The organism is Paenibacillus sp. KS1, assembly GCF_001680695.1.
Taxonomy (GTDB): domain Bacteria; phylum Bacillota; class Bacilli; order Paenibacillales; family Paenibacillaceae; genus Paenibacillus_B; species Paenibacillus_B suaedae.
The window spans coordinates 1-57,671 of sequence record NZ_MAIS01000036.1 but is presented as its reverse complement, the minus strand read 5'-3'; the positions used below and the strand labels follow the sequence as shown (position 1 = coordinate 57,671).

The following is a 57,671-nucleotide window of genomic DNA, read 5'->3' as shown; positions in this document are numbered from 1 at the left end:
AGCCCTGCTTCCATTGCGGCAGCCGCAATGAACAGCTTATAGACAGAACCCGGAGGGAGGGCCTTGGTCGCCCGATTGTTCCACGCCGCCTTCTCCGGCTCAATATGATAAGGATCTGCGGCAGGGCGGGACACCATCGCCACCACATCCCTTGTTGCTGCATCAAGAACGACTACCGATCCCTTCTCAATATGATACCGATCAAGTACTTGCTCAATAGCAGCTTCGATTGTCTGATCCGTTGTCGTAATAAGCCTTAATGGATAATATGGATTATCAGGACGCCGTAAGCGCACATCGAGTCCATGCAGCGGAAGTTGACTTGCATCTGTATAATGGACGACTGTCGTGGCACCCAATCCCTTGAGCAATGGTTCAAACGTTCGTTCCAAACCCGATACACCAACAATACTTGAATCAGCATTGTTGCCACTCTTCATAAAATGCTCATTGTTCGATGTATCCGTCATATCCGCAATAGCCCCTACCCATTGCGGAGTATGCTGACGAAGCGGATATCGAACTGTATATGGAAGTACTCGAATCCCTTCCCAATCCGATAATCCAATTTGTCCGGCCTGCTCTGTACTCAGCTCGAAGGGCAATTTTTTATCCTTCTCATTTGGCCAAATGTAAGGTTCGGTAAGCTCCTCCCATCGATGCCGAACCTCTTGTTCTGACTCGTGCAGCCAAAGCGCCATGCTCCGAACCGCATCCGTACGAATAGCATTTTTTTTCACTGGGAAGAGGACAAGGGCCTTCACGACTTGCACCGTATACGGGCGCCCAGCCCGATCTACGATCAAGCCACGTCCATCATCCAGCACTACACCACGTGCCCGTTGAATAACGGTGCGCTGCAGAACGGTATGGACACCATCATCCACCTTGCTGTGCACGAACAATAGCTGGAGCCAGCCCAATCTGACAATATAGATTCCGATCATTACGGTAATGGCACATGCGAGCAGAACAAGCCGATTGTACATGAGCTTCTGCCGCTTCGAACGTTGGCGCGACAACACTTCATCCACCTCCTTCTCACAAACGAAGTCCGTTTCTTCTTATCAGTACCATTACTGCCCACTTCTCCTTATGCATAACCACAAGCGTTGGATCGTGCGCCAACCTATCCTTTTGTTCACACCTACTCAGCATTATTTCTTCACAAAAAAAGCCCCTACCATTCGGTAAGGGCTCAACTCTATTCTGTTATTCTAAATCACTTACGCTTTGGCATTCTTCTTACGCATCATATCGAAATACGTAACCGGCTGATCGACCTTCATACGCACAAGTTGCAGCGGATGGCGAGCTGCATCCAGCTCATTGCCTTCTGTATCCCACAGCTTCTCTACCTTCTGCTTGAAGAACGTATTGTTCGGGCCGAAGAACTCAACCTCAGCTCCAACCTTGAAGTGATTGCGCTGTTGAACCGTCGCGATGCCTGTCTCAGCATCATAGTCCATAACCAATCCAGCGAAATCATAAGGTGCCGGCTTGTCTTCCGGCTCGTAAATATGATCCTCATGATCCGGCTCTTCGTAGAAGAAACCTGTATTGACAGGACGGTTAGCCGCCTTATAAATCTCATCCAGCCATTCCTGCTTCAGCTCATAATTGTCCGGATCGGCCATATACGCATCAATGACTTTCCGATACACATTAACAACCGTAGCCACATAGTGAATCGACTTCATCCGGCCTTCAATCTTGAAGCTATCCACCCCAACATCGATTAGATCCGGCAGATGCTCAATCATGCACAAGTCCTTCGCACTCATGGCGAACGCATTGTCATTCTCATCGAACAACGCCTTTTGATTGACGCCCAGACGGAACTGCTCCAATACAGACGAACCGGAAGCTTCCTCTTCGCTGATCATATCCATTGCATCTGCACGGTCATCCTCAAACAGATCGTATTTCCAGCGGCATGATTGGCAGCAGCCGCCGCGGTTGGAATCGCGGTCTGTAAAGTGGTTGGACAACACACAGCGTCCAGAATAAGAAGAACACATCGCACCATGAATAAAGGCCTCAATTTCGATGTCGACGTGATTTTTCATCTCCTGAATTTCATCTATGCTCGTCTCCCGAGCTAAGACGACGCGAGGCATGCCTTCATCTTTCCAGTATTGAATCGTCTGCCAGTTCGCGATGGACTGCTGTGTACTAACATGAACCTCCAGCTTCGGAGCTACGCGCATCGCAGTATCAATAATGAATGGATCTGCAGCAATAATGGCACTAATGCCCGCATCCTCCAAGTTGCGAAGATACTCTTCTAAGCCTTCGATATCTTCATTATGCGCATAAATATTCGTCGCCACGAACACCTTCGCACCATATTTTTTAGCGAACTCCACACCTTCGCGCATTTCTTCAAAGCTGAAATTGTCCGCATTGGAACGCAGACCGTATTTTTGTCCGCCAATGTACACGGCATCCGCACCGTAATGAATAGCGAACTTCAACTTCTCCAAATTACCGGCGGGAGCAAGTAATTCCGGCTTATCCAAGCGATATCGCTTGCCGTTATATTTACGTTTCGTTTGTGTACTCATCGTTGTACGCCCCCTCCTTAATACATTTGTTCTTTATAGAAAAATCCGAATGAGAGCTCTCGCTCTGGATCTTGAACCGCACGAATGCGTTCCAGCCATTCTTCCTTCATGGAATACCCTTCAGGATCGGCAATATAGGTATCAATCGCTTCGCGATATACGCGAACAACGGTTTCATTATATGAAATAGACTTCAATATTCCTTCGATCTTGAAGCTGTCAATGTGTGCATCGAGCAGCAACTTCAAATCTTCGATGATGCACATATCGTCTGAGCTCATGATATGTGTTCCGTTCGCATCTTCATACATCGGGAACTTCTCATCCTGACGTTCTCGCTCTACGAGGAACAGCTTCTGCTCCATCCCTACCTCATATGTGCCTTCTTCTTTGCCAAGATGACGCATGTAATGGTGAACTAAATGGCGCTTGGAATGATAAATATTCGTCATCCCATGGATTTGAACTTGAACCTCCATATCCGGAAGCTGCTGCTTCATCTCTACCACTTGCTCCATGTTCAACTCGCGGGCAGCAACGATACGGCTTGCGCCACGCTTCTGCCAGTACTGAGCTGTCCGGTAGTTCGTCGATGTCATCTCCGCATTCCACTGCAGTCGAAGAGTTGGCGCTGCTGTTCGTGCAACCATAATTACAGCTGGATCGCCATAGGCAATCGCATCAACGCCCAGTTCCTCTAGTCGCTTCAAGTAAGTTGATAAATCCGTCAGATGTTCATTATGCATAATATTATTTACTGCAACATACAGCTTGGCGTTATGGCTGCGGACGATTGGCAGGCTTGCCTCGATATCTGCAATGGTCATTTCGCCTGGCATGCGCATGCTATATTTTTCTTCCCCGACGAGGACTGCATTCGCGCCTGCTTGAAGCAAGCGTTCCAATTCCTCAACACTGCCTGCGGTAACAAGCAATTCAGGTTGATAAGTCATGTTCATTTCACCGCTTTCTATTGTGCTGCCGTTTTCTTGCTCTGTTCGATATTACGCTGATGCTCTGGGAATGTCTTGGCGAACAGATGCGTGTGGGTGCCGTCTTTTTTCGTCACATAATACAAATATTCTGAAGCCTCCGGCTTCAATACTGCTTGAATGGAGGCAGTACTTGGACTGGAAATAGGCCCTGGCGGCAATTTATCTATTTTATACGTATTGTAAGGACTGTCGATTTCCAAGTCCTTATAATACAAACGTTCCTTTGGCTTGTCCAGTGCATATTGAACGGTAGCATCTATTTGCAGACGCATCCCCTTCGCAATTCGATTATCGATGACGCCCGCAATCAATGGACGCTCAGCATCCACAACCGCTTCTCGCTCAACAAGCGAAGCCAAGGTCAGCATATCGTGCAGCGTAAGCCCGCGCGTCTTCAAATCGGATTCCCAAGTTGGGGAAGCCTGCGACAATCGCTTCTCTGTCTCTTGCACCATCCGTGCAATAATTTCTTCCTCAGAGCTCCCCTTCTTCAACTCATAGGTCTCAGGGAACAAATATCCTTCAAGTCGATGCTTCAACTTGGCGTCAGTCGGAATATGAGCAGCGATCGGGGCCTGTCCCTTAAGCCAAGCCGTATCATTCACCAGCTTCAAGAAGCGATCCTTATCCACAATTCCATCATTGCTTAGTTTGTCCGCAATTTGTTCTACGGTATAACCTTCTGGAATCGTGAAGCGAACCATTTCTTCCGGCACGACTTCCCCGCTGTTGAGCTTCGCGATAATGTCGTCATAGGTAACACCGGGACGGAACGCGTATTTCCCCGCTTGGAAGCGGCTTCCCTCCCCGTTCCATTTCAAATACACTTTAAAAATGAGTGCATTGCGAATAATTCCCTGCTCCTCCAACTGTGATGCGATTGCTGCTGTTCCAGAGCCCTGTTGGATCGAAACGGGAATCTCCCGTTCTTCTTGCGCGAGCGGACGCATCCCGCTCCATATATAACCAACACCAGCGCCAGCTACGAGTAGAAGCACAAGGAGGATCGTGAACAGCACCTTCGAGCCTTTCTTCATCCACACACTCTCCTACATGGAAAAAGAGCGGAAATCCGCCCTTTTTCCGTAAAATATCAGTTAGCCGATGCCATCCACCGACTCTACAAACGACAAATTAAAATTCGTCTCGGTACGTTAATTCATCATACAGCTCAGCTACTTCTTCCCACTCGTCATCATCTTCGATCGTTTCGAGCTCCCAGCCTTCTGCTTCGCTCCCGATAATGCGATACAGTTCCTGCTCCGGTTCTTGAGCACCTTCTGGAAGAAGTACTGCATACGCTCGATCATCAAGCCGGAATTCAGCGATTAACGATAGGACACGACTGTGACCGGCCTCATCCGTCATCTCAACGAATTGACCGAAGGCATTCTTTAGCTGTTCTGTCAATTGAAGTTCAAGTCGTTCGGTCACCCTTCATTCTCCTCATCCGCTGTAAATAACGTATTGAACGTTTCCTCGACAATATTCCATTCTTCTTCGTCCGTAATGGTAAACAGCTTCAAATCGTCGTCCTCTTCTTCATAACGGAACGCATACACTTCATCCGCATCTTCATCATCAGAATCGACAGGTACGACCATCATATATTTTTTGTCCGTGCCATCTACATCGAACTTCATAATGACTTCGAATTCTTCCTCGTTGCCCTCGTCGTCCGGAATATAAATGATCTCCGGTTCTTCTTGCAAATGTTCATCTCGTGTCATAGTAACCCCTCACCTTCTTGATTGATAGTCAAGATATGTTTGTAATATAATGGTTGCCGCCATCTTATCGATGACTTGTCGACGCTTCTTGCGACTGACGTCAGCTTCCAGCAATGCGCGTTCTGCCGACACCGTACTCAAGCGTTCATCCCACAGGTGAACGGGCAATCCGAACGACTGCTTCAACTGTTCTGCAAATGACATGCTTAGCTCGCCCCGAGGTCCGACTGTGCCATTCATGTTCTTCGGCAGTCCAAGGACGAAGGCTTCAACGCCGTGCTCCTTCACAATGTCACCAAGTCGCTTCAGATCATTCTCTGGTTTGCGACGCTCAATGACTTCAAGTCCTTGTGCCGTCCAACCAAAAGCATCGCTTATCGCGACACCGATCCGTCGATCTCCGTAATCCAAGCCAAGAATCTTCATTCAGTCTCTCCCAGTATTCATCCAGTGATGCTTACTTCTCTATCCGTGCTGCATTCATCCTCGCGACTTATCGGTGATGATTCAAGTAGAAGCGAACTAATTCTTCAATCAGTTCGTCCCGCTCTTTCTTCCTCACGATACTTCGAGCATTGTTATGCCGCGGGATATAAGCGGGATCCCCGGATAGAAGATAACCAACGATTTGGTTAATAGGATTGTATTCCTTCTCGAGAAGCGCATCATAGACAGACAACAGGATATCTTCGTTGGAAGCTTGCTGTTCCTCCGCTTTTACATTGAACTTCATCGTCTTATCCATGGAATTCATCGCTAACACCTCGCTTTACTCTTATCATAACACATACCCGAACAAACTAGAAAATATTCCGATCCAAAGCTTGGCATTGTTCACAAATTTGACGACAATAACCTCCCTATGGAATCGGATCAGGGAGCCCCTATTGCAGGGCTCCCCTCTCTTATATTATACGCCAAGCTGCTTCCCAACAAGCTCATCCACGAGAGCCAATGCCTCTGGCAGCTTGGAAGCGTCTTTGCCTCCAGCTTGCGCCATATCAGGACGGCCGCCACCGCCACCGCCGCACACAGAAGCGAGCTCTTTAATCAACTTGCCGGCATGAAGCCCCTTCTTTACAAGCTCTGGAGCAACAGCAACAACGAAGTTCACTTTATCTTCATTTACTGCACCGAGTGCGATAATCGCTTCTGGAAGCTTCGCCTTCAGTTCGTCTGCCGTCGTACGAAGTGCATCCATACCGCCTGCATCGACTTGTGCAGCCAGCACTTGAACGCCAGCGACGGTTCTAACTTGGTCTGTCAATTGTCCTGCTTCAATGCTGCTCAGCTTGCTCTTAAGCGATTCATTCTCGCGGGACAGCTCCTTCTCACGTGAGAACATAGCTTCAATACGCTTCGGTACATCCGCTACATTCGATTTAAGCAAGGAACCTGCTTGCTTCAACAGCTCCAATTGCGCCTCCATATACTGATACGCATGACGACCCGTCACAGCCTCAATACGGCGTACACCAGAGCCGATACCGCTCTCGCTCACGATCTTGAAGAGACCGATTTCCGAGGTGCTGCTAACATGGCAGCCACCGCATAGCTCAATGCTGTAATCGCCGACTTGTACGACGCGTACGATATCGCCGTATTTCTCACCGAACAACGCCATTGCGCCCATTTCTTTGGCCTCATCAATCGATTTCGATTCTATAACAAGCTGTGTGCCTTTCCAGATTTGCTCGTTGACACGATGCTCGATGTCCACAAGCTCCTCTTCGCTAATGCTGCCCAAATGTGTGAAGTCGAAGCGAAGACGGTCAGGCTGCACGAGAGATCCTGCTTGGTTCGCATGCTCACCCAATACAAGCTTGAGCGCCTTATGAAGCAAGTGTGTCGCAGTATGATTCTTAATAATATCCTCACGAATCGCGCGAGCTACTGCAGCTTGTACTTGCATGCCGACACGCAGTGTTCCTTCTTCCACGCGCACTACTGCAATATGCTGGCCATGAGGAGCTTTCAATACATCTTCAACTGCTCCTTTGAATCCAGCTGCTGTAAGTGTACCGTTGTCGCTTACCTGACCGCCGCTCTCCGCGTAGAATGGCGTGCGATCAAGCACTACTTGGCAAGTCGAGCCTACTTGTGCTTCTTCTGCCATTTCGTTATCCACGATCAGTGCCAGTACACTGGATTCAGTTACCAATTCATTATATCCAACGAATTCGCTTTTAGTCGTGTAATCAGCAAGTGGCCCGCCTTGTACCTTCATGCTTCCCGTATCTTGACGAGCTGCACGGGCACGATCACGCTGTTCTTGCATCGCCTGGTCGAAGCCTTCACGATCAACCGTCAATCCATGTTCAGAAGCATAATCTTCTGTCAAATCGAATGGGAATCCATACGTGTCATACAATTTGAACGCTTCTTGTCCGCCAATTTGCGTGCGTCCTTCCTGCTTCGCAGCAGATGCCAAGCTTTCCAGAATCGCCAAGCCTTCTACAAGCGTCTCATGGAATCGCTCTTCCTCGTTTTTGATTACCTTCTCAATGAACTCGCGTTTTTCAACGATTTCGTTGTAATGTGAGCCCATTACTTCACATACCGTCTGTACCAGCTCTACCATGAATGGACGGTCGATGCCGAGGATCTTGCCGTAACGGACTGCACGACGCAGCAAGCGGCGGATTACATAACCACGGCCTTCATTCGATGGCAGAACGCCATCGCCTACAGCGAATGTTACGGTACGAACATGGTCTGCGATTACTTTCAAAGCAACGTCGAACTCAGGACGCTCATTATACTTCACGCCTGCAATGCGGCATGTTGCTTGAATGATCGGCTGGAACAAGTCAGTATCGAAGTTGGAGTCCACATCCTGCAAGATTGAAGCGAAGCGCTCCAAGCCGGCTCCTGTATCAATATTTTTGTTCGGAAGCGGCGTGTAGCTGCCATCCTTGTTATGGTTGTATTGAGAGAATACATTATTCCATACTTCCAAGTAACGCTCGTTCTCTCCGCTTGGATAGCATTCTGGATCCTCTTCCAATGTTCCGTACTTCTCTCCGCGATCGTAGAAGATCTCTGTACAAGGACCGCAAGGGCCTTCCCCGATATCCCAGAAGTTGTCGTCGCCTGTCTTCACAATGTGGTCAGCAGGAAGGCCGATCTTCTCATTCCACAGCTTGTACGCTTCATCATCATCGTTATGGACAGTAACATAGAGACGATTCGGATCGAAGCCGATCCATTCTTTGCTTGTCAAGAACTCCCAAGCCCATGTAATGGCTTCTTCTTTGAAATAATCGCCGATGGAGAAGTTCCCCAGCATTTCGAAGAACGTATGGTGACGGCGAGTCTTGCCGACATTCTCGATATCGTTCGTACGAATACATTTTTGCGAGTTTGCGATACGCGGGTTCTCAGGCTTCACGCGTCCGTCAAAATAAGGCTTGAGCGGTGCCATACCCGCATTAATCCAGAGCAAGGATGGGTCATTGTGTGGTACAAGCGATGCGCTTGGCTCAATGTGATGCCCTTTGCTTTCAAAGAATTTCAACCATTTTTCGCGAATTTCACTAGCCTTCATGAGTAAACGCCCCCAATATTTTATTTAAGGTAGTTCAATTAGCTCACTTTTGATCACGGTGTATCCCATGAGGTTATTCGGCATCGAATCTTGCATTCACCCTCGAACAGCATATGCTTTCGAAGTATGTTTCCTTCAGAAACATTTTAGTTGCTCATGTAGTCTCGCCTACACTCCGCTACTCCTTACAAGTTTTGCAGAGCAAAACTCGCTACGGAAGCATATGCTTCAGCTTCATGCAACCTTCTCGGTGCTGAAAAGTCATCTAATTGAACTCGAACTATTAAAAAATAAAAAAATCGCCCCTGAAAATCAGGGACGATTCATATATCGCGGTACCACCCTGGTTATCGCATACATCATACCCCATTTTATCAAGCCTGCGTATCATGCAAGCAACGGGCAAGACAAGCGTCTGCGATCGCCTCGACGTTGATAACGGGTACGTCCCGGTGAAGTTCCATTCACACTCAGAAATTAGCGTTCAGCTGTTCTTCAAGGTGAAGATTCTTGCAGCCAGCCGGCATATGCCGATCCGGAATCTTCTCTCTGATCCTAGGGCTTCAGCTTACTCGTTTTCGTCTTCGTTTTGTTCCATATACCTATCCAATAATTTAGTATAAGCAGCAGGCAGACGGTTGTCAAACTTCTTTCGTTTGATCCCATCCGCCTGCTCAACGGATTTTCACCGAAATGCAATTATCCTAAATATTCAATTTGCTCGAGCATGCGTTTCAGCATAACTGCTGCCTGTGCACGTGTCGCGGTAGCCTTAGGCTGGAATGTATTCGCGGTCATCCCTTGAACGATCCCTGCGGATACTGCCTTGCCTACGCCGTCGCGAGCGTAGCCGCTCACTTGTCCGCGATCATTGAACTTGTTGAGTGCGCTCGGGTTCGAAGCCACATTGCGTCCTGTATATTCCATAGCTCGAACGAGCATAATTGCCATTTGTTCACGGTTGATCGACTCGTTCGGACGGAACGTGCCATTTTCATAACCGCTAATAATTCCTGCCTTGGTCGCAGCCCCAATATAGGGAGCCATCATGCTGGTCTGATTCACATCGCGATAAGCGGAAGCACCGGATGCATCAGCTTGAAGCCCCAGCGAGCGTGCCAGCAAAATCGCGAATTGCCCGCGCGTAATGTTGGCGTTTGGTGCAAATGCATTATTGCTGACACCCTCAATGATATACTTTGATGCCAATTCGCGGATGGCGTCTCGTCCCCAGTGGTCTTTAATGTCCGAGAAGTCCTTCGAGCGATCCATCATGGCAACGGAACGATTGCCCTTGAACTGGAAGGCGTATACCGCAACGCCTAGCTCCTGCTTCGTCACTGTAGGCACATATCCCGCCTTGTTCAGCACGGAATCATAACGAACGGCTGATGCATTACTACGCTGTATCAATTGTGCGTTGCGCACTTTATATTTCAAGTTAGCCTCAATTGTACGCGGCGTAGCGGAGCCAGCAAATGCCGACAAGCGGAATTCAATCGGATTGACACGCACGCGTGCACCTGTATCGTTCAGGCTGCGCAGCAATGCATTGGAATCCGATCCCGACTGTGACTCTGCTTGAAGCAGCAGGTATGCCTGATTGTTTCCCCACTCGCGTTCAAGCGCACGGAAGTCCAACTCACGAAGCGGTACCGACATCAATATATCGCCATAACGAATGGAGAAAATCGCATCATTCGCCTTATTGTATACTTCATTCAACGTTTGCAATGGAACAGCAACCACTGCTCCGCGCTCGGATGTCGGCACATCAAATGCCAGATGATTACGCGTGCCGTTCTTGAGTACATATTCAAAAGATGATTTCAACTTTGTTGCCGGTATTGTATAACGCTTCGCAGTGCTTCCGCTCAAGGAACGATCAGAGCTTGTGTCCGCTGCCGAACTGGAGAGCAAATACCATCCATCATCCAAGAACCAGCGGAACGTAGCCGGTTGCAAATCTCCGGGACGTGTCGTGGAACCATCAGTTTTATTCGTAACGGTCGTAGAAGCAAACGACTGCAGCGAATTCCCTGCCAAGTCCTTAATCGGATTTTTACCCTGCAAGTAAGCAACTGTTACCGCACTGTATGCATTGACCGCTTCGTCCAGCGTCAAGGTAACTTCTTCATTGCGTGTCGAAGCACGCTTTACCTTAATCACCCGATTGTCCGAGTGTACCACGAATTGAGATTCATCCGGCGAAGGCAATTCCTTCAAGCGCTCGGAGAAGACAAGTGTCATCGTGCTTCCCTTCACAGAAGCTGAACGCAAGGTTGGAGCCGTTCGATCAGAACCATTGTCCACCTTCTTCAAGGTAAATACAGCTGCCTTGTTCCCCGCCAGATCCGAAATACGAGGCTCACCCGTACCTGGCACATAGGATACCGTGACATCATCACCATCGCTAACACTGGAGCTCAAGATCAGATTAACCATATTATCTCGCACTTGAACAGAATCGACACTTCGGGATGAGCGATTGACATACACCGAGAAATGACTGCGCGGCGGTACTTTGCTCGTGTCTAATTGCTCATTAAAAGTCAACGTCAGCAGGCTCCCGCTTACTTCTGCCCGTTGAAGCACTGGCGCCTTCGTATCCGCATCATTGCGTGCCAGCACATCTGTAAATGCTTCAAGCTTGTTGCCGCTTCGATCCGTCAACGGATATCGATCTGGCTTGTAACTTACTCGCACCGTTTGATTATCGCGGATTACATAAATAAGCGACAGCGTTACCTTCGAGCCGTCCACAGATATGCGGCTGACTGTCTTCTCGCTTCCATCCACGGTCACCTTGAATTGCTCATAAGCACGCGCCGACACTGTATCCAGCGGCTCCGACATATCCAACACTACCTTCATGCCTTGCGCATTCGCTTGCTTCACAACAGGAGGCGTACGGTCAACCTCATTGCTCACCGATATTTTCTCAAATGCAGCAGCCGCATTGCCGGCCGTATCCTGAATAGACTTGCGGTCAGCGCCAGGACGATAGGAAATGGAAATGCTCTGACCCACAGAGACTCCGTTCTCCAGGCTTACATCCACATAATCGCTGCCCACAGCTGTACCCGTTACACGGCGTGTGTCGCCATTTACCCATACTTCGAAGCTTGCTGCTGGCGGAACCGATGTCTTCTTCAATTCCTTGTCGAACGTTAAGCGAATCGTATCCACCTTGCTCAGCGCAGCGGATTTCAACGATGGAGCCGCTGTATCCGGATTGCCTGTTGTGAATTTCCATGTATTCAATCCAGCATAAGACTTCCCACTTGCATTGCGCAGAGAGTCTGCCGCAATCTCTATCGTGTAATCCATATTTGGCTTCAATTGTTGAACGGGATCAATCGTAATTGTATTTGTTCCGTCTCCCGTAACCCGGATAGAGGTCATCGGCAGCGCTTCAAGCACTTTGCCGTCCTTCGCCTGCTTCATAATGACGCTCCCGCCAGATTGCTTCCATACCTTCTCCTTGAAAGTCAACACAAGCTTGGAATCCACACGGACGTCCCGTTGCCCGATCGCTGGCGATACCGTATCCAACTGAGGCGCTCCAGTATCAGCTGCTGTCGTGAACGTCCATTCTGTAGGGTCATAAATACCCAGGAACTCAGAACTGCCAGACTTGAACGTACCGAAATCTGCTTGAACCCGATAGGAGGTCCCAGAATCCAACGGCTTGGATAGCGTAATCGTTGCTTTTTTCTTCGTATCATCGAGCCGAACTTGGCTGCCGTCTACTGCAACATCCTCTACCTTATCGCCATTTTTCTTTCTTATGGTGATGTTCCCGCTTCCTTTTTCCACTTCACTTATAAATGTAAGAATAAGTTCAGTTCCGACATTGACATCCGTCGCTCCAGCAGCTGGAGACATGGATGCCACCTTAATTGTTTTCAAGCCCTCTATTTTATCTTTCACTGAGTTTTTAAGCGCTGTGCTTGAGTCTGTCTGCGGCAATGCCATTGCGGCATTCGCAGAAAGTTCCATCGCTAAAGCAATGGTGAGCAATATCGCAAGTGTTCGTTTCACGTAGAACTCTCCTCCCTTAATTTCCCGTTCGTTCCCCAGGACGCAGCTTCGCATAGTTTCACGAATAAAATATACGGCGTCCATCCTTCATTACCGCCGTATCCAATTCTTTAAACGCGCCGAACAACATATTTGTTGTTCATAATTGCGAAACTTTCTGAAAAATAGGTCTTAAGTAGGATGTTTCGTTACTTTGATTTTCCTCCACTACCGATAAATGTTCACACTGTCTTTCTTCGGATTTGATAGGCTACAATATGCTGACAGATTACTTTTACGACTGCAAAGAAAGGAACCGCAAGGATTAGCCCCACAACTCCAGCAATCTCCCCGCCCACAAGCAGGGCGAAAATGATCGTCAGCGGATGCATATGAAGCGTCTTGCCCACGATCTGTGGAGAAATAATATTCCCTTCTACAATTTGGCAGATAGTATTTACAACGATGACCAAAATAATCATTTTGAGCGATACCGTCGCTGCGAAGATAAGTGCAGGAGCAGCACCGAAGTATGGCCCGAGATAAGGAATAATATTGAACACGGCTACACATAACGCAAGCAGAAGCGCATAGGGCATGCCGATTATCCAATAGCCGATATATGCAAGCACACCGATAATAAGGCATACAAGAAATTGACCCCGGACGTAGCTTCCTAGCGCAGTATCAATTTCTCGGAATAGCATCACCGTATGCTTGCGATGCGAACGCGGCACATAAGCTATTACCGCCCTCTCGAAGACGTCAAAATCTTTCAATATGTAGAAGATGAGGAATGGTACGATAAGCGCAATGAAGAGCAAATTAATGGCGGCGCCAATATTCTCCATAAAGTCCGATATCGCTTTGCCTATGCGCTCCTCAAGAGCATAAATGGAGTCATTTAATCCGGAACGTACAGATGACGGCATCGTCTTGCTAACCCCGTCCATCATCTGTTCCGCCTTCGCATTCAGGTGAGGCATCTGATTGTTAAGCTCTGCAAGCTGCTTCACCAGCATGGGGATGATATTGACTAAAATCACGGTAACTACCGCAATAAACACTGCATAAATAAGCAGCACCGCCATCGTTCGCGGCACTTTCCGCTCATTGAGCAGGATTACGATCGGATTTAACACATAGGCAATGATCATGGCCACGAAGAAGGGGGCAAGCACGGCCTTGAGGAAGCCGTATACATGCCCGATAAGAGGTTTCATCATAAATAGAAAATAGAGGATGATAAGACCAAGCAGACAATAGATAGCCATTACAAAAAGACGGTTCTTCCAAAAACGCTCCACTGTATTACACACTCCGTTCATGTACACTTGTGTTGTAGAATGCTTGCAATACAGTAAAGTATGTGTAGCCTAGGGAGAAATTAATCCAACTGGTATCCCTTCCTCCATCCGCCATATGCGCTGATTGTCACTGCCGCGGAAGGGAAGTCCTGGACAACGGCGCTCCGCTGCGAATCGACCATCAACCAATACATCCACACAGTGAAGCAGCTCTTGCTGGTCAGCTGTTCCTCCTTCAAGCAGCTGCTCCACCGTATATCCCGTATATGCCCATATATGCCGACCCGACTGACGCAGCAGCCGGGCAAGTTCCTTCACTTCCTTCGCTTGCATGAACGGTTCTCCGCCGGACAGTGTGACATCCGTAAGCGGATTGGACAGTACCTCGGCTGCCACCTCCGCTACACTCATTTCCGTGCCGTTCATCATGTTCCACGATAGCGGGTTATGACACCCCTCGCACTGATGAGGGCAGCCGCTGAAGAACACAACTGTACGCAGCCCTTCGCCGTCAACGACACTGTCATGCAAAATAGATAGAACACGCATACTCATCGATGCTTCACCCGCTCCGTCTCTTCCTTCCGCTTCGCAGAGTTCCACTTATCCATATCCCCTACCAAATAACCGGTAATGCGGCGAATGCGCTCAATCTGCGAACCTGAGCTTCCACACATCGGACAGCTATCTTCAATCGTATCTTGATGGCCGCATGTACGACAGCGATCAACAGGATGATTAAGAGAACCATACCCAATCCCGCTCATCGCCATTGCACGCACGATACGGTCAAGTGCCTGTGGGTTGGCTTTCGCGCTTCCATCCAGCTCAACATACGTGATATGCCCGGCATTGCACAGCTCATGGAACGGCCCTTCGATTTGAATCTTGTCGATTGCCTTCAACGAGTAATAGACGGGTACATGAAACGAGTTGGTGTAATATTTCCGATCCGTAATTCCTTGTCTCACTCCAAAATCATCTCGATCCCGGCTCGTAAATTTACCCGATAGACCTTCAGCCGGCGTCGCGATTAAGGAGAAATTAAGACCTGTCGCTTCAATCGCCTCATCCATTCGCATACGCATATGAGACACGATGCGCATGCCTAGCTTGCGTGCATCCTCAGACTGGCCATGATGGGAGCCAACAAGCGCTACAAGCGCCTCAGCAAGTCCGATAAAGCCAACACTAAGTGTCCCCTGCTTCAGGATATCTCCCAGCTCATCCTCGGGTTGCAAGTCCTCACTTCCGCGCCATACCCCTTGCTTCATAAGAAAAGCAAAGTCACGCACCTGCTTCTTCGATTGATAGTCGAATCGCTCCCTCAACTGCTTCACTGTCAAGGACAGAAGCGAGTCCAATCGGCCAAAGAAATCATCCACACTGGACGACATCATAGCAAGGCGAACAAGATTCAAAGAGGTAAATGACAAGTTCCCTCTGCCGATCGCCGTTTCGTCCCCGTTCACATTGCCCATGACGCGCGTTCTGCAGCCCATGTAGCATGCCTCGCTCTCGGGTGTGCCGTTATCGTACTGCGAATTGAACGGAGCATCGAGAAAGGCAAAGTTAGGGAACAGCCGCTGCGCTGTCGTTTGCAAGGCAAGCTGGTACAGATCGTAATTCGGATCAGCAGGATCGAAGTTGACGCCTTTCTTCACTTTGAATATTTGAATTGGGAAGATAGGTGTTTCTCCTCTACCAAGACCGGCCTGCGTTGCGAGAAGAAACTGTTTAATCAGCATTCTCCCCTCCACAGAGGTGTCCGTGCCATAGTTCAATGAAATGAACGGTACCTGCCCACCGCCTCTAGAATGCATCGAGTTCGCATTATGAATGAATGCCTCGCAAGCCTGATATACGTCACGCTCCGTTAGTCTCCACGCCTCTGTCTCTAGATCGAAGTCTGCTTGCAGTGGCAGTGATTCCATATAGCGAATATGGCGATTGAATGTCTTGCGCACATAAGGGGCTACATCATAATCGAACATCGGATACGCCTGTCCGCCATGCTGCTGGTTTTGGTTCGCCTGCAATATAATCGATGCCAGCGCAAGCGCGCTCTTAATATCCTGCGGCTCGCGCATATATCCATGACCTGTGTTGAACCCCTGCTTCAACATCTTGCCCAGAGGAATCTGGCAGCACGTTGTCGTACCGGAGGCATAGAAATCAAGATCATGTGGATACATCAGGTTCTGCTCCACTGCATCTCTTACGTCTGCAGACAGCAGATGTTGAACCGCATACCAGCGTGCGCTTTCGCTAGCGATCTTCCCCATCATACCCATTGGCGATCTTCCATCTACATTCGCATTTTCCTGCATCAGATCCTGATTGCCACCGTCAACAATCTCATGCAGCGATGCCGTCAGCCGCTCTGTGCTGGTCCGATTGCTCCGATCCCATACTGCGTTCGTCCGTTTCATGGATACCATCGTCATATCAAACTCATTCCTTTCTCTTTATGTACCATCATTTTCAGTGCAATTTATCTATGTTAACTATATCTAGTGTTGTTATTTGAAAATGAGCACAATATGTATTATGAACGAACTCTTTTTCTCACAATATGAGATTCATCACGGACAAATGGCCGACCATGCAAAAAGCGCCCGCAATCGCCTCTATAAGGCGGTTACGAGCGCTTATGTTTCCATATGGTGGATATTTCTGCCTGACCCTTACGATGAAGCCTGCGCCTCTGGGAACGAAGGTGCAGCAAATTCATCACCAAAAAACAAGTCATCCAGAGAGCTTAATGTGCCATCCTCTTCGACCTGGTAAACTGACATCTTGTCCCCGTTCACCGTCAGCTCTATATAACATCCCCAGCAATAAAATTGGTGGGAACCAATTTTCCCGATTTCTTTGGAATTGCAATTCGGGCATCGCAACATCGTATTCACCATTCCGTCCATTGACTAATTTGTTCGTACCGTTCAGGTTATCCGCCATCTTCGAAGATGATAACATCTGATCCCCATTTCAAGCGGCTTGTCCCATCTATCCGCCGTCTGCCTTCCAACAAGTCAGACAGCAAACCGTCTGAAATTTCCAGACCTGTTACTTGGTTACCCATATTTGGCTGAAAATAAACATCGGCGACCCATCCTAATTGCGATCCTTCACTTGTCATGACAGGCAAATCCTTCAACGCTCCATTCCCTGTCAAGAAAGCCCTCTCTATATGGATAGCCTCCGTATGCCGGATGGCTGTATCATTCGCGATCATTATTGCATCCTCACCACAAGCCGTTACCTCTTCCCAGCTTACAGAAGGAGGTGGTGATCCCTTGCGGGAACGACCTTCAAGCTCTATATGTGTGATAGTCCAATCATTCGAAATGCGGATATCCTTTACCTTGGTCAACCGCTTCCCCGTCTCAATTCCATATACGGGAAGGCCGATTAATTCCAACAGCTTCATATCGGGGCCCCCTCTTCAGCTAACGGCATTCACTTCCAAATGCAGGACGTTCCTCATCAGAATCAGGTAGATTCTCATTTCACGTACGTCCCCGGCCAACATGCCGCGTTATCTTCAAACGCCCCTCCTTTCACGCTGTGACAGTTCCCTTACTGTCTAGTACGAACACGTGATACGATGGTTGCAATTTGTTGCGCAGCGCAAGCAGCCTCTTCCCTAGTATTGCCCAAACCGAAGCTGAATCGTACAGCCGTTCTCTTGCGCTCATCTGGTAAATCCATAGCCTCTAGCACATGCGACAATTCAAGCGAGCCTGATGTGCAGGCAGATCCGCTCGAAGCCATAATTCCCGCCAAGTCCAAATTCATCAGCATTGTCTCCGTAGGCACATCCAAGAAACTAACATTCAATATATGCGGCAAATGCTCTGTAGGATGGCCATTCATGACCACTCGATCGCCGAGAGCTGCTGACAACTCTGTCCACAGCGTGCTGCGCACCTGCGCAAGTTCCTCCAGCTTCGCTGGAAGTGAGCCATTCGCTATCTCCATTGCCTTCGCCATTCCGGCAATCCCTGCTGCATTCTCCGTCCCTGCTCTGCGCTTGCGTTCTTCACTTCCACCATACAGCAGAGGATCCCAGTGAACACCTGCGCGAGCATAGAGAACGCCTACTCCCTTGGGGCCATTAATCTTATGGGCAGAGAAGCTGGCGAAGTCAACCGGCAACGCGTGCAGTTCGAGCTTCAAATGCCCGAGCACCTGAACAGCATCCGTATGCATCAGAATGCCGCGCTCACGTGCCAAGCGGCCAATTTCTTCTATCGGCTGAAGCGTGCCCACCTCGTTGTTGCCATACATGACACTAATGAGACAAGTATGCGGGCGCAGTGCAGCTTCAATTGCCTCAACCGATACTCGACCCATCTGATCCGGCGCAACATAAGTAACCTCGAAGCCCAACTGCTCCAAGCGCTCGCACGCATGCAGCACTGCATGATGCTCCAATTGAGTCGTCACGATATGCGGCTTGCGTGCGGATGCATCGCCACTGCTACCTTGCTGAGCAGCAGTTTCTGACGATTGCTGCAGCCAGGCAGACCATGCTGCACCGAAGATGGCAGCATTATCCCCTTCCGTTCCTCCACTCGTGAAGACAAGCTCCTGCGGCTGGCAGCCCAACTGGGCGGCAATATGATCGCGAGCTTGATTCAAGGCGAGCTTCGCTTCACGTCCGAACGCATGAACGCTGGAAGCGTTTCCGAACACTTGATGCATACTGTCGGTCATGGCTTGAAGTACGTCCGGATGAAGCGGAGTCGTCGCTGCATGGTCAAAATAGATGCGTTCCATTGTATTCCCTCGTTTCTGCTAATCCGTATGACAAATAACAATATCAAACTTCTCTCTCAAGATAAGTGGTCGTCAACCTATAGCTTGCTGTCCATCCATCGTCTAGATATAGAACATGTAGCTGTCCTGGCTTCCCACATCCTTATAGTTAACCAGATCGGCAAGAGTCGTGGAATCAAGTACCTGCGCAATGCTGTCCCGGATACGCAGCCACAAGTCACGCTTAGCCGGATCATCCTCTTCCGTGAAGTCGACTGGGGAGATTGGCCCTTCCAACACGCGAATAATTTCACCTGCTGTAATATGTTCAGGAACGCCTGCCAGTATATAGCCGCCGTATGCGCCGCGAATACTCTTAACCAATCCAGCATTGCGCAGAGGCGCAATCAGCTGCTCCAAATAATGCTCGGACAGTTGGTTCTTCTCTGCAATACTCTTTAGCGACGTTGGGCCTTCTCCACAGCTCTTTGCCAGCTCCATCATAATCGTCAGGCCATAACGGCCTTTCGTTGAAATTTTCATATTATACACCTCATAGTTTTATTATCGTATAAATCCAATGTATTCCGATTAAGGTTCCCTGTATATCGTAACATAACTCTTCTCTTTATGGACAATAAACTGATGTGCTATTCCCGAATTATTTCCATTTGCTTGAAAATTCCTTGACATCATCTCTTATTTCCGGTATACAAGCCCTTATGGTACAATACTAAAGGAAGTGAATAAAACTCACTTTTGTATCAAGCCTGTATTAGTTTCAAGCTATTATGATAAAATCGCGAGCCGATAGCCATTATCGCAAGGCCATTCTTACAGCTCGCAGCAAAGACGGTGATACCATGACAAACTCTAATGCGAACACTCGCGTCGTCGTCGGCATGTCGGGCGGCGTAGATTCCTCGGTGACAGCACTGCTGCTTAAGCAACAAGGCTACGATGTCATCGGCATATTTATGAAAAACTGGGACGACACTGACGAGTTCGGACAGTGTACAGCCGAAACCGACGCGGAAGATGTTCGCCGCGTATGCGAACAAATCGGCATCCCTTATTATACGGTGAACTTCGAAAAGGAATATTTCGATAAGGTCTTCACCTATTTCTTAGACGAATATCGTCACGGTCGTACGCCTAATCCAGATGTAATGTGCAACCGTGAGATCAAATTCGGTGAATTCCTGCAGAAAGCACTCGATCTGGGTGCAGACTATCTGGCGACAGGCCATTACGCGCGTGTCCTTCATGAAGACGGCAAGCATACGCTGCTGCGCGGTGTGGACGGGAATAAAGATCAGACTTATTTCCTTAATGCGCTGAACCAAGAACAACTAGCGAAGGCTATGTTCCCGATCGGCCATCTGCCGAAGCCGGAGGTTCGCCGCATTGCAGAAGAAGCAGGACTAGCCACTGCCAAGAAGAAGGACAGCACCGGCGTATGCTTCATCGGTGAACGCAACTTCAAGCAGTTCCTGAGCCAGTACTTGCCTGCACAGCCTGGACAGATGATTGACATCCGTACAGGCGAGGTGAAGGGCCGCCATGACGGGCTTATGTATTACACGCTAGGTCAACGCCAAGGCTTGGGCATAGGCGGCTCAGGCAACGGAGAGCCATGGTTCGTTGCTGAGAAGGACTTGACCAACAATGTTCTGTATGTGGTACAGGGCGATGATCACCCAAGCCTCTATTCCACAGGGCTCGTTGCATCTCAGATCAACTGGATCGAAGGCGACATGCCAACTGAACCGATCCGCTGCACAGCCAAATTCCGTTACCGTCAGCCTGACCAAGGAGTTACTCTCCAGAAGAATGCGGACGGAACAGTTGAGGTAACATTCGACGTCAACCAACGCGCTGTAACACCTGGACAAGCAGTCGTCTTCTATGATGGCGACATTTGCCTGGGCGGTGGCACGATTGATATCGTCCGTAAATTGAAGGCGTAACACCCAGCAGGATTGCTGAACGAATACAGGGGGTTATCCCGCACTGTGGAATTTTCACACGGTGCAGGATAACCCCCTTCGTCATTGGTTCTAAATGCTTGATGCTGGATTCAGCATCGCATCATGGCTGGTTGCCGCCCCCAGCTTCTTCACATGAAGTCGCGCAATCCGGAAATGATCTGTCTCCTCAATGATGAATTCGTACTCAAAGGCGCCTTCCACCCGAGTTCGCAGCCCCACTCTCGGAGGCACCTCCACCATGGCATACATCCAGCCGCCAATTGTATCATAATCCTCGGAAGAAATATTCGTCCCGAAGTACGCATTCACTTCTTCAATCAGCAAACGTCCATCAATCGAATAATTGGTTTCATTTTTCTTCTCAATTTGCGGACGCTCTTCATCAAATTCATCCTGAATCTCGCCAACGATCTCTTCCATAATATCTTCTAATGTGACCAAACCGGCTGTCCCACCGAATTCATCAATAAGCAGCGCGATTTGCACCTTATTTTTCTGCATCAGTTTCAACAAGGCACTAATTGACATCGATTCTGGGACACTTAACATTGGCCGAACAATCGAATGAATGCTCTCCAAATCATCAGGAGCCTTCACAATGTCGCGAATATGGATAAAGCCGATAATATTATCCTTATCGTTATCGCATACCGGATAACGAGTATGCATTTCCGTCAGCACTTTGGTCTTGTTTACTTCAAATGAATCCTCTGCATACAAACAGACCATATCGGTTCTTGGAATCATAATTTCCCGTGCATGCGTTTCCGTAAAGTCGAAAATGTTGTCTACAAGTGCCAATTCAGTATTATCAATGAGACCGCTCTTATGGCTTTCCTTCACTAGGATACGAATCTCTTCTTCCGTATGAGCTGATTCATGCTCAGAAGCCGGCTCGATGCCGAATACCTTCAGCACCATATTAGCCGTACCATTCAATAGCCAGATGAACGGATACATCACTTTGTAGAATAAGCTTAATGGTCCTGCAGTCCACAATGCTACACGTTCCGATTTGCGTATCGCAAGCGTCTTAGGCGCAAGCTCGCCGAGAACGATATGCAGCACGGTAATGATAATGAAGGCGATAGCAGTAGATATCGATGTAATCACCGCATTACTTGCACCAAGTGCCGTCAACGGTTCATACAGCAGCTGTGCGACAGTCTTCTCCCCGATCCATCCGAGACCAAGAGAAGCAAGCGTAATTCCCAATTGGCAAGCAGACAAGTAAGCATCCAAATGCTCTGTCACATGCCGAGTCAGCTTCGCTTTCGCATTTCCCTCCTGCACGAGCGTATCCAGTCGACTTCCGCGCACCTTCACCATCGCGAACTCTGCCGCAACGAAAAAGCCATTCAAAAATACTAATAGCAGTACAAACAACAATCCCCAAAATATCGGTAACGGATCACTACTCACCCGATCTCCTGCCCACTCCCACTTCGAAACGGACAGGAACACCTCCCCATACAATAAAATAAAGACATATATATATTATATAAGAAAATACATAAGAATCCTACTCCCATACGCCTCATCGTTGAACATATGAGAATTAGCGGGATTTGTTGTCTTTATGTATATTCTTTCTTTATATCGTCCTATCACCATTTTTGTTGAATATGAATCGGAACAATCAGCCTGCGCTTTCGCGAAATTATTGCTCAATCGCGTATCGAACTGCTTCATTTAACAGCTCAAGTATATAAGCATCATCGCAAATATATAAAATATTTTGACCTTCTCTGCGATATCTGACGAAGCGATATGCACGAAGTGTTTTCAACTGATGAGATACTGCCGATTGTGATAATTGCAGAGCGTCAGCGACTTGATTTACGGCGCATTCCTCACGCGCAAGAAGTGACAAAATTCGAATACGTGTCGGATCACCCAACGCTTTGAACGTTTGCGATACCCGCTCCAGTACATCTGCATCCAAATCTTTTCCCAGGAAATAATTCATCTTCTTCTTCTCCTTTGTGTTGTTCATCCTATATCTGGCTGCTTATGCGTGGGAACGAGATGAACATACCTACATATGTATGGCTCTGTTGCCTGTAGGTTATGACAAAGCGAAGAAAAATAAACATGGATTCCGTAGGAATCCATGCCAATTGATTCAGAGCATGCATGAAGCCTGCTCCTACACAGCAGGAAGTGGCGTAGGAGTAGGTTCTGCATATCCCTCTTTGTATTTGGTATCAATAGCTTGGCGGATGTCTTTGACCGACTTCCCTTCCCGCAGCATGAGAGAAGCCTCTACGGCAATATCAAGGCACACACCACAGCGAGTGCCGTGATCATCCCATTCGATCTTCGCCTCTTCCTTCGAGGCGACAAAGCAATTCAAATTGCTCTGGTGACCAGCTACTTCTCCGCATCCGCAATAACAAGGAATATATTGAAGTAGTTCACTGTTCGTAGCAGCCAGTTGATAAATTTGTCGCATTTCCTTCTGTTTGTCATTCAAGAAAGGCGGAAGTTCGGCAACCGATGCCGTCGTTTGACGCAGATCGCCATTCTTCATCAGACGTTCATGATCTTCTGATGCTTGTCCAGCATGTTCTGCGCCTTCTTTGCCCGCAGGGGAGCTGCCACAGCCTGCGACAATTGTTAATGCGATAAGACCAATAACCAATGAAAATGGTGCGAGTCGATTCAGACGATGTCCTTTGTTTCTGTTAGCTCTGTGCCTACGAATGAACATGAAAATACCCCCATCAAAGTATTCATTTCAAATTCAGTACAGGTCTGTCTACATTAAACGTACTAAACGTCGCCTCGCCCATGCGAGCCTCTTCTCCGCTCTTGGTTGATGCGCATCTTCGCTTCTGTCCCCTGCTCGTTCGCCATAAAGAATACCCGCTTCTTGATCAGGTCAGGCAGGTATTGCTGCTCTACATAGTGTCCTGGGTAGTCGTGTGGATACTGATAGCCCTTGTGTCCGAGCTTGTCCGCGCCTTTATAATGGGTATCTCGCAAATGCAATGGCACTTCAGCGGTCTTAATATCCTCAAACGCCTGCATGACGCGAGCAATGGCAAGCGGTATCGAGTTGGACTTCGGACTTTCTACCGCGAATAAGATAGCTTGCGCCACGATGTACTTCGACTCCGGCCAGCCAATTCGATGATAGGCCTCCAATGCGCTCACAGCCTGCACCATTGCTTGCGGGTTCGCCAATCCGATATCCTCGCTGCATGCAACGGTTAATCTGCGAATGAACGTCATTGGATCCATGCCCAGCTTCTCGACCGCATACAGGAACCAGTACAATGCCGCATCACTGGAGCCGCGAATACTCTTGTGGAAGGCGGACAAGACGTCATACTGTACAGATTCATCTGCCTGCACAGTCGGCCGCCGAACGGATTCTTCCGCCACTTCCAGCGTAATGTGAACTGTACCGTCTTCCTCCGGTGTCGTCGTCATTGCCGCCATCTCCAGCGCGTTCAATGCACGGCGTATGTCGCCATTCGCCATGGAAGCGATATGCTCAAGCGCATCCGGGTCTGCTTGAATCGGCATGAAGCCAAGCCCACGCTCCTTATCCACCAAAGCACGCTCCATTGCAATCAGCGAATGCTCCTTCGTGAGCGGCTTTAATTGGAACAAGGTCGAACGACTGATCAACGCTCCATTTACATGATGGAATGGATTTTCCGTTGTTGCGCCGATGAATATAATCGTCCCCTTCTCAACGGCAGGCAGCAAGGCATCCTGCTGCGATCGATTGAAGCGATGAACCTCATCCAAGAACAGAATGGTCTTGGTGTTGTACATCTTCTTATTCGTATCCGCCTGTTCAATTACGGCTCGAACATCCTTAACTGATGCATCGACAGCATTTAAACGAACGAATTCACCCTTTGTCTGCTCCGAGATGATATTCGCGAGCGTTGTCTTGCCGCAGCCTGGGGGGCCATAAAGTAATATCGAGGAGACCCGATCCGCTTCAATCGCTCTCCGCAGCAGTCTCCCCGGCCCTATAATATGTTCTTGGCCGATATATTCTTCCAATGTTCTTGGCCGGATTCGATCAGCCAGCAATCGCATCGTAGGATGCTGCTGTTCTTCCCCATAAGAGAATAGATCCATATCTGTCACCACGAATTACAAGTCTGCCAGCATATCGCGAATCACGACACTGACCATAATAAGCCCGGCTACCGGCGGTACGAATGCGTTACTGGATGGCGGCTGCTTCGCCTTGCGAATATCAGGGGCAGTATCCGGTACGATGCGCTCCGTAACATCCTCACGCGGCTTGATCGGCTCCTCTGTAGAGAACACAACCTTGACCCCTTTGCGAATGCCATCCTTGCGCAGCTTTTGCCGAATGACGCGGGCAATCGGGTCGTAAGATGTCTGCGAAATGTCAGCCACTTGGAAGCGTGAAGGGTCCATCTTGTTCGCCGCACCCATGCTGGAAATGATAGGTATTTTACGTTTCAAACATTCTTTGATCAAGTGAATTTTATATACAATCGTATCTGATGCATCGACAACATAATCTAGCTCATACTTGAACAGTTCCTCATAGGTTTCTTCCGTATAGAACATGTTAAGCGCGATCGCGTCACAATCTGGATTAATTAGCTTAATCCGCTCACGCATCAACTCCGCCTTCTTCTGACCTACTGTTGTCGTCAAGGCGTGAATTTGCCGGTTAATGTTCGTAATATCGACTGTATCTTTATCAATGAGAATAATTCGGCCTACACCGGTGCGTGCCAATGCCTCTGCAGCCATTGAGCCGACACCGCCGATTCCTAGAACTGCGACTGTGCTGTTTTTCAGCTTCTCTAATCCTTCAGGTCCAATTGCGAGTTCCGTACGTGAAAATTGATGCAGCATAACGTCCTTTTCCTCCTGCGTCTCATTATCCATGCATGGTTTATGCATCGTGTGATGTGCAATATTTGCACGTCAATTGGCACACTTCTGCACAAATGGCAACACTTCTGCACAAAAAGCCATCATGCATCAAGTTCGCATCTTAGATGCTTAATCTACTACCTTCTATCGTACCATAGACGGGCTCAAGAACATAGCGGAACGCCCCTTGCCCAAGCATCCGCTAGATAGGAATTTCGGGCGAGGGGCGTTATATGCTAACAGCTTCTTTTCAGCCGTCCGGCTTATTGCTCTTCGTTATTCTCTTGAGTCTTCTCTTCTTTTTCTTTCTTCTTGTACGTCGACTTAATATGCAAAACATCCAACTGAGACTTATCGACTACGTTAGGCGCATCTGTCATCAAGTCTGTTGCGCTTGCCGTTTTCGGGAATGCGATCGTCTCGCGCAAGTTCGTACGTCCTGCAAGCAGCATTACGAGGCGATCCAAGCCGAATGCAATACCGCCGTGTGGAGGCGTACCATATTCGAAGGCATTCATCAAGAAGCCGAATTTTTGTTGTGCTTCTTCTGGTGTGAAGCCAAGCGCCGCGAACATCTTCTCTTGTACATCGCGGTTGTAAATACGCATCGAACCGCCGCCGATTTCATAACCGTTCAAGACAAGGTCATAAGCTTGAGCGCGGATTTGGCCTGGATCAGTATCGAACAATGCCAAGTCTTCGTCCTTCGGACGTGTGAACGGATGGTGTTCCGCTACATAACGCTTCGCTTCTTCGTCGTAGCCAAGCAATGGGAAGTCAACAACCCATGCGAACTTGAACGCATTGTCATCGATCAGGTTCAAGCGGCGACCGATCAAGAGACGAAGGTTGCCGAGCACATCGTATACCACTTTACGCTTGTCCGCAGAGAAGAGCAGCAAGTCTCCCTCTTCTGCGCCTGTACGCTCACGAAGGGATGCGATTTCTTCCTCGCTCATGAACTTCACGATCGGACCGCGGAATTCGCCGTCCTTCACTTGAATCCAAGCCAAGCCTTTCGCACCATAGCGTGCTGCATACGGTGCCAAGTCGTCGATGTCCTTACGGCTCCATGTTCCGCAGCCTTTTGCATTCAATACTTTTACAACGCCGCCTTTTTCAATAACAGACCCGAATACTTTAACGCCGCTGTTCTGTACGATATCGCACACATCCACAAGCTCAAGGCCAAAGCGAAGATCCGGCTTATCGGAGCCGTATTTCTCCATTGCGTCTTGATACGTAATGCGTTGGAATGGCGTAGGAATATCTACTCCTAATGTTGTCTTGAACAAACGAACCATCAATTGCTCCATCATTTCATGCAATTGCTCTGTAGACATGAAGGACGTTTCGATGTCCACCTGTGTGAATTCTGGTTGACGGTCTGCACGCAAGTCTTCATCGCGGAAGCAGCGCGCAATTTGATAGTAACGCTCAACGCCGGATACCATAAGCAGCTGCTTGAAGATTTGCGGCGATTGCGGCAATGCATAGAATTCACCTGGATGCACACGGCTTGGTACTAGGTAGTCACGTGCGCCTTCTGGCGTAATCATTGTCAAGATTGGTGTTTCTACATCGATGAATTCATTCTCTTCCAGGAAATCACGGAATACTTTCGTTGCTTTGGAACGAAGCATCAGTGTCTTTTGCATTTCCGGACGACGAAGATCGAGGTAACGATATTTCAAACGAAGGGACTCATCAATTTCGATGCCATCTTCGATGAAGAATGGCGGGTTCTTCGCTGCATTCAAAATTTCAATTTCTGTTACGCGAACTTCAACATCGCCTGTCGGCAGGTTCGGGTTTACCGTTTCTGCATCGCGTTCAACGACTGTACCGCGAACAGCAAGCACATACTCGTTACGCGCACGATCTGCAATGTCGTGAGCCTCTTGAGAGAAATCAGGGTTGAATACGACCTGTACAAGTCCGCTTCTGTCGCGCAAATCGATAAATAATACCCCGCCCAAGTCACGACGACGCTGTACCCATCCATTCAGGGTAACCGTTTCGCCAATTCGTTCTTTTGTAATTTTTCCGCACTGATGCGTTTTGTACATCATAGGATGCACGCTCCTCACATTAATATAGTTCATCCATTTACGAATGGAATTGAGCCTAGTTAAGCTCTTTCGATTGCTTCAGCCAATTGCTCCAGCTTCACGAACTGCTGCTCTCCTGTTTCCAGATGCTTCAACGCGATCTCTCCACGTGCCAACTCGTCATCGCCGAGAATTCCTGCATACCGAGCCCTCATGCGATCGGCTGATTTCATTTGCGCCTTCATCTTGCGTCCTTGGTAGTCCTTCTCGGCAGCGATGCCAGCTGTACGCAATGCGTACAACAGCTTCGTCACCTCATCCTCTGCTTGTTCACCAAGTCCTACGAGATAAATATCAAGCGGCGGCTGCTCATTGCAGGCAATGCCTTGCTTATCAAGCAGAAGCACAATTCGCTCCATCCCGATACCGAAGCCAATACCTGTCTGCTCAGGACCGCCGATATCAGCGACTAGACCATTGTAGCGGCCTCCGCCCCCTACGGTATCAATGGCTCCAATCCCTTGGGCCTTATATTCGAATGCCGTATGCGTATAGTAATCCAAGCCGCGCACAAGACGGTGGTTCACTTCATACTCGACGCCCATCGCTGTTAAGTGCTGCTTCACCTTCTCGAAGTGTGTTGCACATTCTTCATCCAAGCTGTCCAGAATTGATGGTGCATTCGTGAACTTGTCCTGATCGACCTTACAGTCGAGCACACGCAGCGGATTACGCTCCATCCGGGATTGGCAATCCTTGCACAGTGTCTCCTTCATCGGCATCAGGAAGCCAAGCAAAGTCTCGCGGTAAGCCGCACGGCTCGGTGCGTTGCCGACAGAGTTAATCTCGACACGAACACCGCTCAAGCCAATATCCTTCATGAACTGATAGCCAAGAGCAACAATTTCAGCGTCTAAGCTAGGATCAACAGACCCGAAGGCTTCCACGCCGAATTGGTGGAACTGGCGATAGCGACCCGCCTGCGGGCGTTCATACCGGAACATCGGTCCCATGTAATACAGCTTCGTCAAGTCCGGTTCACCATACAGCTTGTTCTCTACATACGAGCGAACTACGCCTGCAGTATTCTCTGGACGCAGTGTCATGCTGCGGTCGCCCTTATCCCGGAACGTATACATTTCCTTTTCAACGATATCCGTTGTTTCACCAACACCACGCTCGAACAGCTCAGTCTGTTCGAAGATTGGAGTCCGGATTTCTTTAAAGTTGAAACGACGGCAGATATCCCGAGCTTTTTGCTCGACTGTTTGCCAAATTTCAACCGTGCCAGGCAGCAAATCCTGTGTACCCGTAGGTTTTTGATATGCCATGAGCGCTAACCTCCTAATCATTTTGTCTATAAAATAAAAAATCTCCCGCCCCGCAAATGATTCATTTGCAAAGGGACGAGAGATGGTATGTTCCATTCACCCGTGGTGCCACCCACATTCCGCAATCGTAAGCACTGTGCCCTAATAACAGGACGCACATCGATGTAATCTCCGATTACGCTTCATTCACGTGTAACGTACGTCATACGCCATACGGCTACTTGGACATTAGGTCTGTCCTACCTTGAGAGCTCAATGCTTTATTCAAGATCGATGCTTCTCGCTTCGCCGCAGGTTCTCGAGGATGTCATTCATCCGTCCATCATCAAGGTTCTTCCAGCCGTGGAACCTCTCTCTGCATATGTGGATACGAATTACTTGTTCCTGTCATCAAATCATCATTTTCATTTACATGTAAAGTCGGAATATAAAGAACATTGTAAGGATGTAGCACGCTAAAGTCAAGAAAAAAACCTACATCGCTGTAGGTTTATCAATAAGATATATTATTAAAAGGGGGTCATGTCTGTTATTATAGGTATCCAATGTTAAGGAAACATGAAACAAAGATTACAATAAGATTACAAAAAATAAAGCGCTTTATTTTCCGTCGTTCCTCTCCACCATCAAAACAAAAAAATACGCCCCAAAAGGGCGCATTCACTGGTATGATGCAGACTGCGATTGCACTACCGCTTCATGCCTTCACCATTTCGACGTGTCGCTTGCCTGTGCTCTTCCTCTTGCTGCAATGCCGCAGCGGATTCACGCAGCGACTGCATTCCTGACAAGCAGCTGTACTGGATTGCTAACTGATGCAGTGACTGGCGCATCGAATCGCTCCTTTGCCTTGTGCGTCACAGAAGTGCCAGTTCTAGTATAGCCAGCCAGGAAGCTGTTATTCGGTACGGCTATCGACGACTAGCGTAACCGGTCCGTCATTAATAAGATGCACATCCATCATGGCTCCGAACTTCCCAGTCGCAACTTCTAAACCAAGTGTACGGAGACGTTCATTGAATAAATCATATAGTGGCTCCGCCTGCTCAGGACGAGCCGCTGCCATGAAGTTCGGGCGTCTTCCCTTCCGGCAATCCCCGTACAGGGTAAACTGAGATACCGATAAAATGCTGCCGCCTACATCCTGTACAGAGCTGTTCATTTTGCCAGATTCATCTTCAAAAATACGAAGACCTGCAAGCTTATCCGCCATCCATTCGATATCTCGATCTGTATCTTCGTGTGTAATGCCCACAAGAAGCATTAACCCCTGCCCAATGCTGCCAACTGTTACTCCATCAACTTCCACATGCGCCTCCTTGCAGCGCTGTACAACTACCTTCATGTCGCATCCTCCTTGCAGTCCCTTATTACGGTCACAACACCCTTGTAGGGGCCCGGCTTGCTAGTTAAGCGTGCCTGTCATCTGTCGTTATATCCTTCTATTTCCAACATCCCTGCATGTAAAAAGGCAGCGAATTATTGCATAATTCGCTGCACTGTATATACGTCTTTTACTCGTTTGATCTTCTCTACTACAGACTGAAGATGATCCGTATTTCGAATGAGAATCGTCATATGAATCATCGCCAGCTTATTACGGTCAGAACGGCCTGATACTGCTGCAATATTGGTCTTGCTCTCGGATACAGCCTGCAGCACTTCGTTCAAGAAGCCACGTCGATCCATCCCGGTAATCTCGATATCGACACTATAATTCGCCTCAGCAGACTCTCCCCACTCCACATCAATCATCCGTGCAGCGTCTTCGCCATCCGTTGTCGATACGACATTCACGCAATCTGCCCGATGGACAGATACGCCTCTTCCGCGGGTTACATAGCCGACAATATCGTCCCCCGGCACTGGATTGCAGCACCGTGCAAAGCGAACGAGGAGATTATCAATTCCCTTAACGGTAATGCCGTGAGTCGGACGATGCTTGCGAACAGGCTCCTTCTTGACTTCCTTCACTTCATGCGTTAATTCAATCTGACTTGCTTCCTCGGCTTCCTTGCGCATCTTCTCCGTCATGCGGGTGCATACCTGCGCTGCAGTAATCCCGCTGAAGCCTACGGCAGACATCATATCTTCAATATCGTTGAAATTGAATTTCTTGGCTGCTTCCATCAGCTTCTCATCTGCCATCCATACGGATGTCTCGAGCCCAAGACGCTTCAGTTCACGTTCAATGGATTCCCGGCCCTTCTGCACATTCTCTTCTCGCTTCTCCTTCTTGAACCATTGCTTAATCTTAGAGCGCGCATGCGAAGATTGTGCGATCTTAATCCAGTCCGGGCTAGGACCATAGGAATGCTTTGAAGTTAAGATCTCAACGATATCCCCGGTCTTCAGCTGATGATCAAGCGGTACGATCCGTCCATTCACCTTCGCACCGATCGTCCGATTTCCAACTTCCGTATGGATGCGGAAGGCGAAGTCGAGCGGTACTGAACCGGATGGAAGCTCAATAACTTCTCCCTTCGGCGTAAATACAAATACGAGATCAGAGAAGAAGTCCATTTTGAGCGACTCTACAAATTCCTGGGCATCCTTGGTTTCCTGCTGCAAATCCAAGATTTCACGCAAGAAGTGCATCTTCTCTTCGAAGCTGCCGCCAATCGTGCCATTCCCCTCTTTGTAGGCCCAATGAGCCGCGATACCGTACTCGGCCGTACGGTGCATGTCCCAAGTGCGAATCTGAACTTCCGTAGGCTCGCCCGTAGGTCCGATGACCGTTGTATGCAAGGACTGATACATGTTCGTCTTCGGCATCGCAATATAGTCTTTGAATCTACCTGGCATCGGCTTCCACAGTGTGTGGATAATCCCTAAGGTCGCATAACAGTCTTTAATATTGTCGACAATAATTCGAATGGCAAGCAAATCATAGATCTCGTTGAACTGCTTGCTCTTCGCCGTCATTTTTTTGTACACACTATAAATATGTTTTGGGCGTCCTGACAGATCAGCTGTAATTCCCATCTCATCGAGTTTTTCTTTGATCCGGGAAATGACATCCGAAATGTACTGCTCACGTTCTGCCCGCTTCTTATGCATCAAATTCGCAATGCGATAATACTGCTGCGGATTCAAATACCGAAGCGCAATGTCCTCCATCTCCCATTTGATCGCGGAAATACCCAGACGATGCGCAATCGGACAGAAAATTTCCAGCGTTTCATACGCGATACGGCGCTGGCTTTCCTCCGACTGATATTTGAGCGTTCTCATATTATGCAGTCTGTCCGCCAGCTTAATGACGATGACTCGGATATCATTTGCCATAGCTACGAACATTTTGCGATAGTTTTCATTTTGCTGCTCTTCTTTAGAGCGGAATTGGATGCGTTCCAGCTTCGTCAGTCCGTCAACGAGCATCGCGCATGTCTCCCCGAACTTAGCTCGCACTTCCTCCAGGGATACGGATGTATCTTCTACGACGTCGTGCAGCAAGGCCGCAACGACAGAGGTAGGATCCATCTGCATGCCAACAACGATGTCTGCAACGGCCAACGGATGCAATATATAAGGTTCACCGGATTTCCGGACTTGTCCGGTATGCGCTTTGTCCGCAAATTCGTATGCATCGCGGATGCGATCGAGATCCGGTTCTTTCATATAGGTCGCAGCTTTCTCAATTAATTGCTCGATACCCATTGGAGTCGACTCGGTTCCTTTCTTCATCCGGGGACACCTCCCCTAGATTACAGAGTATCCTATAATTATGCCTTTATTCGGTGTCACTCGTCAATGGTTTCCGATCCTTATCATCCGTGAGTGGTGTTTATATATGTCGAAATTTGCAGAATAATCTCGTTTCTTATGGGCATTTGACGTTTTTTTATGCAAATCGAGTAAAATGTTGTTGAAATGAAGGGGGCTTAACCTGTAAATTATATAGTTGGGTCTTAAAGCGGTAATTCAAGAAGTTCGAACTTTTTGAAATGGGATGTGTAAACATGGCCCGAATACAACTACATATTAGAAAAAGGAGTGCATTCGCTTGCAACGCGAAATTCAAGTGCATGAAAAACCTGGCTTCGCTCCAGGGCTGCTGCTCAGCATTCAACATTTGTTCGCCATGTTCGGTTCAACCGTGCTTGTACCTAACCTATTTGGGGTCGATCCAGGGATTGTACTGCTGATGAACGGACTAGGTACACTATTCTATCTCATTCTGTGCCGCGGTATGATTCCTGCTTATTTGGGATCGAGCTTCGCCTTCATTTCTCCGGTTATGGTCGTTCTCTCTGGTCATGCGGAGAATTATGCACAAGCACTTGGCGGTTTTATCGTATCAGGTATTATATTTATCGTAGTGGCTCTCATTGTCCAAATGGCAGGCACTCGCTGGCTTGACGTATTGTTCCCCCCTGCAGCAATGGGCGCCATTGTTGCGGTTATCGGTTTGGAGCTTGTACCGGTTGCTGCCAACATGTCTGGCTTCATTCCTGCTGGCCCAGATGCCCCATTGGATGGGAAAGCAGTGACGCTTGCATTGATCACATTGGGTGTGACCGTAATCGGTAATGTTATGTTCCGAGGATTCTTTAAGATTATCCCGATATTGATCGGTATTATTACTGGTTATGTGTCGGCTTACCTTATGGGCTATGTGAATATGGATAAGGTCGTTGAGGCATCGTTCATCTCACTGCCTACGGTTACAACCCCAGAATGGAATATGACTGCCATACTTACCATCATTCCCGCGGCGCTCGTCGTTGTCGTGGAGCATATCGGTCACTTGATGGTAACGAGCAACATTGTAGGAAAAGACTTATCCAAAGAACCTGGCTTGCATCGTTCCTTGCTTGGTAATGGTATTTCTACTGTCATTTCTGGTTTCATGGGTTCCACACCGAATACAACATATGGTGAAAATATCGGCGTTATGGCGCTGACACGCGTATACTCCGTATGGGTTGTCGGCGGCGCTGCTGTATTCGCAGTTATCCTGTCGTTCTTCGGCAACGTGTCCGCATTGATTGCGAACATTCCTGTTCCCGTTATGGGCGGCGTATCCCTGCTCTTGTTCGGGGTCATTGCTGCATCTGGTCTCCGCGTTCTTGTGGACTCCAAGGTTGACTTCAGCAAGCCGAAGAATCTGCTGCTGACAACCCTCGTCATCGTCATCGGGATCAGCGGTGCCAAGCTCCAGTTCGGTGCTGTTGAATTGAAAGGGATGGCGCTCGCAACTGTGCTTGCGATTGTACTGAACGTGTTCTTCATCATTCTGGACAAGCTTCACTTGTCTAACGAATAATATTGAATCATACAAAAAAATCCCTTGCACGCATCTTCATCTATCACGGAAGAAGAGGCGGCAGGGGATTTTTATTATCATTGCTTCACAAGAGAACGAATTAATATTGAACGAGCGAAATAACGTCGATGCCTTCGCCCAATTTGTCACGGCCGTTCAATTCACTAAGCTCAATCAGGAATACCGCACCAACGACTTCGCCGCCCAACTGACGAACGAGATCAATCGTAGACTTGATTGTACCGCCCGTAGCGAGCAGGTCATCTGCGATAAGCACTTTTTGGCCAGGCTGAATCGCATCCTTGTGCATAGCTAGCTTATCCTTGCCATACTCCAAGTCATAACCGACCTCAATCGTCTCTCCTGGAAGTTTACCACTCTTGCGGACAGGAATGAAACCAGCACCGATAGACAATGCCAATGGAGCACCTACTACGAATCCGCGCGCTTCTGGCCCTGCTACGAGATCAATCTGCTTATCCTTTACGAGTTCATGCATCGCTTCAATGGTCGCCTTGTAGGCTTGGCCATCCTTCAACAATGTTGTTATGTCCTTGAAGCTGATGCCTGGTTGTGGGAAATCAGGAATCACCCGAATATGCTGTTTTAAATCCATTAAAAATCCTCCCTTGGAATTATCCAAATATAATATAGCTTACTTGCAACGCGCTTCATCCCAATATGACCATATCCATGCCGCTAATTCCTCAGTCACTGGTTCGTACCAGCGAGATTCCCAGGCTGCTGCGGTCATCCAATCCTGATAGCGCTGTGATTGTTCAAGTGATGTTTTGTTCGGCTGCTGTACAATGCTGTAAACGCTGTTGTTCGAAGAAGATGTACAAGTAATAAAGTCCAATTCCTTAAATACTTCCATCAGCATCAGCAGTTCTCTTTCATTCATACGCAATCGCTTCGCAAGCGAAGACATCGTTGACACTTCCGTATCCCAAGTGCCGACTCGCTTCAGCTCGCTATATGCATAGGCCATTCGATCACGACTAGGCGTGAACAGCCGCCCGCCTTCCGGCTGGCGCGGGAGTATGGCATGTATTCTTCCTACATTCGGAAGCTGATCTGCCAACCGCTTCAGCTCCCACTCCGATGGAGGGATACTGCACAGCACGAGCTCATGGATATGCTTCGACACGTTCCCAAGCATTGATTCATCCGCTGCCCATGCCCAGGAGCTCGGTATGACGGTAGGCCCTTCAAGCTCATCGCTATACAACCAGACGAACGGTTCAGCGGCATACACTCCTGCCTGCTCTCGTGTCATAAGTAGAGCGCTTGTCTGCGGTTCGTCCTGCTCGAGTGTTCTTGCCAACTCGATAGCTGATTCGAGTGGACGAGCAGTTGCGCGACGATCGAATAGCTGTCGTTCTGTAATCTGGATATCCTGCATCATCAACTGTGGCTTGCGCTGTCCATTCCATTCATTGATCGACAGCTCTCCAAGCACATCAACCTGCACATCATTGGCAATTCGGTAGGACAATGCCCCTTTATGAAATGCCACCGCATCCAATGTAGCACGCTCTTTGCCTAACATCAACTTTAAATGTTGTCCTTCTTTCCCCATCGTGCGCTTATCGCGTACTACCGCGTTGCGAATAACCACACGCGGACTAGGATTGCCCATTCCGAATGGCGCTAGACGCCCTAATTGCTCAATTACTTCCAGCGGAACATCATCAAGCTCACATTCCGCATCGACTTCCGTGCATGGAATGTAATCATCCTCGGTCAATCTCTCCGCAGCCGTCTTATTCAAGCGTTCCTCCAGCTCGGATAATCGATCGCGATGAATCGTCATCCCGGCGGCAGCCTGGTGACCGCCATAGTGTTCGAACACCTCTGCGCATTCCGTCATCGATTCATATAAGTCAAACCCTGCAATCGAACGGGCCGAGCCCTTGCAAAATCCTGATTCTTCATCAATCCCAAGCACGAAGGTAGGCCGATAATAGCGTTCTACAATCTTCGAAGCAACAATGCCGATAACGCCGACATTCCAGCCCTCTGCTGCGAGAACGATGACATTCGGAACCTCGCCTGTATCAGTCATCTTCTCCGTCAACTGTGCCTCTGCTTCCTTCACGATGCCTTCTACGATCTTCTGCCGCTCCTTATTCAATCGATCCAGCTCAGATGCATAAGCGATAGCTGTCTCATCCTCATCAGCCGTTAACAATTGAACCGCGATATCGGCATGATCGAGCCGGCCGCTTGCATTAATGCGCGGAGCCATTGAGAAGGCAATACTTGTCGATGTTACTTCTGTCGGATCTATCGCGCCAATGGTCATCAAAGCGCGAATGCCCGCATATTGGGAACGAGCCATGCGCTTCAATGCTTCCTGAACAATGACTCGATTCTCTCCGAGTAGCGGCATCAAGTCAGCCACTGTTCCAATCGCAGCAAGCTCCAGATAATGTTCGGGCACTTTGCCGAGTAATGCATGAGCCAGCTTAAAAGCTACCCCCACCCCAGCCAATCCCTTGAATGGGTAGGGGCAATAAGGAAGCTTCGGATTGACGAGGGCATATGCTTCTGGAAGCTGCTCAGGCGGCTCATGGTGATCCGTAACAACGATATCAATACCAAGCTCTTTCGCATAGGCAACCTGCTCTACGGCACTAATGCCAGTGTCGACGGTTACGATAAGCGTACAGCCTTGTGCCTTCGCATCATCAATCGCGCCATTGTTGAGTCCATATCCTTCATACGCACGATGCGGGATATAGTAATCGAAGTTCGCCTCCAGCTCTCGCATCAGGTAAATCATAAGCGAAGTACTCGATACGCCATCCGCATCATAGTCACCGTAAATCCGAATTTTCTCTCCGCTATTTAACGCCCGTCTTATCCGTCCCGCCGCTTCTTCCATCCCTGCCATGAGGAACGGGTCATGCAGTTGGTTGACATCAGCATATAAAAACTGCTGGATCTGCTCCGCAGTGTCAATCCCACGTACGACCATCATACGAGCCAACAATGGCGATAATTTGGCTTCTTGTGCCAATTGACTCACTTGCTCGTCTGACGTTGCCGCGCAGATCCACCGTGAACGTGGATGAAGCATTCTTTATCTCCTTTATTATCCTTATTGCAGCAATGTGGAGGCATCCTCACTACGTGCTTCCTGAGATCGATAAGGGAATCCCGGATCGAATGGATTCACATGCACGAATACATCCGCTACATGGATAAACCGCTGCAATAAATGTTTTTTGACTCGCTTGGCAACTGTATGTCCTTCCGCTACCGTCAAGCGAGGATTGACGCTAATTTTGACATCTACAATCACATAATGTCCGTGCTCGCGCGCTCGCAGCTCATCAACAGTAATTACACCGTCAACGGATTGCACTGCTCGAATAAGTGGATTCGCATCCTCATCATGCAGGACGTGATCCATGGTGGAGTGGATGGAGTCCAGTACGAGCCGATACCCCATTCGTAGGACGAGCAGAGCTACAACAGCACCCGCGATCGGATCTAAATAGAGAAGCCAGCTAATGCCTAGTCTGCCGCCAATCATTGCTCCCCCAACGCCTGCCAGTGCCGCAATAGACGAGTATACATCAGATCGATGCTCCCACGCATTTGCAATTAATGCCTGCGACGATAAGCGCTTGCCCAATCGGAATTTGTACTGGAACATACTCTCCTTCGCTACGATGGACAAAATAATAGCTGCCAGCGCATACCACTCTGGCACGACGACTTTGCCATTCCATATTGACTTAGCCGCAGAGATTGCCAGTTCAATTCCCACGACTAGCAGCAGTACAGAGACGACAATTGCAGCAATCGATTCTGCCTTGCCGTGACCATATGGATGATCTTTGTCTGGAGGACGCTTAGCCGCCTTCAAACCGACTAGAACAGCGAATGAACCCGCTACATCCGAAGCAGAATGAAAGGCATCTGCGATAAGCGCCTGGCTCCCGGACAAAAATCCGGCTATTCCCTTGACTCCAGCTAATAAGATATTCCCGATAATTCCTACCCAGGCTCCGGTCTCCGCCTTGGCAAATCGGTCAGTAGACATGCAGCATCCCTCGTTTGTTTAATCATCATTGTGATCATGGCGGCTTACACAACGCCAAAACCGCGTCACAAACGGACGCGGCTTTATCGTATGTTTCTTAACTCCAGATTATGAGAGAAAAGAAAAACAAATGGTTTCTTTACAAAATAAATTACTTTGCTTCCTGCGGCTTAGCAGAAGCTTTTGGTTTCTTGCTCTCTTTGTTCTTCAATACGACCCACAGCGGGCTTGCAATGAAGATGGACGAGTAAGCACCGAAGCCGAGACCGAATAGAATCGCAAGTGAGAACATCCGGATTGACTCACTGCCAAAGATGAACAGGCAGAGCGCCGTTACCAATACAGTCAATACTGTATTGATGGAACGAGTGAGCGTTTGGTAGATACTGTCGTTAACCAAATGAGCCAAGTCATCCATGCTCTTGATCTTCGAAAAACGTAAATTCTCACGAATCCGGTCAAAAATAACGATCGTATCGTTAATGGAATAACCGATGATCGTCAGCACCGCAATAATAAACGGCAGCGTGACCTCCAACCGGAAGATGGAGAACAAGCTGATAACCATAAATGCATCGTGCAGCAGGGCGACAACCGCTGATACGGCAAAGCGCCACTCAAAGCGGATGCTGACATAGATAATAATCCCGATACTCGCGATCAATACAGCGAGCAGTGCATTACGCTGCAATTCACGAGCAATCTCTACATCAACCGTATTGATTTCCATGGAAGAGCCTTCATCAATCTTCTTCATGTCCGCCTTGAACTGCTTTTCGTGCTGCTCATCAAGAACTTCAGTGAAGCGTACGGTAATACGTTCCGCCCCCATCGTAATCGTAGGTTCTTTTTTGAAATTATATGTTTTCAGCAGATCTTCCACTTGTGATTTCTCAATTTTCTTCGTGACGTTGATATCCACATTCGTACCAGAGCTGAAATCAACACCGTAGTTCAATCCGAATATCGATAGAGACAACGAACCGAGAATGGTAATCACGATCGAGAAGATAAAGAAATATTTACTCTGATGAACAAAGTTGAATGTTCCCTTAAAGCGCACGGATTTCACTCTCCTTTACGCCAAAATATCCTGGCTTGCTCAATAACTTCGATTTCGCAAGCAGATGTAGGAACACACGCGACAAGAATACGTTTGTGAAAATACTGCAAATGACTGTCATCATCAAGATGAGTGCGAAGCCTTTAACGGAGCTTTCACCCATGATGTACATAACAACACCTGCAATAATCGTCGTTACGTTCGCATCCATAATGGTTCTGAACGAGTTCTTCGAACCAGCCTTGAGTGCGGAGTTAATCGATTTACCGCTGCGCAGCTCTTCCTTAATCCGTTCATAAGTAATGATGTTCGCATCGACTGCCATACCAAGACCGAGAATGAACGCCGCAATACCCGGCAATGTCAGTGTAATATCAGCCAGCCAGAACAACACGAGCAGAAGCCATGTGAACAAGACGAGCGAGAAGCTCGCAATTACCCCTGGCAAACGGTAAACAAGCAGCATGAACACGAGAATCAGTGCCGATCCGATCAAGCCGGCTTTCACCGTTTGTTCCAACGACAACTTACCTAGTGTTGCAGCAACACTTTGGGAGTATTTTTCTGTCAGTTTCAGCGGCAATGCGCCAAGGTTGATTTTGTCGCGAAGGTCATTCGCTTCCTCAACCGTGCGCTGACCAGTAATCGTCGCCTCTCCACCCGGAATCTCGTAGTTAACAGCCGGATCAGAGATCATATTCTCATCCATGAAGATTGCCAAGTGGTTGCGCTGCTCACCGGCAAGTGAAGCAAGACGTTTCGTCAATTCAGAGAATTTGCCTGCATCCTTCATCTTGATAGCTACAATTGGTTGGTGCAACTCGTTAAATACGACGCTCGCGCCACCCTCCTTGAAGTCTGTTCCCTGCAATTCCACCTTACAGTAGTCCGTGGCTTCCTTGCAGCCGTCAGAACTACGGAAGGTCAGCACCGAAGGCTCCTTTAATTTCTTGCGAACTTCTTCCTCATTCTTCACATCGGCAAGCTTGACACGAATCCGATCCGAACCTTCAATGATGATCTCCGGTTCGCTCGTGCCGTTAGCATCAATACGCTTAGCCAAGCTCTTCGCCGTTTGTTTCAACGCCTCATTTGTAATTTTGCCACCCGATTCAAGCGGCGATGCTTGATACAATATTTCAAAGCCGCCCTTCAAATCGAGCCCAAGACGTATGCTGTTGACGATCGAAGGGCTTGTCCAAAAAATGACGCCTAGCGAAACGACAACGATGAGCAGGAATGCGGTCACCCTTTTCATATCGTCCCTAGTCCCCTTTCATATTCAATATTCCTATTATATCGGCGCTCATTTTTCGCGTCAATTTTAAGAATCATGGCAAACAAACAAAAAAAAGGCCTCGCCTTATTAAAAGGGAGCGCCCCGATATGCGGCAACTGTTATATAATTCATAAATTGCGTTGCTTTAAGCGATAAAATGTCATTTACAACCTTATGCAGCGCAGGTTCGCTTCCATTTTTTACATACTTCGAACTTACACATTCCCATACATCCTTACCGGTAACGTGCTCGTACCCAATCAAGCGCAATTCTTCTGCTTTGCTCTCACAGCACAGTTCAATTGCCTCGATACGTTCCGCGTCACTAATTAGTTCTGTCATGCCGCATAACTCCCTTCTCCACGTTAGTCATAATTCGACCCTCTCCTCTTGAATTCCTGCTAATACGCAAGCGCTAGGCTGAAAAATCTCCTCAACACATTCGGTATGGTTTGTGGACAACCGCATATGAATGATATTGGGCAGCAATTACGTGTGCTGAAGTTTGCGCGAGAAGAGGGATGCTATTGTCAAAAAATACCTTACAAAAACAAACATTTATTCAAGGAACACTTATTTTATTGGCAGCCGGCATCGTGAACCGCATCCTTGGATTCATCCCACGCATTATGCTGCCGCGCATCATTGGAGCAGAGGGCGTAGGCATTTATCAGCTGGGTTACCCCTTCCTCATCGTGATCATTACGTTAATAACGGGTGGGATTCCACTAGCAGTGGCCAAGCTTATCGCAGAGGCAGATGCTACCGGCGATCAACAACGAGTAAAACGGATATTGTCATTGTCACTCAAAATAACGATTGGGGCATCCCTATTATTTTCAGTTGCCTTGCTTGTTCTTGCACCATGGATAACGACGCACGTTCTAACGGACAGCAGAGTATATTATACGTTCATGGTGATGACCCCTATCATTATCGTGATTGCTGCCTCATCCGTGCTTCGAGGGTATTTCCAGGGCATGCAGAACATGATACCAACCGCGATGTCTCAAGTTACTGAGACCATAATACGGATCTTTACCGTCATTTTATTTGCATATATGGGCTTGCCTTACGGCTTGGAATGGGCGGCCGCTGGCGCCATGGCAGGTGTAGTGGTTGGGGAGATCGGAGGATTTGCCGTACTTGCTTGGATGTATTACACGGCTCGAAAACGTCACTCTCAGAGCAGCGCTCAACAGTTCAATGCAGTGCAGCAGCCAATTAAAGGTGGACAAGAGCCAACGGGCGCAACCTCTTTCCCAGTTCAGGGCAATGTCTTGCGAAGACTGCTGCAAATCGCGATCCCTGTTACAGGAGGCAAACTGGTTGGATCTCTGTCCTATTTATTAGAGTCCATCACAATCGCACGCAGTCTTGCAGCAGCCGGTATCATTACCGCAGTCGCAACGGCGCAATACGGAGCACTTCAAGGCATGATTATCCCCATTCTCACCTTGCCAGGAGCACTTACTTACTCTCTTGCGGTCTCACTCGTCCCTGCCCTGTCCGAAGCACTTGGCCGCAGAGATACGACCACCATTCAGAAGCGCATTCATCAGGCTCTCCGGCTTGCGCTCGTAAGCGGAGCACCTTTTGCCGTTGTTATGTTCGTACTGGCTGTTCCCTTATGTTCTCTGCTATACAACGATGTAACCGTTGCTCCAATGTTGAAATGGATGGCGCCTGTCGCTATTTTTATTTACCTGCAAGCCCCGCTCCAAGCTGCTCTCCAAGCGTTAGAACGTCCGGGAACAGCTCTCGTCAATACATTCATAGGAGCATTTCTTAAAATTGGGTTGATTTTATGGCTCGCGGCCGATCCGAAATTAGGCATTACCGGCGCGGTTATTGCCATCAATGTGAACATCGTTGTCGTAACAACCATGCACGCATACAGCGTCGTTCGCCATGTTGGCCTTAAGCTTCCTTGGCTTGATTTCATCAAAGTTGGAGCCGCAATGATCATTACGGCCGGATGCATACAAGCGACATATATTCATTTTCCGGGTTCTACGGACGAGCATCTTGTACTTCGATTCATTATTTCTTGTATTGTTGGGATTGTTGTCTATATTCTGCTTCTTATTATGATGAAATTAATCGATCGCAGTGATCTTTCTCGCTTTCCTTTCTTTCGGCGCTTCTTTCATGCGAAGCCTGATCCAAAATAATATCAGCGCTTGAGCTTGCTCGGGTTGCTATCTACGTAAATATGGCCCTTATGGTCAATGGAACAGAAGAACACTTGCTTAAAATCATGGACACCTTTTTGTTGAATTTGATTTTTTAACCAGAACCGTGTCTTTTCGATGCTTAGCAAATTCTGATCCTGCACCTTCCCCTCCATAATGAGCGGCAAGGGAAGGGATGCGAATTGATATTGGTGTGCTTCCGGCAGGGCGGGCTGAGTATTGGATGGTTTGGACTTGCTTTCCTTCTGCCCTTCCTGCTTGCTTGCATTTGAGCTCGATGAGTTCTGATTTGGCTTTTCCTCACTTACCTTAAATACGGACAATTCCCCTGTTGATTCTAAAATGGCGTAGGTAACATCATTGACGTTGTCGATTCCTTGTCCCCGCAGTTGCAGCATTAAATCATCCAGATTATATCGCTGCTTCTTCATAACGTCCTGCTGCAGCACTCCATTGGCAATAATAATGCTTGGAGTCCCGTCAAATACCTCGCGCATTTTCGGGCTCTTTAACGTTACGAATGCAAGCGTAACCTGGATGACGAGCAGTACAATAATTGGGGCAAATTCCACAAGGATGGGACGCTCTGAATCGTCAATCGTCATGACTGCAATATCTGCAATCATGATCGAGATGACAAGGTCAAAAACTGACAGCTTACCGATTTCACGCTTGCCCATTACACGAAGAACAATAAATACTGCAAAATACATCAACACTGTACGAAAAACGACGGTCCAAAGTCCCATATGTTACGCCTCCCTCGCTGCCGATTGTCGGATTGCGATAGCCGCTTTCATTGGTATTCTGACCGTCGTGATCGTGAAGCATACTGCTTCATTATTATTGAATTGTTCCCATCCTGTATCTTACAAATGGACGATTGTAATTATAGGATGAACAGCAAAATGTATCCTGTTGAAATCAAAAGCGAGATAATCGTAATCGGCGCACCTATTTTCAAAAAGTCCATATAGCCAAAACCATGACCCTCACGCTGGGCCATACCCGCCACAATGACGTTAGCAGATGCACCTATCAGCGTTCCGTTCCCGCCAAGACATGCACCAAGCGCAAGTGACCACCAGAGTGGATTCAATTGGTTCGGGTCTGTAATCCCCATCTGTGTCCCGATATCCTGCAAGAGAGGAATCATTGTCGCGACGAACGGGATGTTGTCAATCGTAGCCGATGCAATACCGGATACCCACAAGACGAGCATCGAAGTCTTGGTCATATCCCCGTTTGTAAGTCCGAGCGTAAGTTCTGCAAGACGGTTGATGACACCTACTTCGATCAAACCGCCAACAAGAATGAACAATCCGATAAAAAATAGGATCGTAACCCACTCGACTTGATGGAGTGCCTCCTCAAGCTCCACCTCACTTTTCAAACCAATAAGCATCAAGATTGTTGCGCCTGCCATTGCAACAACAGCAGCCTCAACGTGAATGACTGAATGGAGTGCGAAACCAAGAATCGTAAAAATAAGCACAGTAAGAGACTTCTTCACAAGCTTAGCGTCTGTAATGTACGAAGCTGCCGACAGCTCCATCAATGCTTGCCGCTGCTCGTCCGACACCTGCAGCTGTTTGCGGTAAATGAACAACAAACATCCGATAATGATAATTGCGATGATAAACACAATCGGAGCCAGGTGCGTCAAGAACATGTTGAAAGTCAAATGCTTATTGGCAGATCCAATCATAATATTCGGTGGATCGCCTATTAGGGTTGCTGTTCCCCCTACATTCGAAGCAATAACCTCCGCGATTAGAAATGGTACTGGGTTAATTTTCAGCATACGTGTAATGGAAAACGTAATCGGCACCATGAGCAGCACCGTCGTTACATTATCCAGAAATGCGGATCCTACTGCTGTGAGCAGGAACAAAATGAGCATGATGCGCTTCGGATGTCCCTTAGCCCGCTGTGCTGCCTTGACAGCAGCGTATGAGAAGATCCCGCTCTTGTTCGTAATCCCCACCAGAATCATCATTCCAACGAGCAGGAACAGCGTATTCCACTCGATATGGGTTGTAAATGCCGTATGGACATCTACAATTTGGAGGACGAGCATCACAACTGCGCCTAAAAGCGCAATAACAGCTCGGTTAATCTTCTCCGAAATAATGATGGCATACGTGATTAAAAACACAATGACCGCCGCGGTCACTTGCCAATTTGCTACAGTATGTCCCACAAGACTCCATCCCTCTCTACCTTATAAGGCTCTGTTTGCAACTTTCTTCTATACTGACCTTTTGTTCACACATTATAACGCTGTCTTTTTTTTTCGTCTATGCCTTGTACTAAATTGGATAGCTTGCCCATACGATGAATACTAATCATAGAAATGATGGGAGGAGCGTGTAAGATGAATGCGATTCAGAATGTAACGCGCTGGAAATTAGGCCACCCGCTAGTGGCGGGAATCGTCTACGCCTTCGTTTGGATGGCTCTCGGTGCACTCGCCTTGTCAGTCTTGCTATATTCAAGCTCAACTAGTGAAGACGAAATGAAAGGCTATATTTATATTATCCATTGTATCGCTCTTTTTATCGGTGGATGGACTTCTGGCAGAAGAAGCGGCAAAAAGGGCTGGTACTATGGAGGAATGACAGGAATCTTCTATGTGCTGCTCGTCATGCTGATTGGTTTTCTTGCAATGGATGCAGGGGTAAGCGTTCAAAAACTCGTCCAAACAGTAGCAGCGTTCGCTGTCAGCGCAATTGGGGGTATTATCGGTGTAAATATGAGCAAGTCCAGCCAGTAAAGGAGGAAAGCCTTGCTCTCAAATGGCCGGAATGATCGCATCATGTAATCCCCACCCAATTGTGTTATACTATTGGAGTTTACAAAACGGCAATGTGACATAACATTAGGGGGATTCTCGTGGTTCTATTTCAATCCATGCAGACTGTCACGCTGTGGACCATCGTAACCGTCATTGTACTTGTCTGGTTTGGTTCACGCAGACAGCCGCTAGCTGTCGCTGGAGCATTACTACGATCATTGTGGACATCGCGTTCTTTTCTGATTGCGTTCATTGCGATGGTGCTTATTCTCATGGTCAATGGCTTTGAGCTTACGCTCGAAAAAGTGCTGCAGATTAATTGGGATTTCACTTCCAATATTCATCAACTTGAAGGACAATTCGTATACAGTGTCCAGCAGATTTTCAATCATCCGCTATTAACGCAATTTGTTTCCTTTTTCTATATTGTTGTCTTTCAAGCACTTATCGTAGCCTCACTCGGGATTTATACAACAAACGGGAATATCCGAATGGCGCACGCTGTATGCTATGCCATTATGATTAACTACATCGTAGCTATCCCATTCTATTTATTTTTCCCAGTTAATGAGGTATGGTCGTATGCGCCAGCCGGGGTCAGCTTCCGCATGCTGGAGGTGTTCCCGAACTTCGAGGAGCAATATCGCGCCCTCTCTGGACTTGATAATTGCTTCCCAAGCTTGCATACGTCAATCTCCGTAACGGTCGCTCTGCTCGCTTCACAGTCTGGCAATCGCAGATGGGCCATCTTTACAGCAGCAAGTGCAATTATTATTGTGTTCTCGATCTTCTACCTCGGCATTCACTGGTTAACGGATATGCTGGCTGGAACCGTACTTGCTATGGTTGCATCATGGGTGGGCTTGAAGCTTGCAGGTGTTCAACCCAAGCTCAGCTTGCTGCCAGATCGGCAGAAGACATTCAGCAAGTCTTATACCAATTCCAACGACATAAGCTAATCATGCTCCTGCTCCCTTCGGCATACGGCGCATGATGTAACGAAAGAAGGGGCTGGCCATTGCATCTCATGCAACGGTTAGCCCCTTCTCCTATGCTTGGCATCAACTTAGGATGCGCTTGTAGATTCATCTACAGATACAACTTGACTAATTGCACTGCGATCGAATGTCATTTTTGTAACGTCATTTACACGCAACACGACTGTGTCGTCCGTAATTTCCATGATGCTGCCATGAAGACCGCCAATCGTTACGATCTTGTCTCCCTTTTTCAATGCACCAAGCATTGAGTTCCGCTGCTTCTGCTTCTTCTGCTGAGGACGGATTAACAAGAAGTAAAATACTGCAAACATCAAGACGAACGGCAACAACATTTGAAGAAACCCACCAGTTCCTCCTGCCTCTGCTCCTGCTATCAACATGTATGTATCCCCCTTTCAAATAATGAAATAATTATGTATAGACTGCCGAACGAGCTGAAGCATCCACAAATGTGGACGATTCAACAGGCAGCATGTCTACTGTTAGAACCCGCTCTCGTTGCGGTCCATTCCATAAGCTTCAAAGAATTCGTCTCTGAAATCGCGCAGTCGATCTTCACGGATCGCCTCGCGTACTTGACTCATCAAGTTCACCAGGAAATACAGGTTATGATAAGTCGTCAAGCGAAGACCAAATGTCTCATCTGCCTTAATGAGATGGCGCAAATACGCACGCGAGTAGTTGCGGCATGTGTAGCAATCGCACTTCGGATCAAGCGGCCCGAAGTCGCGAGCATACTTCGCATTCCGTACAACAAGACGGCCTTGGCTTGTCATAGTCGTACCATTGCGGGCGATGCGGGTAGGAAGTACGCAGTCGAACATGTCCACCCCACGCATAGCTCCCTCGATCAAAGCATCCGGTGATCCAACCCCCATCAAATAGCGGGGCTTATTAGCCGGAAGCAACGGAGTTGTGTAATCCAGCACCTCGTACATCAAGTGTTTCGGTTCTCCTACACTAAGTCCTCCAATAGCATACCCCGGGAAATCCATCGAAGTCAAATCCTTCGCACTCTGGCGGCGAAGGTCTTCATACATGCCACCTTGGATAATCGCGAATAGCGCTTGATCGTGTGGTCTAGCATGGCTCTTCAAACAACGTTCTGCCCAACGAGTTGTACGCTCAAGCGATGGCTTGATATATTGAGGTTCAGCCGGATACGGAGGACATTCATCGAATGCCATCATAATATCAGAGCCTAACGCGTTCTGAATCTCCATCGCTTTCTCTGGAGACAAGAAGAGCTTGTCCCCATTCAAGTGGGATCGGAAGTGAACCCCTTCCTCTTCAATCTTACGCATATCGCTAAGACTAAATACCTGGAACCCGCCGCTATCCGTCAAAATCGCGCGATCCCAATTCATAAACTTATGAAGCCCGCCAGCTTCGCGAATGATTTCATGCCCTGGACGAAGGAAGAGATGGTACGTATTGCTCAAAATAATCTTGGCTTCCATCTCTTTCAACTCTTCTGGGCTCATCGTCTTTACTGTTGCCAATGTCCCAACAGGCATGAAAATTGGTGTCTCGAAGGAGCCGTGCGGGGTATGAACCTTGCCAAGCCGCGCTCCCGTCTGCTTGCATGTCTTAATTAATTCGTAAGTAACTGCTGCCATAATTGTATCTCATCCTTGTATTAGGTTTCCGTTGCATTATCATAAATGAACATGGCGTCGCCAAAGCTGAAGAAGCGATATTCCTGCTCAATTGCTTCCTGATAGGCAGCCATAATATGTTCACGGCCAGCCAGTGCGCTGACAAGCATCACTAATGTCGATTTCGGGAGGTGAAAGTTCGTTAGTAGCGAGTTCACAAGCTTGAATTCATATCCTGGATAGATAAAAATGTCTGTCCAGCCCGAACACGGCTCAATCGCCTTTCCGACGAATCTCCCTGCAACCGTTTCTAGTGTTCTTGCTGATGTAGTTCCTACTGCAACTATACGGCCGCCTTGCTCTTTCGTTTCATTAATTGTTCGTGCCGTCTCTGCACTCACTTCATAATATTCCGAATGCATGACATGCTCTTCAATCGTATCAGAAGACATTGGTCGGAACGTGCCCAATCCTACATGAAGGGTAACATACGCAATTCGAGCTCCCTTATTTTCCACTTCCGCTAGGAGTTCTTTCGTAAAGTGCAATCCTGCCGTAGGTGCAGCAGCAGATCCCTCGTGCTTCGCATACACGGTCTGATAACGTTCACGATCATCTAGTTGTTCTTTAATATATGGAGGAAGGGGCATTTGCCCAAGCTCATCCAATATTTCATTGAAAATGCCCTCATATGTGAAGCGTAGCAATCTCGCCCCCATCTCACGCTCTTCCAACACTTCCGCTTTCAACTTATCACCGAACACTACAACCGTTCCCAGCTTGACTTTCTTCCCTGGCTTCACGAGCGCTTCCCAGCAATCATTCTCTTCCTGATTGAGCAAGAGAACTTCCACCTTAGCGCCCGTATCTTCCTTAACTCCGAACAACCGGGCAGGGATAACCCGAGTGTCGTTCAGTACCAATAAATCACCTGGCTGTAAATAATTCATGATATCAGGGAATGCATGGTGCTCCACTTCACCAGTCTGGCGATTCAATGTTAATAATCGAGATGCAGTCCGTACTGCCAACGGTGTCTGCGCAATCAAATGCTCTGGTAAATGAAAATCATATAAGTCCACATTCATCTGCTAACCGTCCTAACGCTTCACTAGCTCTACATTTTTGTAATAGTATTGCAAAATCGCTTTATAGTCATACCCTTGATCGGCTAATCCCTTGGATCCCCATTGCGACATTCCGATTCCGTGCCCATTACCTTTGCCAACAAACAAGAACGATGTCGCTTCTACGACTGGCTTCTGCTCTTCCTTGGTAGGCGACACTTTGCTTGTCGTACCTTTCCCATTCACAGCTACCATGCTGCTTGGGAGCTTCCCGCTTGTCTTGCTGCTGCCGCTGACAACACGAAGCTGTGAGGTATCTTTAACGGATTGCAATTTGCCATCTGCCCCAACGATAGAAATCGAGGATGTGCCTGTCCCGCTACCATTGCTGAGGACATCAGACACCACACCTGATCCGCCAGGAACGATATCGAACAAAGTACTCGGCAGACCGCCAAATGCATAACGGAAGTTGTCTGGATAACTAACCGCGACAGGCTTGCCATTAGCTTCGATCTTGACAGCACGTCCAGATGGACCTCTTTCCGTAACCGCTAGAGTCTTAATCGTTCCGCTTAATGTCGTCTCTGTCCGATCCTTCAGCCAGCTGGTAATCTGCTCCGCTGTATAAGGGCCTCGTACCCAATTCATTTCATTATTTTCTTTAATCGTTTCAAGCACAGTTAACTTTGTACCCTTATCGACCTTCCCTACGGGCTGAACGTCTGTCTGAATAGCCGGTGTTGGGCGTACATTCGTACTATTTTCAAGAACGGTTGCCGTCTGCCCGGATAGACTCACTACATCCTCACGAACATATCCTGTTTTACCATCTGGCAAGGATACGCGATACCATGATTTGGAACCTGCCTCTGCGACATCGTCTGGACTATCGACAACTTGGAAGTAATCGTAAGATCCGCCCCAGACTTCCATCGGATCAGCCGTCTTGCCGCCTGCATTGGAATTGAAAATGGCCTCGATTAGCTTGCCGTTCTGCATCAACACTTCTCCAGCAGTCTCTTCCACGGCTCTCTTAATGTCTGGATGCTCTTTCTCCACGCCGAAGTAGGCTTGGCTTAATGTTGTATCTACCACATTAGCAATCTCGAATTTGTCCCCTTGATACAGTGCAAATGTACGAGCGGCTACTGCCTGCGCTTTCAATGCATCCATCGGCCAGCTGGAATAGACCTCTCCACCAACGACCGATATCAAATATTCTTCAAGCGGCACTTCATTAACCAGCGCCAGCTTGTCCTTATATAGACTAACCTCCATCACGCCGCGGTACGCTCTTCCGCTTCGTTCGCTTACCTTAATCGTCGTCGTCGTTTTCGGCTTCACAATCCACTTCGCACTGCCGTATACGCGGTAATGAGGAGTAAGCGCGTTGCCAGTCGATTCCATGCTATGTACAGCAGCACCTTGGGCTTGTACAGCGCCCGCCGCATATCCCTTCGATGAGACTACAGATTGTATCCCACTAAGCTGTGCATCCGAAGCAGCTTGTCCTGCCCAGACCGCTGTCCGCACTCCACTATCCGTTGCCAATGTCACCACATAAGCATCAAGATCTGCATCCAACAAGGATTGTTGTACATTTTTGGCCTCATCTTGGGAGCCATATGTGCCAGCTTGCACATAATGGGGGCCAACGACGGATGGTTCATATCCCTTCACCGTCATTCCACGCATCTTGTCCATAGCTTGGGAGGCAGATTTGCTGGTAGTATAGCTGCCAGCATAGACAGCGAAGAATGTCGTTCCACGTCTTGGAATCTGGGTAATATATGCTGGCCCTGAAGACTGTGCCTTCTTCATAACCGATTGCGCCTCAGTTAAATCATCGGTTTCGAGTAATTTCACTTTATAATCATCCGCACTAAAGCGAGCTTGTCCACCATCCACATCAACGCTGCCTTTGGAACTCGCACCAATTCGCGCTTCCAATTGCAGCGATGCTGTGGAGGCCAGAGACAGGAGCGATGTTTGCCCAGGTGATCCTTTGCTCAAATTAGCGAACAAAGCCACTCGGATATGATTCTGAAGAGCAGCTTGCTCAGGTCTTGCATCGTTACTTGCTGCCGCATACGCGACGTTAGCTGGCTGTATAAGAGCATACGGAGCTCCACATAGCAGCAGAGCCCCCGTAAGCACACTTGCAACGGATCGGATAACGTTCCTGTTGTTATTCAAGTTTCCCCATTCCTTTCCTCTGTCACGTCTCCTCTGCATACGCCAATTTGTACGCGTTTTACTTAATTTTGTTCCGGTATAGGCAATCCTAAATGAGTATAGGCTTGAGGGGTAACCATTCTACCCCGAGGTGTCCGCTGAAGAAAACCAATTTGCAGCAAATACGGCTCGTATACATCCTCGATGGTCTGGCTCTCTTCGCCAATCGTTGCCGCAATCGTATCCAGCCCTACTGGGCCTCCACGAAAATTCGTAATCATCGTGCGCAGCATTTTGTGGTCAATTTGATCAAGGCCAAGTGGATCAACCTGAATAAGGCGCAGCGATTCCTTCGCAATGGCTGCGGTAATGATGCCATCACCACGTACTTGCGCAAAATCTCTCACCCGTTTTAATAATCGGTTAGCAATCCGCGGCGTCCCTCTTGATCGAACAGCAATCTCATCCGCTGCTTCCCCCACAATTTGGACTTCCAATATGTCCGCGGCACGCGACACGATATAGCTCAATTCATCCTTATTGTAGAACTCCAAGCGGCTCACAACGCCGAAGCGATCACGAAGCGGAGCCGAGAGTAATCCCGCTCTAGTTGTGGCACCGATCAAGGTGAACTTCGGCAGATCCAGGCGAACGGATCTGGCGCTTGGCCCCTTCCCGATAATAATATCGAGTGCGAAGTCCTCCATAGCCGGATACAATACTTCTTCTACAGTCCGATGCAGTCTATGAATCTCGTCTATGAAGAGGACATCCCCTTCCTGCAAGTTCGTTAGCAATGCCGCGAGATCGCCCGGTCTCTCAATCGCCGGCCCCGAAGTCGTACGAATATTTACGCCAAGCTCATTGGCAATAATGTTAGATAAGGTCGTCTTTCCAAGACCAGGAGGTCCATACAGCAGGACATGGTCAAGCGCTTCCTTGCGGAGCTTAGCAGCTTCAATGAAAACCTTCAAATTATCCTTCACCTGCGACTGACCGATATACTCGGACAAATAACGCGGTCTTAGGCTTAACTCGACTGCCTGATCTTCCATCATGCAATTGGCTGATATGATGCGTTCGTGCTCTTCCATCTTAACCGCCTTTCTTATCCTTTAAACAACGCCTGCAGCGCCTTCTTTATTAAAGAATCTACACTTTCATCCGCATGAATGCGATGTTGCAAGTCATTCCATACACGATCAAGTTCTGTCTCTGTATATCCCAATGCTTTGAGTGCTTCTCTAGCCTCTGACCATACATTGCCGTCCACACTGTCATCGTCTGCTACTGTGACATTCATGAACAAGGCGTCCGGATGGATATCCAGTCCGATACCGTCCAGCTTATCCTTCAGGTCCAGAATGATACGCTGAGCCGTCTTCTTGCCGATACCCGGCAGCTTCGTTAAGAACACAATATTCTCTTGTTGAATGGCAGTTACAACTGCTTCCGGCTTGCCACAGCCTGCTAGAATGCCAAGCGCTACCTTCGGCCCTACTCCGTTCACATCGATCAGCCTGCGGAATAGCTTCTGCTCCTCTCGCGAGCTGAATCCAAAGAGCAATGTTGCATCCTCACGCACATGATAATGAATATATACGGTGACTGCCCCTTCCTGCTTTGCAAAAGCATAGGGATTCGGGGTAAAGACACGGTACCCAACGCCTTGAACATCCAAGACGATATATTCGGTTTCTAAATGAGCAACCTGTCCACGCAAAAAATCGATCATGATCGCCATACTCCATTCAATTTGTCATTAAGCCCACTCGAATGCGCATGGCATATCGCCACCGCAAGAGCATCAGCAACATCATCGGGCTTCGGTATCTCCTTCAGCTTCAAGAACAGCTTCACCATCTCTTGAACCTGCTTCTTCTCTGCCTTCCCATAACCAACAACAGCCTGCTTCACCTGCATGGGCGTATATTCTGCAATCGGTATGCCGCGCTTGGCAGCTGCTAGAATGATAACACCGCGTGCTTGTCCAACAGCAAACGCATTCGTGACATTTCGATTGAAGAACAATTTCTCTATCCCCATAGAATCTGGTTTATACTTGTCTAGCAGCTGCTCCGTAGCTTCATACACCTGCAGCAGCCGCATCTCCGGCGCTGTCGAAGGTTCTGTCTGAATACAGCCATATTGTACAGGTACAATCCGACTTCCTTGTTTATCTACAAACCCAAATCCTGCAATCGCAATCCCTGGGTCAATCCCCAAAATACGCAAAAAAAATCTCTCCCTCACCGCATCCATGTACCAGTAAGCGAACATATGTGTTCACTCCATTATAACATAGATCGTGAAGAAGAGAATGAGTCATTCCTATGATGTTTGCAGGGAAAACAGCCTAATTACGGCCGATTACTTCCCAGCTGATACTTGATTTGCCGCTGTCTCAGTTGTAGAATGACGGAATGCTATCTTCAACATCGGAGGCGTCACCAATGTCGTCATAATGATGACAATAACGAATGGTGTGAAATACACTTTATCGAACAAGGCGCCTTCAAGACCCGTCGTTGCAATAATAAGTGCAACCTCACCGCGGGATACCATCCCGGAGCCGATCCCGATCGCACTCTTGCGATCAAATCCAGTCAGTCGAGCTCCCAATCCACAGCCGAACAGCTTCGTTACAATTGCAATAACGGTAAACAGTACAATAAACCATACATACTCCCCGAGGCCTTCGAAGTTGACATTAATCCCAACACTTACGAAGAAGATTGGTACGAAGATACCGTAAGCAATTGGCTCAAGGCGATGTTCTACCTCATGCTTGAACTTCGTCTGCGAGATGGCAATCCCGGCAGCGAATGCACCGATAATGCCTGCAACGCCCAAATAGTCTGCAAAGTAAGAAAAGGCAAAACAAATAATAAGCGCCGCACTAATAACGGCTTCGGTAACGCGAAGCGGTGCAAGCCACTTCATCACTCGAGGCACTACATAAATCCCTGCAAGTATAGCTACGACGAAGAAAATAACTTTCTTCCCGATAATAAGTCCGATTGAAGCGCCACCGCCTGCACCAAGCAAGCTGAGCATGAAGGCAAGAAGTATGACAACAAGGATGTCATCCACGACGGCTGCACCAAGAATGGTCGTACCTTCCCTAGTGCTAAGCTGTCCTAGATCCTTCAGTGTCTGTACCGAAATACTTACCGATGTAGCGCAGAGCAGCAAGCCTACAAACATGGATTGGGTCGAATCTAATCCGAACAACAGACCACCACTATATCCACCGATAAACGGAAGAATGACCCCGCCGACTGCTACAGCGAACGCCGCCTTCCAATTCTTCTTCAATTCATCCAAATCTGTCTCCAGACCAGCAATGAACATAAGCAAAATGACGCCAACTTCCGCCATTTCCTTAATTAGTTCACCATCTGAAACCCATCCGAGCACAGCTGGTCCGATAATTATCCCCACAATGAGTTTACCAAGCACGGCTGGTTGACCCAATCGTACAGTGAGATCACCTGCGATCTTTGTCGAAGCCAAAATGATGAGCAACATGAGAATAAGTTCCATTGGCATTCCCCTTTCCGCTGTACAATTATTATGACCGCAAACCGACATTTTTTTTGTAGGTGGCTAAGGGCAATCCATACCATTTTTCTTTATGTTACATTTCATGTCCCAAACCCGATGTTTTTACAAAAAAAGAAGGACGTCGGTTACGGCGTCCTACTCGTTATTGCCTCTATTTTGTAATACGTTCATTCGGGTGGGTTGGTTTCATGACTTTCTTCGTCTCTTCGATCGCATAATCGCTAAACGTAGACAGCACACTATGATAAGCATCGACATCTGTAATGCGGATCCCTTGAAATAACTGCTTCATCACCTTCGGAGGGAGCGAACTCTCCATGGACTCTACATCCAATTGGAAAAATGTACGTATCACCTTTCCACCTTCAGGCGGCCCGTCATACAACGTCAGATTACCATCCTTGTCGAGGCTAATATGCGCCTTATCCTTGCATGTTCCGGACAACTCTTCAACCTGTTCCTCCAAGATCACCCGTCCGTTGGCATCCATGGATACCGACCAGTCTGGATGGTTGAGCACGAGCTGAATAATGTCACGTGTTGGCTTTGCACCCAACACTTCATCATTTTTTCCGCATATATATTGCTTGCGAGCAATGACTTCACGCTGTTCATCCTGCTGAACCAACTGCGCGATCACAAGCTGGGCTGATTCATTAAGCTTAGACTCATTATCCTTCCATAAGGCGAAGGTCTCAATCGAAGATGGCTTATCATAGTCCGCCAGCATATTTCGCACACGATCAGACAACTGTATCCCAATGGCAACTACCGCCACGAACAACACAATTGCAGCCAAAGACCATATCGGCTTGCGGAAGCGCCGCAAACGCTTCTTCCATTGCTTCACTCGAAAATAGAACCTAGAGACGGTACGGTGTTCTCGAGCCATAAGTAATCCCCTCTAACTGCTTGTTAATTTGAGTAGAGCATTTGATTCCACGATGCCAGAATCATCTTGCTTTGCTCACAAGAAAAAGCCGCCAGAATCATTACTTGTATTACTTGGAGGCTTTTCTTATAGTGTGGCCCAGATAAAGGGGAAGTTATACAATTAATCTGTCTGTTCCTTCATTTCAATTTTCTCCACGGCCGAATAACGAAGCATATATAGACAAGCAGCGGGAGAGGGGTTCCCGTGAATCCCCAGATCCCCCAGAACCAAGGGTACTTATTCCGCCTGCGAGCATCCAGAAACAACCAAGTTCCTTGAATGAGCAGAATGATTCCAATTAGAACCCAGACCCACCAAGGGACATTCTCAGGACCGTTATTCATTCTGCTCACTCCCATTGCTCGGATGGATACAAATTGCCCAGATAAGAACCGCCCCACACAGAGAAATGAGCTGCATCCAGACATAAATATACCAATTCGCTTGCGCGAGACTGCACCCGCCGCCAACTAGCAGCAATGCAGCACTCCATAAGACAAGCAGTTCTTTCCACAGCCGTCTACGGTTCCTCTTCTTCGCCTGAAGCAATGCCTGCTGGATATGGGCAGCACTCGGATGCGGAGAATGGCGATCACTCCATTCATCTAAGTGTTCCCAGTGCGGATGCAGTCTCTCCTCCCATGCCGAGTCCTGTTCCGGATGTGTAGCATGATTGAACATCGGTACTTGATGTAGAGAATCTACATGTCCTTTCTTGTTATCTTGCTTCTCACTCATCTTGCTTCCACTCCTTCCGCAGCTTCTCCAAGCCATAGTGCATGCGTGATTTTATCGTACCTGCCTGAACGTTCAACATTTCTGCAATTTCATTAACCTGATATCCATAATAATATTTCAACACAATTGGAGTCCTCTGTTCGTAGGACAACTCACCAAGGAGCTCCAGCGCTGCCGTCCACTCCATATTGCTTGATTCCATTTGATAGCGCAGCTGACGTACAGCTTGTTCCTGCTCTCGCCATTTGCTCTCCACTTTCTTGCGGCGCATCTTGTCATAAAACAGACGTGTCGCAATCGTAATTAGCCATGACGAGAATCGTGAACTCCCATTGTACGTATGAATCTTCTCCATACACCGCACCATCGTGTCTTGAACCAAATCTTCAGCATTCGAAGAGCTCATCGTTAATTTCAAGGCATATTTATATAGAAAGGAGTAATTATCATGCAGCAGCACAGCAAGTTCATCCATGTCTCCTCTGACTGCTCGCTCTATCCGATGCTGCTCAGACATGTATTCGCCTCCTTTCCTTAATATCATAACGCAACGAGCTTTGCGCAAAGCAACTATATTACGAAATATCGTTAGGAATCGTTCAAGAGAATTATTAAAAAAGTTGAAATAATCATTTAGGAAGGAAGGATGGAAAAAAAAGAAGGATTAGAATAGCAAAAACCGCCGGTTATAACCGACGGTTGATGATAATGGTCGGGACGACACGATTTGAACATGCG

52 protein-coding genes (1 of these 52 running past the window's edge) are annotated in these 57,671 nt (G+C 48.1%); 5 read left to right on the top strand and 47 right to left on the bottom strand.

Going from position 1 to position 57,671, the window contains the following annotated elements; all coding sequences use genetic code 11:
* The 17 genes from BBG47_RS14050 to cymR form a co-directional block, all read right to left on the bottom strand.
* A protein-coding gene (locus BBG47_RS14050) for a peptidoglycan D,D-transpeptidase FtsI family protein (protein WP_083189299.1) crosses the window boundary here: on the bottom strand, positions 1 to 1,025 show its 5' portion. Its footprint begins 799 nt before the window's first position; 1,025 of the gene's 1,824 nt are visible here — the first part of the coding sequence; the start codon lies at positions 1,023 to 1,025; the stop codon falls past the left edge of the window.
* 201 nt (positions 1,026 to 1,226) lie between these two features.
* On the bottom strand, positions 1,227 to 2,567 hold the full coding sequence (locus tag BBG47_RS14045; protein WP_065292204.1) for a peptidase U32 family protein: 1,341 nt from the start codon (positions 2,565 to 2,567) through the stop codon (positions 1,227 to 1,229).
* Between the two features lie 17 nt (positions 2,568 to 2,584).
* A complete protein-coding gene (locus BBG47_RS14040) occupies positions 2,585 to 3,520 on the bottom strand; it encodes a peptidase U32 family protein (RefSeq protein WP_065292212.1) in 936 nt (311 codons plus the stop codon).
* Between the two features lie 17 nt (positions 3,521 to 3,537).
* Positions 3,538 to 4,599 carry an endolytic transglycosylase MltG gene (mltG, locus tag BBG47_RS14035; RefSeq protein WP_065292203.1) on the bottom strand — a complete coding sequence of 354 codons (1,062 nt, stop codon included), beginning with the start codon at positions 4,597 to 4,599 and terminating at the stop codon, positions 3,538 to 3,540.
* Positions 4,600 to 4,696: 97 nt separating this feature from the next.
* A complete protein-coding gene (locus tag BBG47_RS14030) occupies positions 4,697 to 4,996 on the bottom strand; it encodes a DUF1292 domain-containing protein (RefSeq protein WP_065292202.1) in 300 nt (99 codons plus the stop codon).
* Complete coding sequence (locus tag BBG47_RS14025; RefSeq protein WP_021257000.1) at positions 4,993 to 5,292, bottom strand: DUF1292 domain-containing protein; 300 nt, start codon at positions 5,290 to 5,292, stop codon at positions 4,993 to 4,995. The genes BBG47_RS14030 and BBG47_RS14025 overlap by 4 nt, the downstream gene beginning before the upstream one ends.
* A 9-nt stretch (positions 5,293 to 5,301) precedes the next feature.
* Complete coding sequence (ruvX, locus tag BBG47_RS14020) at positions 5,302 to 5,718, bottom strand: Holliday junction resolvase RuvX (protein ID WP_021257001.1); 417 nt, start codon at positions 5,716 to 5,718, stop codon at positions 5,302 to 5,304.
* A gap of 67 nt (positions 5,719 to 5,785) precedes the next feature.
* Positions 5,786 to 6,046 carry an IreB family regulatory phosphoprotein gene (locus BBG47_RS14015; RefSeq protein WP_005547503.1) on the bottom strand — a complete coding sequence of 87 codons (261 nt, stop codon included), beginning with the start codon at positions 6,044 to 6,046 and terminating at the stop codon, positions 5,786 to 5,788.
* A 156-nt stretch (positions 6,047 to 6,202) separates the two neighbouring features.
* Entirely contained in the window at positions 6,203 to 8,839 is a 2,637-nt protein-coding gene (gene alaS / locus BBG47_RS14010; protein ID WP_065292201.1) for an alanine--tRNA ligase, read from the bottom strand.
* Positions 8,840 to 9,538: 699 nt separating this feature from the next.
* Entirely contained in the window at positions 9,539 to 12,883 is a 3,345-nt protein-coding gene (locus BBG47_RS14005; RefSeq protein WP_065292200.1) for a SwmB domain-containing protein, read from the bottom strand.
* Between the two features lie 221 nt (positions 12,884 to 13,104).
* Positions 13,105 to 14,169 (bottom strand): AI-2E family transporter, encoded by a 1,065-nt coding sequence (locus tag BBG47_RS14000; RefSeq protein WP_065292199.1) that lies wholly within the window; start codon positions 14,167 to 14,169, stop codon positions 13,105 to 13,107.
* 69 nt (positions 14,170 to 14,238) lie between these two features.
* Entirely contained in the window at positions 14,239 to 14,718 is a 480-nt protein-coding gene (nrdG, locus tag BBG47_RS13995) for an anaerobic ribonucleoside-triphosphate reductase activating protein (RefSeq protein ID WP_065292210.1), read from the bottom strand.
* Positions 14,719 to 14,720: 2 nt separating this feature from the next.
* Entirely contained in the window at positions 14,721 to 16,616 is a 1,896-nt protein-coding gene (locus BBG47_RS13990) for an anaerobic ribonucleoside triphosphate reductase (RefSeq protein WP_083189298.1), read from the bottom strand.
* 240 nt (positions 16,617 to 16,856) lie between these two features.
* Positions 16,857 to 17,072 carry a hypothetical protein gene (locus BBG47_RS13985; RefSeq protein WP_065292209.1) on the bottom strand — a complete coding sequence of 72 codons (216 nt, stop codon included), beginning with the start codon at positions 17,070 to 17,072 and terminating at the stop codon, positions 16,857 to 16,859.
* A 47-nt stretch (positions 17,073 to 17,119) separates the two neighbouring features.
* A complete protein-coding gene (locus BBG47_RS13980; protein WP_065292198.1) occupies positions 17,120 to 17,602 on the bottom strand; it encodes a PRC-barrel domain-containing protein in 483 nt (160 codons plus the stop codon).
* A 149-nt stretch (positions 17,603 to 17,751) separates the two neighbouring features.
* Complete coding sequence (locus BBG47_RS13975; RefSeq protein ID WP_065292197.1) at positions 17,752 to 18,954, bottom strand: cysteine desulfurase family protein; 1,203 nt, start codon at positions 18,952 to 18,954, stop codon at positions 17,752 to 17,754.
* A gap of 102 nt (positions 18,955 to 19,056) precedes the next feature.
* Positions 19,057 to 19,476 (bottom strand): cysteine metabolism transcriptional regulator CymR, encoded by a 420-nt coding sequence (gene cymR, locus BBG47_RS13970; protein ID WP_021257010.1) that lies wholly within the window; start codon positions 19,474 to 19,476, stop codon positions 19,057 to 19,059.
* 320 nt (positions 19,477 to 19,796) lie between these two features.
* Here cymR and mnmA point away from each other — a divergent pair, with 320 nt between their 5' ends.
* Entirely contained in the window at positions 19,797 to 20,903 is a 1,107-nt protein-coding gene (gene mnmA, locus BBG47_RS13965) for a tRNA 2-thiouridine(34) synthase MnmA (RefSeq protein ID WP_065292196.1), read from the top strand.
* 90 nt (positions 20,904 to 20,993) lie between these two features.
* On the opposite strand, the gene BBG47_RS13960 is transcribed toward mnmA, so the two are convergent.
* From BBG47_RS13960 to BBG47_RS13915, 10 genes are all read right to left on the bottom strand, one after another.
* The gene (locus tag BBG47_RS13960) at positions 20,994 to 22,346 is read right to left on the bottom strand and encodes a hemolysin family protein (protein ID WP_021257012.1); all 1,353 of its coding nucleotides are present in this window, start codon (positions 22,344 to 22,346) and stop codon (positions 20,994 to 20,996) included.
* 238 nt (positions 22,347 to 22,584) lie between these two features.
* Entirely contained in the window at positions 22,585 to 22,893 is a 309-nt protein-coding gene (locus tag BBG47_RS13955; RefSeq protein ID WP_021257013.1) for an ArsR/SmtB family transcription factor, read from the bottom strand.
* A 180-nt stretch (positions 22,894 to 23,073) separates the two neighbouring features.
* On the bottom strand, positions 23,074 to 23,637 hold the full coding sequence (locus BBG47_RS13950) for a PCYCGC motif-containing (lipo)protein (RefSeq protein ID WP_083189296.1): 564 nt from the start codon (positions 23,635 to 23,637) through the stop codon (positions 23,074 to 23,076).
* Positions 23,638 to 23,699: 62 nt separating this feature from the next.
* On the bottom strand, positions 23,700 to 25,028 hold the full coding sequence (locus BBG47_RS13945) for a replication-associated recombination protein A (protein WP_065292195.1): 1,329 nt from the start codon (positions 25,026 to 25,028) through the stop codon (positions 23,700 to 23,702).
* A 15-nt stretch (positions 25,029 to 25,043) separates the two neighbouring features.
* Positions 25,044 to 25,787 carry a tRNA threonylcarbamoyladenosine dehydratase gene (locus BBG47_RS13940; RefSeq protein WP_021257016.1) on the bottom strand — a complete coding sequence of 248 codons (744 nt, stop codon included), beginning with the start codon at positions 25,785 to 25,787 and terminating at the stop codon, positions 25,044 to 25,046.
* A 284-nt stretch (positions 25,788 to 26,071) separates the two neighbouring features.
* Positions 26,072 to 27,880 (bottom strand): aspartate--tRNA ligase, encoded by a 1,809-nt coding sequence (gene aspS / locus BBG47_RS13935; RefSeq protein ID WP_065292194.1) that lies wholly within the window; start codon positions 27,878 to 27,880, stop codon positions 26,072 to 26,074.
* 59 nt (positions 27,881 to 27,939) lie between these two features.
* On the bottom strand, positions 27,940 to 29,190 hold the full coding sequence (gene hisS / locus BBG47_RS13930) for a histidine--tRNA ligase (protein WP_065292193.1): 1,251 nt from the start codon (positions 29,188 to 29,190) through the stop codon (positions 27,940 to 27,942).
* 689 nt (positions 29,191 to 29,879) lie between these two features.
* Positions 29,880 to 30,023 (bottom strand): hypothetical protein, encoded by a 144-nt coding sequence (locus tag BBG47_RS29925; protein ID WP_162833953.1) that lies wholly within the window; start codon positions 30,021 to 30,023, stop codon positions 29,880 to 29,882.
* Positions 30,024 to 30,088: 65 nt separating this feature from the next.
* Positions 30,089 to 30,535, bottom strand: coding sequence for a D-aminoacyl-tRNA deacylase (gene dtd, locus BBG47_RS13920; RefSeq protein ID WP_065292191.1), 447 nt, complete (start codon positions 30,533 to 30,535; stop codon positions 30,089 to 30,091).
* A gap of 134 nt (positions 30,536 to 30,669) precedes the next feature.
* Positions 30,670 to 32,850: a RelA/SpoT family protein gene (locus BBG47_RS13915; RefSeq protein ID WP_065292207.1), complete on the bottom strand. Its 2,181-nt coding sequence runs from the start codon at positions 32,848 to 32,850 to the stop codon at positions 30,670 to 30,672.
* A 346-nt stretch (positions 32,851 to 33,196) separates the two neighbouring features.
* On the opposite strand from BBG47_RS13915, the gene uraA reads away from it, so the two are divergent.
* A complete protein-coding gene (gene uraA / locus BBG47_RS13910; protein WP_065292190.1) occupies positions 33,197 to 34,459 on the top strand; it encodes a uracil permease in 1,263 nt (420 codons plus the stop codon).
* Between the two features lie 100 nt (positions 34,460 to 34,559).
* Here the strand turns inward: uraA and BBG47_RS13905 are convergent, their stop codons facing one another.
* The 6 genes from BBG47_RS13905 to BBG47_RS13885 all read right to left on the bottom strand — a co-directional run bounded on the left by BBG47_RS13905 (position 34,560) and on the right by BBG47_RS13885 (position 41,200).
* Positions 34,560 to 35,075, bottom strand: coding sequence for an adenine phosphoribosyltransferase (locus BBG47_RS13905; RefSeq protein ID WP_021257022.1), 516 nt, complete (start codon positions 35,073 to 35,075; stop codon positions 34,560 to 34,562).
* A 39-nt stretch (positions 35,076 to 35,114) separates the two neighbouring features.
* Positions 35,115 to 37,544, bottom strand: a complete 2,430-nt coding sequence (gene recJ, locus BBG47_RS13900) for a single-stranded-DNA-specific exonuclease RecJ (RefSeq protein ID WP_065292189.1) — start codon at positions 37,542 to 37,544, stop codon at positions 35,115 to 35,117.
* 21 nt (positions 37,545 to 37,565) lie between these two features.
* On the bottom strand, positions 37,566 to 38,516 hold the full coding sequence (locus tag BBG47_RS13895) for a cation diffusion facilitator family transporter (RefSeq protein ID WP_065292188.1): 951 nt from the start codon (positions 38,514 to 38,516) through the stop codon (positions 37,566 to 37,568).
* 151 nt (positions 38,517 to 38,667) lie between these two features.
* Positions 38,668 to 39,579, bottom strand: a complete 912-nt coding sequence (gene secF, locus BBG47_RS28970) for a protein translocase subunit SecF (RefSeq protein WP_083189295.1) — start codon at positions 39,577 to 39,579, stop codon at positions 38,668 to 38,670.
* Positions 39,569 to 40,837 carry a protein translocase subunit SecD gene (gene secD, locus BBG47_RS28965; RefSeq protein WP_072730356.1) on the bottom strand — a complete coding sequence of 423 codons (1,269 nt, stop codon included), beginning with the start codon at positions 40,835 to 40,837 and terminating at the stop codon, positions 39,569 to 39,571. The genes secF and secD overlap by 11 nt, the downstream gene beginning before the upstream one ends.
* 108 nt (positions 40,838 to 40,945) lie before the next feature.
* A complete protein-coding gene (locus BBG47_RS13885; protein WP_065292187.1) occupies positions 40,946 to 41,200 on the bottom strand; it encodes a post-transcriptional regulator in 255 nt (84 codons plus the stop codon).
* A gap of 185 nt (positions 41,201 to 41,385) precedes the next feature.
* Here BBG47_RS13885 and spoVB point away from each other — a divergent pair, with 185 nt between their 5' ends.
* Positions 41,386 to 43,032 (top strand): stage V sporulation protein B, encoded by a 1,647-nt coding sequence (gene spoVB / locus BBG47_RS13880; protein WP_254659822.1) that lies wholly within the window; start codon positions 41,386 to 41,388, stop codon positions 43,030 to 43,032.
* A 2-nt stretch (positions 43,033 to 43,034) separates the two neighbouring features.
* Here spoVB and BBG47_RS13875 read toward each other — a convergent pair whose 3' ends face one another.
* Complete coding sequence (locus BBG47_RS13875) at positions 43,035 to 43,802, bottom strand: YetF domain-containing protein (RefSeq protein ID WP_065292185.1); 768 nt, start codon at positions 43,800 to 43,802, stop codon at positions 43,035 to 43,037.
* Positions 43,803 to 43,942: 140 nt separating this feature from the next.
* A complete protein-coding gene (locus BBG47_RS13870; RefSeq protein WP_065292184.1) occupies positions 43,943 to 45,256 on the bottom strand; it encodes an ArsB/NhaD family transporter in 1,314 nt (437 codons plus the stop codon).
* A 174-nt stretch (positions 45,257 to 45,430) separates the two neighbouring features.
* On the opposite strand from BBG47_RS13870, the gene BBG47_RS13865 reads away from it, so the two are divergent.
* Together BBG47_RS13865 and BBG47_RS13860 are read left to right on the top strand one after the other, a co-directional pair.
* Positions 45,431 to 45,829 (top strand): TIGR04086 family membrane protein, encoded by a 399-nt coding sequence (locus BBG47_RS13865; protein WP_065292183.1) that lies wholly within the window; start codon positions 45,431 to 45,433, stop codon positions 45,827 to 45,829.
* 119 nt (positions 45,830 to 45,948) lie between these two features.
* Positions 45,949 to 46,809: a phosphatase PAP2 family protein gene (locus BBG47_RS13860; protein ID WP_083189293.1), complete on the top strand. Its 861-nt coding sequence runs from the start codon at positions 45,949 to 45,951 to the stop codon at positions 46,807 to 46,809.
* A gap of 107 nt (positions 46,810 to 46,916) precedes the next feature.
* Here the strand turns inward: BBG47_RS13860 and yajC are convergent, their stop codons facing one another.
* From yajC to sigY, 12 genes are all read right to left on the bottom strand, one after another.
* Entirely contained in the window at positions 46,917 to 47,231 is a 315-nt protein-coding gene (yajC, locus tag BBG47_RS13855; protein ID WP_021258750.1) for a preprotein translocase subunit YajC, read from the bottom strand.
* Between the two features lie 102 nt (positions 47,232 to 47,333).
* Entirely contained in the window at positions 47,334 to 48,470 is a 1,137-nt protein-coding gene (tgt, locus tag BBG47_RS13850) for a tRNA guanosine(34) transglycosylase Tgt (RefSeq protein ID WP_065292182.1), read from the bottom strand.
* A gap of 20 nt (positions 48,471 to 48,490) precedes the next feature.
* On the bottom strand, positions 48,491 to 49,537 hold the full coding sequence (gene queA, locus BBG47_RS13845; RefSeq protein ID WP_065292181.1) for a tRNA preQ1(34) S-adenosylmethionine ribosyltransferase-isomerase QueA: 1,047 nt from the start codon (positions 49,535 to 49,537) through the stop codon (positions 48,491 to 48,493).
* Positions 49,538 to 49,549: 12 nt separating this feature from the next.
* Entirely contained in the window at positions 49,550 to 51,715 is a 2,166-nt protein-coding gene (locus BBG47_RS13840; RefSeq protein WP_065292180.1) for a SpoIID/LytB domain-containing protein, read from the bottom strand.
* 62 nt (positions 51,716 to 51,777) lie between these two features.
* Positions 51,778 to 52,788: a Holliday junction branch migration DNA helicase RuvB gene (gene ruvB, locus BBG47_RS13835; RefSeq protein WP_021257037.1), complete on the bottom strand. Its 1,011-nt coding sequence runs from the start codon at positions 52,786 to 52,788 to the stop codon at positions 51,778 to 51,780.
* 14 nt (positions 52,789 to 52,802) lie between these two features.
* Complete coding sequence (ruvA, locus tag BBG47_RS13830; RefSeq protein ID WP_065292179.1) at positions 52,803 to 53,429, bottom strand: Holliday junction branch migration protein RuvA; 627 nt, start codon at positions 53,427 to 53,429, stop codon at positions 52,803 to 52,805.
* The gene (ruvC, locus tag BBG47_RS13825) at positions 53,426 to 53,929 is read right to left on the bottom strand and encodes a crossover junction endodeoxyribonuclease RuvC (RefSeq protein WP_036592604.1); all 504 of its coding nucleotides are present in this window, start codon (positions 53,927 to 53,929) and stop codon (positions 53,426 to 53,428) included. The genes ruvA and ruvC overlap by 4 nt, the downstream gene beginning before the upstream one ends.
* A 135-nt stretch (positions 53,930 to 54,064) precedes the next feature.
* Positions 54,065 to 55,240, bottom strand: coding sequence for a cation:proton antiporter (locus BBG47_RS13820; RefSeq protein ID WP_065292178.1), 1,176 nt, complete (start codon positions 55,238 to 55,240; stop codon positions 54,065 to 54,067).
* Positions 55,241 to 55,412: 172 nt separating this feature from the next.
* The gene (locus BBG47_RS13815; RefSeq protein WP_065292177.1) at positions 55,413 to 56,153 is read right to left on the bottom strand and encodes a BofC C-terminal domain-containing protein; all 741 of its coding nucleotides are present in this window, start codon (positions 56,151 to 56,153) and stop codon (positions 55,413 to 55,415) included.
* A 179-nt stretch (positions 56,154 to 56,332) separates the two neighbouring features.
* Positions 56,333 to 56,539, bottom strand: a complete 207-nt coding sequence (locus BBG47_RS13810; protein ID WP_065292176.1) for a sigmaY antisigma factor component — start codon at positions 56,537 to 56,539, stop codon at positions 56,333 to 56,335.
* Positions 56,532 to 56,933, bottom strand: coding sequence for a YxlC family protein (locus BBG47_RS13805; protein ID WP_065292175.1), 402 nt, complete (start codon positions 56,931 to 56,933; stop codon positions 56,532 to 56,534). The genes BBG47_RS13810 and BBG47_RS13805 overlap by 8 nt, the downstream gene beginning before the upstream one ends.
* Positions 56,926 to 57,450: an RNA polymerase sigma factor SigY gene (gene sigY / locus BBG47_RS13800; protein WP_065292174.1), complete on the bottom strand. Its 525-nt coding sequence runs from the start codon at positions 57,448 to 57,450 to the stop codon at positions 56,926 to 56,928. Before sigY ends, BBG47_RS13805 begins: the two co-directional genes overlap by 8 nt.
* Between the last annotated feature and the right edge of the window lie 221 nt (positions 57,451 to 57,671).

Bases quoted from the DNA above. Each gene is read 5' to 3' on its own strand.
- BBG47_RS14045 (WP_065292204.1), bottom strand. From the start codon at position 2,567: ATGAGTACACAAACGAAACGTAAATATAACGGCAAGCGATATCGCTTG.
- BBG47_RS14040 (WP_065292212.1), bottom strand. From the start codon at position 3,520: ATGACTTATCAACCTGAATTGCTTGTTACCGCAGGCAGTGTTGAGGAA.
- mltG (WP_065292203.1), bottom strand. From the start codon at position 4,599: ATGAAGAAAGGCTCGAAGGTGCTGTTCACGATCCTCCTTGTGCTTCTA.
- BBG47_RS14025 (WP_021257000.1), bottom strand. From the start codon at position 5,292: ATGACACGAGATGAACATTTGCAAGAAGAACCGGAGATCATTTATATT.
- ruvX (WP_021257001.1), bottom strand. From the start codon at position 5,718: ATGAAGATTCTTGGCTTGGATTACGGAGATCGACGGATCGGTGTCGCG.
- BBG47_RS14015 (WP_005547503.1), bottom strand. From the start codon at position 6,046: ATGAATTCCATGGATAAGACGATGAAGTTCAATGTAAAAGCGGAGGAA.
- alaS (WP_065292201.1), bottom strand. From the start codon at position 8,839: ATGAAGGCTAGTGAAATTCGCGAAAAATGGTTGAAATTCTTTGAAAGC.
- nrdG (WP_065292210.1), bottom strand. From the start codon at position 14,718: ATGCGTGTTCTATCTATTTTGCATGACAGTGTCGTTGACGGCGAAGGG.
- BBG47_RS13990 (WP_083189298.1), bottom strand. From the start codon at position 16,616: ATGACGATGGTATCCATGAAACGGACGAACGCAGTATGGGATCGGAGC.
- BBG47_RS13985 (WP_065292209.1), bottom strand. From the start codon at position 17,072: ATGTTGCGATGCCCGAATTGCAATTCCAAAGAAATCGGGAAAATTGGT.
- BBG47_RS13980 (WP_065292198.1), bottom strand. From the start codon at position 17,602: ATGAAGCTGTTGGAATTAATCGGCCTTCCCGTATATGGAATTGAGACG.
- BBG47_RS13975 (WP_065292197.1), bottom strand. From the start codon at position 18,954: ATGGAACGCATCTATTTTGACCATGCAGCGACGACTCCGCTTCATCCG.
- cymR (WP_021257010.1), bottom strand. From the start codon at position 19,476: ATGAAAATTTCAACGAAAGGCCGTTATGGCCTGACGATTATGATGGAG.
- mnmA (WP_065292196.1), top strand. From the start codon at position 19,797: ATGACAAACTCTAATGCGAACACTCGCGTCGTCGTCGGCATGTCGGGC.
- BBG47_RS13955 (WP_021257013.1), bottom strand. From the start codon at position 22,893: ATGAATTATTTCCTGGGAAAAGATTTGGATGCAGATGTACTGGAGCGG.
- BBG47_RS13950 (WP_083189296.1), bottom strand. From the start codon at position 23,637: ATGTTCATTCGTAGGCACAGAGCTAACAGAAACAAAGGACATCGTCTG.
- BBG47_RS13945 (WP_065292195.1), bottom strand. From the start codon at position 25,028: ATGGATCTATTCTCTTATGGGGAAGAACAGCAGCATCCTACGATGCGA.
- BBG47_RS13940 (WP_021257016.1), bottom strand. From the start codon at position 25,787: ATGCTGCATCAATTTTCACGTACGGAACTCGCAATTGGACCTGAAGGA.
- aspS (WP_065292194.1), bottom strand. From the start codon at position 27,880: ATGATGTACAAAACGCATCAGTGCGGAAAAATTACAAAAGAACGAATT.
- hisS (WP_065292193.1), bottom strand. From the start codon at position 29,190: ATGGCATATCAAAAACCTACGGGTACACAGGATTTGCTGCCTGGCACG.
- BBG47_RS29925 (WP_162833953.1), bottom strand. From the start codon at position 30,023: ATGCGCCAGTCACTGCATCAGTTAGCAATCCAGTACAGCTGCTTGTCA.
- dtd (WP_065292191.1), bottom strand. From the start codon at position 30,535: ATGAAGGTAGTTGTACAGCGCTGCAAGGAGGCGCATGTGGAAGTTGAT.
- BBG47_RS13915 (WP_065292207.1), bottom strand. From the start codon at position 32,850: ATGGGTATCGAGCAATTAATTGAGAAAGCTGCGACCTATATGAAAGAA.
- BBG47_RS13905 (WP_021257022.1), bottom strand. From the start codon at position 35,075: ATGGATTTAAAACAGCATATTCGGGTGATTCCTGATTTCCCACAACCA.
- recJ (WP_065292189.1), bottom strand. From the start codon at position 37,544: ATGCTTCATCCACGTTCACGGTGGATCTGCGCGGCAACGTCAGACGAG.
- BBG47_RS13895 (WP_065292188.1), bottom strand. From the start codon at position 38,516: ATGTCTACTGACCGATTTGCCAAGGCGGAGACCGGAGCCTGGGTAGGA.
- secD (WP_072730356.1), bottom strand. From the start codon at position 40,837: ATGAAAAGGGTGACCGCATTCCTGCTCATCGTTGTCGTTTCGCTAGGC.
- BBG47_RS13885 (WP_065292187.1), bottom strand. From the start codon at position 41,200: ATGACAGAACTAATTAGTGACGCGGAACGTATCGAGGCAATTGAACTG.
- BBG47_RS13875 (WP_065292185.1), bottom strand. From the start codon at position 43,802: ATGGGACTTTGGACCGTCGTTTTTCGTACAGTGTTGATGTATTTTGCA.
- BBG47_RS13865 (WP_065292183.1), top strand. From the start codon at position 45,431: ATGAATGCGATTCAGAATGTAACGCGCTGGAAATTAGGCCACCCGCTA.
- yajC (WP_021258750.1), bottom strand. From the start codon at position 47,231: ATGTTGATAGCAGGAGCAGAGGCAGGAGGAACTGGTGGGTTTCTTCAA.
- tgt (WP_065292182.1), bottom strand. From the start codon at position 48,470: ATGGCAGCAGTTACTTACGAATTAATTAAGACATGCAAGCAGACGGGA.
- queA (WP_065292181.1), bottom strand. From the start codon at position 49,537: ATGAATGTGGACTTATATGATTTTCATTTACCAGAGCATTTGATTGCG.
- ruvB (WP_021257037.1), bottom strand. From the start codon at position 52,788: ATGGAAGAGCACGAACGCATCATATCAGCCAATTGCATGATGGAAGAT.
- ruvA (WP_065292179.1), bottom strand. From the start codon at position 53,429: ATGATCGATTTTTTGCGTGGACAGGTTGCTCATTTAGAAACCGAATAT.
- BBG47_RS13820 (WP_065292178.1), bottom strand. From the start codon at position 55,240: ATGGAACTTATTCTCATGTTGCTCATCATTTTGGCTTCGACAAAGATC.
- BBG47_RS13815 (WP_065292177.1), bottom strand. From the start codon at position 56,153: ATGGCTCGAGAACACCGTACCGTCTCTAGGTTCTATTTTCGAGTGAAG.
- BBG47_RS13810 (WP_065292176.1), bottom strand. From the start codon at position 56,539: ATGAATAACGGTCCTGAGAATGTCCCTTGGTGGGTCTGGGTTCTAATT.
- BBG47_RS13805 (WP_065292175.1), bottom strand. From the start codon at position 56,933: ATGAGTGAGAAGCAAGATAACAAGAAAGGACATGTAGATTCTCTACAT.
- sigY (WP_065292174.1), bottom strand. From the start codon at position 57,450: ATGTCTGAGCAGCATCGGATAGAGCGAGCAGTCAGAGGAGACATGGAT.